The sequence below is a fragment of the Azospirillum sp. ST 5-10 genome (genome assembly GCF_051225715.1).
GTDB lineage: Bacteria > Pseudomonadota > Alphaproteobacteria > Azospirillales > Azospirillaceae > Azospirillum.
Window position 1 is genome coordinate 1 of sequence record NZ_JBPJSP010000020.1, and the last position, 55788, is coordinate 55788.

Here is a 55788-nt window from a genome sequence, read left to right on the forward strand (position 1 = left end):
TCGCCAAGGCCCGAAAGCCCTTCGAACCAAAGCTCGCCCCCTGAAAATAGGGCTTGCTCAACGTGACGGTATCTCACAGCGGCAGCGGCCCGTCGTTCTTGACCTCCTCCATCACGGCGTAGGTCCGCGTCTCCCGCACGCCGGGCAGGGACAGCAGCACCTCGCCGAGGAACTGGCGGTAGGCCGCCATGTCGGCGACCCGCGTCTTGACCAGATAGTCGAAGCCGCCGGCCACCATGTGGCATTCCAGCACCTCCGGCGCCCGCCGCACCGCCGCGGCGAAGCGGTCGAAGACGTCCGGCGTCGTCTTGTCCAGCAGGACCTCCACGAACACCAGGAGCCCCAGCCCCACCCGGTGGGGATCCACCCGCGCGGCGAAGCCGGTGATGTAGCCGTCCTTCTGCAGGCGGCGCAGACGTTCCCCCGTCGTCGTCGGCGACAGGCCGATCCGCTCGGCCAGATCGACGGCGGCGATCCGGCCGTCGACCTGGAGAATGGCAAGGATGCGGCGGTCGAGTCTGTCGAGGTCCGTCATTGCTGCGCCCGGATGCCTGATCGTCCGGATTTTATACGGGCGACCACGCCAAATGGTCCATGGAAATCCGGCAATGCCGCCAATACCTTAAACATTGTCCGACCGCACCCCGCGCCCCACAGGCTCCGCCATGACCGCATCCGCCCTGCGCACCGCCAGCCCTTCCGCCGACCCGCCCTTCGCCGCCTTCGCGCCGCCGGTCAGCCCGCCGACGGCCCTGCGCGCGGCGATCACGGCGGCCTACCGTCGCCCGGAAACCGAATGCCTGCCGCCGCTGATCGCGCGGGCCACCCTGCCGCCGGACCTCGCGGCCGCGGTGGCGGGAACGGCGCGGTCGCTGATCGTCGCACTCCGGGCCAAGCCCCTGGGGCGCGGGGTCGACGGCCTGATCCAGGAGTTCAGCCTGTCGAGCCAGGAGGGCGTGGCGCTGATGTGCCTGGCGGAGGCACTCCTGCGCATTCCCGACGCCGCCACCCGCGACGCGCTGATCCGCGACAAGGTCGCCGGCGGCGACTGGCGCAGCCACCTCGGCAGCGGCCGCTCGCTGTTCGTCAACGCCGCGACCTGGGGCCTGATGCTCACCGGCCGGCTGGTCGGCGCGGCGGCGGAGCCGGTGCTCGCCTCCACCCTGACGCGGCTGATCGCCCGCGGCGGCGAGCCGCTGATCCGCCAGGCCGTCGACTTCGCCATGCGGATCATGGGGGAGCGCTTCGTCACCGGCCAGACCATCGCCGAGGCGCTCGCCAAGGCCCGCGCCCGCGAGGCCCAGGGGTTCCGCTATTCCTACGACATGCTGGGCGAGGCGGCGCTGACCGCCGCGGACGCCGCGCGCTACCACGCCGACTACGTCAACGCGATCCACGCCATCGGCGCCGCCGCGGCGGGCCGCGGCCTCTACGACGGGCCCGGCATCTCGATCAAGCTGTCGGCCCTGCACCCGCGCTATTCCCGCGCCCAGGCCGAGCGCGTCATGGCCGAGCTGCTGCCGCGGGTGAAGGAGCTCGCCCTGCTGGCGCGGCGCTACGACATCGGCCTGAACATCGACGCCGAGGAGGCCGACCGGCTGGAGCTGTCGCTCGACCTCCTGGAGGCGCTCTGCCTCGACCGCGAGCTGGCGGGCTGGAACGGCATCGGCTTCGTCGTCCAGGCCTACGGCAAGCGCTGCCCCTTCGTCATCGATTACCTGATCGACCTGGCGCGGCGCAGCGGCCACCGGCTGATGGTCCGCCTGGTGAAGGGCGCCTACTGGGACGCCGAGATCAAGCGCGCCCAGGTGGACGGGCTCGCCGGTTTCCCGGTCTACACCCGCAAGGTCCACACCGACGTCTCCTACATCGCCTGCGCGCGCGCCCTGCTGGCCGCCCCCGACGCGGTGTTCCCGCAGTTCGCCACCCACAACGCGCAGACGCTGGCGACCATCCATCACCTGGCGGGGCCCGACTTCCGGCCGGGCCAGTACGAGTTCCAGTGCCTGCACGGCATGGGCGAGCCGCTCTACGAGGAGGTGGTGGGACCGCTGAAGCGGCCTTGCCGCGTCTACGCCCCGGTCGGCACCCACGAGACGCTGCTGGCCTATCTGGTCCGCCGCCTGCTGGAGAACGGCGCCAACAGCTCCTTCGTCAACCGCATCGCCGACCCGGCCGTGCCGGTGGAGGAGCTGACCGCCGATCCCGCCGCGGTCGCCGCCGCCCTCGACCCGGTCGGCGCACCGCACCCGCACATCGCCCTGCCCCGCGACCTCTACGGCGACGAGCGGGCGAACTCCGCCGGCGTCGATCTGTCCGACGAGGACGCGCTGCGCCGCCTGTCCGACGCCCTGGCCGCCAGCGCCGACGCCGCCTGGACGGCGGCGCCGCTGCTCGCCGACGGCGAGCGGGGCGGTCCGGCGCGGCCGGTGGCGAACCCGGCCGACCACCGCGACGCGGTCGGCACGGTGGTCGAGGCGACGCCCGGCGACGTCGCCGCGGCGTTCGGGCACGCGCTCGCCGCGGCCGCCGGCTGGGGCGCCGTGCCGCCGGCCGAGCGCGGCGCCTGCCTGCGGCGCGCCGCCGACCGCCTGCAGGAGCGCATGCCGACCCTGATGGGCCTGATCGTGCGCGAGGCCGGCAAGTCGGTGCCCAACGCCATCGCCGAGGTGCGCGAGGCGATCGACTTCCTGCGCTACTACGCCGCCCGGGCGGCCGAGCTGACGGCGGAGCACCGCCCGCTCGGGCCGGTGGTCTGCATCAGCCCGTGGAACTTCCCGCTGGCGATCTTCACCGGCCAGGTGGCGGCGGCGCTCGCCGCCGGCAACCCGGTGCTGGCGAAGCCGGCGGAGGAGACGCCGCTGATCGCCGCCGCCGCCGTGCGCATCCTGCACGAGGCCGGCGTGCCGGCCGCCGCCGTCCAACTGCTGCCGGGCGCCGGCGACGTCGGCGCCGCCCTGGTGGCGCACGCCGCGACGCGCGGCGTGCTGTTCACCGGCTCCACCGAGGTGGCGCGCCTCATCCAGCGCCAGCTCGCCGGCCTCCTGTCGCCCGAGGGGACGGCGATCCCGCTGATCGCCGAGACCGGCGGGCAGAACGCCATGGTGGTCGACTCCTCGGCCCTGCCGGAGCAGGTGGTGGCCGACGTCATCGCCTCGGCCTTCGACAGCGCCGGCCAGCGCTGCTCGGCGCTGCGCGTGCTGTGCCTGCAGGAGGAGGTGGCCGACCGCACGCTCGCCATGCTGCGCGGCGCCATGCGCGAGCTGCGGGTCGGCAACCCCGACCGGCTGGCGGTCGACGTCGGCCCGGTGATCACCGCCGAGGCGCGCGACGGCATCCTGCGCCACGTCGAGGCGATGCGCGCCAAGGGCCGCCGCGTCGAGGCGCTGGAGCTGCCGGCCGGCACCGCCCACGGCACCTTCGTGGCGCCGACCCTGATCGAGATCGCCGGCATGGCCGAGCTGGAGCGCGAGGTGTTCGGCCCGGTGCTGCACGTCCTGCGCTACCGCCGCAGCGAGCTCGACGCCCTGGTCGCGGCGATCAACGCCACCGGCTACGGCCTGACCTTCGGCCTGCACACCCGCATCGACGCCACCGTCGAGCGGCTGACCGCACGGGTCCACGCCGGCAACCTCTACGTCAACCGCAACGTCATCGGCGCCGTGGTCGGCGTCCAGCCCTTCGGCGGCCACGGCCTGTCGGGCACCGGGCCGAAGGCCGGCGGGCCGCTCTACCTGCAGCGCCTGCTGAGCCGGCGGCCGGCGGCCGGCGCCGGGCCGGCCGGGCTCGCCGATGCCGGCCTGCGGGCCTACGCCGACTGGCTGCGCGGCACCGGGCACATCGGCTTGGCGGGGCGCTGCGACGCCTACGGGCGGCGCTCCGCGCTGGGCACCGCCGTCGAGCTGCCGGGGCCGGTCGGCGAGCGCAACCGCTACGCCCTGGAGCGCCGCGGCACCGTCCTGCTGCTGCCGGAGACGGAGACCGGGCTGCTGCTGCAGCTCGGCGCCGTGCTGGCGACCGGCAACGACGCCCTGGTCGAGGCGCCGTCGGAGCTGGCGGCCTGCCTGCGCGGCCTGCCGCCCGCCGTCGCCGCCCGCGTCCGGCGCGGCGCCGACGACGGCGCCGCGCCGCTCGCGGCGATCCTCGTCGAGGGCGACGCGGAGCGCCGCACCGCCGCCGCCCGCCGCGCCGCCGAGCGGCCCGGCGCCGTGGTCGGCGTGCAGGGCTGCTCCCGCGACGGGCTGGCCGCCGGGAGCGAGGACTACGACCTGGACTGGCTGCTGGCGGAGCGCGTGGTCAGCGTCAACACCACGGCGGCCGGCGGCAACGCCAGCCTGGTGGCGATGAGCTGAGGCGGATTTTTTTCGCACCTCCGGGGAATAGGCGGGGCGGTCGGAGCATCGGAAGGGGTGTCGGTCGTCGACCGTTCCCCAGGAGGAGGATGTCCCATGCCGTCTCGCGCCACCGCCGCTGCCGCCGCCCTCGCCGCCCTCGCCGCCCTCGCCGCCGTCCTGCCGGCTCTTGCCGCCGCCCCCGCTGCCGCCGGTCCGGCCGGCGACCGGGCGCGCGCCCATTTCGACGCCATCGCCGCGGCCGACGTGCCGGCCATCACCAAGGCTTACGCCGACGGCGCCGTGCTCCAGTGGGTCGGCGGCCCGCTGGACGGCGCCTACACCGGGCCGGCGGCGATCACCGCGGCGTGGGCGAAGTTCGCCGGCGCCCAGGGCAGGATCAAGGCCGATGTCCGCAACCTGGAGGAGCACGCCAACCCGGCCGGCGCCACGGTGACGGCCGACGTGGTCTTCCACGGCAAGCAGCCGGTTCCCGTGCGCTACGTCCTGGTCTACCGTGGCGATGCGCTGGCGGCGGAGGTCTGGCAGATCGCCCCGCAGCTCGCCGCCGGCCGCTGAGCGAACCCGGGACGACGGAGCCCGCCATGCCCGCCACGGGCGTCTCCCGCGGCGACATCGCCGCCCTGGTGCCCCGCCTGCGGCGCTACGCCGTGGCGCTGGCCGGCTCCGTCGCCGACGCCGACGACCTGGTCCAGGACTGCGTCGAGCAGGCGCTGGCCCACCGCGCCAGCGTGCGGGACCCATCCTGCCTCTACGGCTGGCTGCTCGCCATCCTGCACAACCTGCACCGCGGCGGCCACCGCCGGCGCCGGCGCCGCGGCGTCGAGGTGCCGGTGGAGGACCTGGCCGACACCCTGGCGCTCAGCACCCCGCCCGCCGACCGCACGGCGGTGCGCGACGTCGTGCGGGCGATGGCGGGCCTGGCCGAGGAGCAGCGGCAGATCCTTCTGCTGAACGCGCTGGAGGGCCTGAGCTACCGTGAGATCGGCGAGGTGCTGGAGATCCCCGTCGGCACCGTGATGTCCCGTCTGGCGCGCGCCCGCGAGCGGCTGCGCGTCGCCCTCGAAGGGGGAGAGCAGCAGGTCGTGCGGAGGATCAAGTAGCCATGGCGCCCAACGACGACACGCCCCCCGGGGGACCCATCGGCGAGGCCGACCTGCACGCCTGGCTGGACGGCGAGCTGCCGCCGGACCGTGCGGCGGCGGTGGAGCGCCACCTCGCCGCCCGTCCCGAGGACGCCCGCCGTCTGGAGAGCTACCGCGCCCAGGCGGCGCTGATCGGCCGTGCCTACGCGCCGCTGGCCGCTCCGCCCGCCACCCTCTCCACCCTGCCCCCGGTGCCGCGGCTGCGCCGCCGGCCGCCGGCCTGGGCGGCCGCGGCGGCGGCCGTTCTGCTGTTCGCCGCCGGGCTCGGCGCCGGCTGGCTGGCGCGGGCGGCGCTCCCGGCGGGCGGCGCCATGGATCCCGTCGTCGCCGACGCGCTGGCCGCCCACCTCGTCTACGCCGCCGAGGTCCGCCACCCCGTCGAGGTGCCGGCCGACCAGGAGGCGCATCTGGTGGCGTGGCTGTCGCGCCGCCTCGGCGCGCCGCTGGCGGTGCCGCGGCTGACCGGCGCCGGCTTCACCCTGCTGGGCGGCCGCCTGCTGCCGGCCGAGGCCGGGCCGGCCGCCCAGTTCATGTACGAGGACGCCGGCGGCCGCCGGGTCACGGTCTACGTCCGCGCCACCCCGGAGGGCACCGACACCGCCTTCCGCATCGCCGGGGAGGACGGCGTGACCGCCCTCTACTGGAAGGACCGGGGCCTGTCCTGGGCGGTGGCCGGCGAGGTCGACCGCGCCCTGCTCGACGACCTCGCCCACCGGGTGTACGCGACCTTCAATTCGTGACGGCGCCCCGTCGCCCGGACGGGGGGCCGACCAGACGGGCTCAGTCCGAATCCTCGGCCGCCTGGATGCCCGTGCCGGCGGCCCCGAGGGGCGGCGCGCCGCGCTTGAGGCCGCGGCGGTTCATCGCCTCCCAGGCCTCCTCGGCGGTGTCGACGAAGTCGAACAGCTCGACGTCCTCGGGGCTGACCATGCCGTGGCGGACCAGCGCCTGGAAGTTGACGATCTCGTTCCAGTAGTCGCGGCCGACCAGGACGATCGGCAGGCGGGTCGCCTTGTTGGTGTTCTGCAGGTTGAGGATCTCGAACGCCTCGTCGAGCGTGCCGAAGCCGCCGGGGAACACCGCCAGCCCGTTGGCCCGCATCGCCAGGTGCATCTTGCGGATGGCGAAGTAATGGAAGCGGAAGGTGAGGTCCGGCGTGCTGTAGGGGTTGGGCCGCTCCTCGCGCGGCAGGGTGATGTTGAAGCCGACCGACGGGGCGCCGGCCTCGGCCGCCCCGCGGTTGGCGGCCTCCATCAGGCCGGGACCGCCGCCGGTGGCGATCACGTTGTCGCGCTGGCCCTGCTCGTCGGGGTGGAGCGCCCCGCCCTGCTCCGACACCAGCCGGCCGAAGCGCCGCGCCTCCTCGTACCAGGGAACGCGGGCGGCGCGCTGCTCGGCGCGCGCCCGCTCCTCCGGCGTGCGGGCGGCGGAGAGTTCGGCCTCCGCCTGCTCGGGCGAAGGGACGCGGGCGCTGCCGAAGGCGACGATGGTCGTCCGCACCCCCCAGGCCTGCAGGCGCTCCTCCGGCTTGGCGTATTCCAGCATGAACCGCACGCCCCGCATCGACGGGCTCATCAGGAAGTCGCGGTCCTCGAACGCCAGGCGGAAGGCTGCGGACGTGTGGTTGGGGGTCGGGTCGGCCATGCCGGTCTCCGGTGGGTTGCGGGAAGTCTCAGGGGCGCGGGGTCTTCAGGGTGCCGGTCGTGCCGGCGCCGCCGAGGTAGCGGTCGCCACCGGCCTCCACCCCCTCGACCACGGTGCCGCCCTGGCGGCCGCGTTCGGGCGACTGGCCCGGGCGGGCGCCCTCGGCGTTGACGTCGCGGATCGCCTGCGCCCAGTGGGCCTCGTGGCGGCCGTGGGGGTGGCCCTCCGCCTCCCAGATCTCGTAGGCGCGCTCGCGCACCCGCTGCTCGTCGGCGATCGCCGGGTCGAGGCCGAGGCCGAGCGCGACCAGCACGTGGTGGGCGACCAGCTCCGACGATTGCGGGTTCTGGCCGGTGATCAGGGTGCCGTCGCGCACCGCGAAGGGCTGCCAGTCCGGCCCGCGCTCGAACCGGCCGCCCAGCTCGCGCAGCCGGCGCTCCAAGAGGAAGGGCACGACGTCGGCGAGGCCGACCGCCTGCTCCTCGCTGTCGGTGAAGCCGCTGACCCGGCGCCCGGCGACCACCGGCCGGCCGTCGCCGGTCTTCGCGGCGACCAGCCCGGCCGGCCCGTGGCAGACGGCGGCGACGACGCGGCCGTCGTCGAGGTAGGAGCCGACCAGCAGGGCCAGCGTGTCGCTGGTGGGATAGTCCCACATGGTGCCGTGGCCGCCCGGCAGGAACAGGGCGTCGCAGGGCCGGCCCGAGACGTCGGTCACCGACGGCGTGGTGCGGGCCGCCTCCATGGCGCGCCGATCGCCGAGGAAGCGGTGCACCGATGGCGGCACCGCCTGCTCGGTCGCCGGCTCCTCGCCGCCGCCGCCGCCCGCGGCGGCCGGGAGGCTGCGCGGGTCGAAGGGAATCTCGCCGCCGGCCACGGAGGCCAGCACCACCTCGGCGCCGGCGTCCAGGAAGGCGTAGTAGGGGGTCGCCAGTTCCTCCAGCCACAGGCCGGTCTGGTGGCCGCTGCCGCCCATCTCGCGGTGCGAGGTGGTGACGATCAGGATGCGCTTCTCGGTCATCGGTGGGATCCTCCGCTGTCGCCGGTGCCGGTTCAACAGGCCCCGGCCGGCGTTGGTCGCGGCACCCGTCAGAAGGAGGCGACGGCGCCGTCGCTGCGCGGGTCGGTCGCCCCCTCCAGCACCCCGTCGGGGCGACGGACGATCGCCCCGGCGTGGCCCATGGTGGCGGTGAAGGCGGGCAGCACCTCGACGTCGTGGCCGGCGTCGCGCAGGGCCTGGACGAGGGCGGGGTCGAAGCGCGATTCCAGCTTCAGGCTGACGCTCTGCTCGCCCCAGGTGCGGCCGAGCAGCCAGCGCGGCGCCGTCACCGCCTGCTGCAGGGGCTGGCCGAACATCCCGTAGCGCGAGAACACCGCGGCCTGGGTCTGCGGCTGCCCCTCCCCGCCCATGGTGCCGTAGACCATGGCGCGGCCGTCGTCGAAGCGCGCCGCCGCCGGGTTCAGGGTGTGGAAGGGCTTGCGGCCCGGGCACAGCCGGTTCACCGCCCCGGTCTCCAGGGCGAAGCTGGAGCCGCGGTTCTGCCAGACGATGCCGGTGTCGGGCAGCACGACGCCGGAGCCGTACTCGAAGTAGATGCTCTGGATCATGCTGACCGAGCGGCCCTGGCCGTCGATCACGCCGAGCCACACCGTGTCGCCGCCGCTGGGCGGCGCCGGCCAGGGCAGCGCCCGGGCCGGGTCGATGCGCGCCGCCATCCGGGCGAGCGCATCCTCGGCCAGGTAGTCCCGCGGGTCCTCGGCGCAGTGGGCGGGGTCGATGGCGACGCGGTCGCGCACCAGGAACGCCCGCTTGGTCGCCTCGACCAGCCCGTGGACGTGGGCGAAGCCCTCGGCCTCGGTGACCCCCAGCCGGTCGAACAGGGCGAGGATCAGCAGCGAGGCGATGCCCTGGGTGGGCGGCGGGAAGTTGAACAGCCGGGCGCCGCGCACCGTGACCGACAGCGGCTCGCGGAGCTCGGCGCGGTGGCGGGCGAGGTCGTCCGCCGTGATCGGCGCGCCGGCCCGGGCGAGGTCGGCGGCGATGGAGCGCGCGAGCTCGCCGGTGTAGACGTCGTCGACGCCGCGCTCGGCCACCCGGCGCAGGGTGGCGCCCAGCGCCGGCAGCTTCATCACGGCGCCCGCCGCCGGCGCCCGGCCGTCCACCAGGAACTGGTCGGCGAAGCCGCTGACCCCGGCCAGTTCCGGCAGCTTCGCCGCGGTCAGCTCGGCCTGGCTGTCGGTGACGGCGAAGCCGGATTCCGCGTGATGGACCGCGTCCTCCAGCAGGCGCCCCAGCGGCAGTGCGGCCCCCCAGCCGGCGGCAACGCCGAGCGCCGCCTGCCACCCCGACAGGGTGCCGGCCACCGTGTTGGCGGCGAGCGGCCCCCGCCAGGGAATGGCGGCGTGCCCGTCGTAGAGGGCGGGCGCGACGGCAGCACCGGTGGCGCCGCAGGCGTCGACCGCGACGGGGTCGCGCCCGGGCTCGGCGATCAGCCAGAAGCCGTCGCCGCCGATGCTCGTCATGTGGGGATAGACCACCGCCAGGGTGGCGGCGACGGCGACCGCCGCCTCCACCGCGTTGCCGCCGTCGCGCAGCACACGCAGCCCGGCCTCGCTCGCCAGATGGTGGGGCGAGGTGACCATTCCGCGCCGGGCGCGTGGCGTCTGAAGCATGATCTCGAACCTCTGGTGGAAGCGCGCTGTTGGAAGGAATGGCGGGTACCCGTTAAGGTTACGATAGGGTGGCTTGGACGCGGCGGCAAGGACGCAACAGCGCAGGGCGTAGGCTTGGGTTCGGGTCCGTGATAAACACGAGCCGGGCGTCAACCTGGTGTGGCCGATGACCGAACGGTATGACATGGCGGCGGATCGCCACTTGCGGGTGGCGGAACGCCTGGAACGGGACAACGAGATCGACGACGCGGCCTACCACTACGGCTTGGTCGGCGAGAACGCGCTCAAGCACGCGCTGCGCGCGTCCGGCGTCGAGGCGGCCTGGAATTCCGCCGGCACGAATCCGTTCAAGACACCCATGAAGCGGCACTTCCCGGCGTTGAGCCCGGACATCCTGCAGTGCGCCAACGATATCCGGGCGTATGCGGCGGGCCGCATCGGCGGGGCGCTTCACAGCGCCGTGGTCGAGCCTTCCTTCCTGCAGCGGTTCAGAAGCTGGACGATGGACATTCGCTACGCCGACGACGCGTGCACGCCGGTGAGCACGGTCGACTGCCGTCGGTGGGGCGAAGACGCGGAGCATTTCATGCTCAAGCTGGTGTATCTGGTGTGAACGGGGTGTGCGGTGGCAATCCGTTTCGATGACAGTCTTCCACGGATGGTCGAGACCGTCTCGGCCGCCGGGGTCCCGCTCGATGCGGGAACCGTCTTTCTTCGGGACGGAAGTGGCCGTCTCGTTCTCGCGCGTGAGGCGCTTCCCGACCCCAAAGGGTTGGCCGATGCCCTGCGCGACGCTCTCGACGGATACTGCGCCGCGGCTCCGGTGGTCTCGGGTCGCCTCGCCATCGCGCTGATCGCCGATCCGGCCGCGCTGCCGGTCACCGTGTCGGTGGGGACGACGGAGCACGCCATCCGCTTCATCGACCGGCGGTTCGTCGGCGCGGACTGGATGGTTCCTCCAGCCGCGGCGCCGAAAGGCGCGGCGCCGCGGCTGGTGTTCAGTTCTCTCAAGGGTGGCGTGGGGCGGTCCACCGCCCTGGCCGTGCTCGCCGCGGACTTGGCCCGCCGCGGTCGCAAGGTGTTGGCCATCGACCTCGACCTCGAGGCTCCCGGCATCGGGTCGATGCTGCTGGAGGAATCCGATGATCCCGGGCGGGATCGGCGGCCCAAGTATGGTGTCCTCGACTACCTCGTCGAGAACGGCCTGGGTGGGATCGCCGACGAGGAGCTCCCCGACTTCGTCGGCGTCAGCCCCTTTGCCGGTGGGTCCGTCGATGTCGTGCCGGTGGTCGGGCGCGTGACCGACGATCATCCCGCGTCCATGCTGGCCAAGCTCGCGCGGGCGCTGGTCGAGGATGGGGGGCCCGGCGGGCCGGTGCCCTTCGAGCGCCAAGTGCGGGAGATGGTGGACCGCTTCGCCGCGCGCCGGGTCTACGACGCCGTGCTGATCGATGCGCGGGCCGGGCTGGCGGAGTCGAGCGCGCCGGCCTTGCTGGCCCTGGGAGCGCAGGTGCTGTTCTTCGGCATCGACGAGCCGCAGACCTTCCGCGGGTACCGGTACCTGTTCGCCCACCTGCTGGAGCGGTTCGGCGGTCTACCGGACGGCTTCACCGCGTGGCGCGAGCGGGTGTCGTTCGTCCAGGCCAAGGCACCGTCGTCGCCGGAGAGGCGCGACCCTTTCCGGGAGCGCCTGCACGACCTGTGCGTCGAGTTCCTGTACGACGCCGAGACGCTTGAATCGGATGGGACAGTGAAGATGGCGGAGTTCAACTTTGCGCTGTCCGACACCGGGCTGGAGGTTCCCCACAACGCCACCCACGTGAACTACCACTCGGAATATGCCGCCTTCGATGTCGTCGACGATCGGACCCGCCTCAACCCCGACGTCTACCGCGGCCCCTTTGGCGCCTTCCTGGAGCGGGCGTGGGGCCTGCTTGGCCTGGAACCGGGTGGAACCGTCTGATGGCGGTCCTGCCGGAGCACCTCGCCGCCCTCCGCGCCGGTCTGGCGGAGCTGCCGGAGTTGGCCCACCACGTGGCCGGCACGCCGGTCGACCCGGCGCGCATCTATTTCCCGCCCGACCACGCGGCTGCACTCGACCCCGACGTGTCCCTTGTGGTGGGCAACCGTGGTGTCGGCAAGAGCTTTTGGGCGAGCGCCTTGGCCGAGCAGGACGGGCGCGACGCCATTTCCCGGGCCTATGGCGCCAACCGGTCGCTTCGGCTCGGCCCGCTGGTTGTTCGGTTCGGCTTCTCCACCGGGGAAGGCAGCGGCGACGCGCTGGTCGACAGCCGCTTGCTCGCGAGCGCGCCGCCGGACATGCCGCTTGCCTTGGTTTGGCGTGCCGTCGTTGCGCGGGGGTTGGCGCCGGTGGTCGGCACAACTCTGCCTGAGCGGTTCGCTGATCTGGTCTCCTGGCTGGCCGCCAATCCGGACGATTCGCAAATCCTCTTTCGTGGCGCCGACAAGGTGCTCAATGAGCGCGACAAGCAGATCCTCATTCTTTTCGACCAGTTGGAACTGATGGCCGACGATTGGCGGCGCGTGAATGAACTGACCAAGGCCTTGCTCCAAACGGCACTGGCGATGCAGGGTTACAGGAACATCAGGCTGAAGATCTTCATCCGCCCCGATCAATTCGCCAACCAGCGCCTGTTCGGATTTCCCGACGCCTCGAAGATTCGCGGCGGCGCCAAGGAACTGCGGTGGCGAGCCGTCGACCTTTTTGCCCTCCTTTATTTCGAATTGCTGCGGAATGAGACGTCCGCGTCGGCGTTGCGCGCCGTCTTCCGGCATGTCGGCATATCGGATTCGGAGACGGGTCCAACCACCGGGCTCCCTTTTGTTCTCAGAACGAGCGAAGAAAAGCAAAAGGATGTTTTCGAATTCGTCGCGGGCAAGTTGATGGGAAGGAACGAACGAAAGGGATTTCCGTATAAGTGGCTGCCCCTGCACCTCAGTGACGCTCGTGGCGAGGTATCGCCGAGAACGTTCCTCAAGGCGTTGAAGGTCGCGGCGGATGGCAGCTCTCGACCGACCGGCTCGGCGATTGACTTCAACGACATCAAGGATGGCGTTCGGTCCGCGTCCCAACATCGGTTGGAGGAGCTGTTCGATGACTACCCCTGGGTGTCCGAGGCCCTGGAACCTCTGCGGGGTCAACATGTGCCGGCCGAGGAAAGTGAGGTGCGCGAACGCTGGATGGCGGCGAACGTCGTCGCGGACATCCTCAAGCGCCACGAAGGTGTGCGGGCCCCCATCGACCTCGAAGTGGCATCCCTCACGTCCGTCGAGGAGGAGATCGACACCCTGCTGCGGGTCCTGCGGGACATCGGCGTCATGGACATCCGCAAGAACGGCAAGATCGACGTCCCCGACATCTTCCGAGTCCGGGCAGGCATCCTGCGGCGCGGCGGCGTGCCGCCGCAGCAGCGCCGGCGTCTGTGAGCGTGCGACACACCGCGCAACATTCCTGCTCGGCAGGCCCATTGAAGAAAATCATTGACCTTTGGTGCAGAGCACCATTGCTATCGACCGCGAAGGGGCGGCGGAGCCTTGGCCGGACCGTCCCATTGAAACCATAACAAAGGGACGACGCAGTCATGAGCGAATGGGTCCAGATCGGCGACATCCAGGTCGCCGCCGAGCTGAAGCGGTTCGTCGAGGAGGAGGCGCTGCCCGGCACCGGGGTGGCGGCGGAGCGGCTGTGGAGCCAGCTCGACGCCATCCTCCGCGACCTCGCCCCGCGCAACCGCGCCCTGCTGGCCCGGCGCGACGAACTGCAGGCGCGCATCGACGCCTGGTACAAGGAGCGTCGCGGCACGGACATCGACTTCGCCGCCTACAAGGACTTCCTCGCGGAGATCGGCTACCTCCAGCCGGAGGGCGCGCCCTTCCGGGTCGGCACCGCCGGCGTCGATCCGGAGATCTCGACCACCGCCGGGCCGCAGCTCGTCGTGCCGGTGATGAACGCGCGCTACGCCCTCAACGCCGCCAACGCGCGCTGGGGCAGCCTCTACGACGCGCTCTACGGCACCGACGCCATTCCCGCCTCGGCCGAGCCGGTGGCCGGCGGCTACGACCCCAACCGCGGCGCCAAGGTCATCGCCTTCGCCCGCCAGTTCCTCGACGAGGCGGCGCCGCTGGCCGAGGGCTCCCACGCCGACGCCACGGGCTATGCCGTCGCCGGCGGCGCCCTGGCGGTGACCCTGCGGGACGGCCGCACGGTCGGCCTGAAGGACCCCGGCCGCTTCGCCGGCCACCGCGGCGACGCCGCGGCGCCGTCGGCGGTGCTGCTGGTCAACCACGGCCTGCACGCCGAGATCGTCGTCGACCGCGGCCACCCCATCGGCAAGGACGACCCGGCCGGCGTCGCCGACGTGGTGCTGGAGGCGGCGCTCACCACCATCATGGACCTCGAGGACTCCATCGCCGCGGTGGACGCCGCCGACAAGGTGGCGGCCTACCGCAACTGGCTGGGGCTGATGGCGGGAACGCTGTCGGCGACCTTCGAGAAGGGCGGCCGGCCGGTGGAGCGCCACCTCAACCCCGACCGCACCTACACCGCCCCCGACGGCGGCACCCTGACCCTGCACGGCCGCAGCCTGATGCTGGTGCGCAACGTCGGCCACCTGATGACCGTCGACGCGGTCAAGCTGAAGGACGGCAGCGAAGCGCCGGAGGGCATCCTCGACGCCGTCTTCACCGCGCTGATCGCCATCCACGACCTCAAGGGCGCGGGACCCCTGCGCAACAGCCGCGCCGGCTCGGTCTACATCGTCAAGCCGAAGATGCACGGGCCCGACGAGGTCGCCTTCGCCGACGAGCTGTTCGCCCGCACCGAGGACACGCTGGGCCTCGCCCGCAACACGCTGAAGATGGGCATCATGGACGAGGAGCGCCGCACCACGGTGAACCTCATGGAGTGCATCCGCGCCGCCAAGGACCGGGTGGTGTTCATCAACACCGGCTTCCTCGACCGCACCGGCGACGAGATCCACACGGCCATGGAGGCCGGGCCGATGATCCGCAAGGGCGACATGAAGGCGTCGGCCTGGATCAAGGCCTACGAGGACTGGAACGTCGACGTCGGCCTGGCCTGCGGCCTCAAGGGGCGGGCGCAGATCGGCAAGGGCATGTGGGCGATGCCCGACCGCATGGCGGAGATGCTGGCGGCCAAGATCGGCCACCCCATGGCCGGCGCCAACACCGCCTGGGTGCCCTCCCCCACCGCCGCCACCTTGCACGCGCTGCACTACCACAAGGTCGACGTGGCGGCCCGCCAGGAAGAGCTGAAGGACCGGCCGCGCGCCAGCCTGGACGCCATCCTGACGATCCCGCTGGCCGACCGGCCGAACTGGTCGGCCGAAGAGATCCAGCAGGAGCTGGACAACAACGCCCAGGGCATCCTCGGCTACGTCGTGCGCTGGATCGACCAGGGGGTCGGCTGCTCCAAGGTGCCCGACATCAACAACGTCGGCCTGATGGAGGACCGCGCCACCCTGCGCATCTCCAGCCAGCACATCGCCAACTGGCTGCTGCACGGCGTCTGCACCGAGCAGCAGGTGACGGAGACGATGAAGCGCATGGCGGCGGTGGTCGACCGCCAGAACGCCGGCGATCCCGCCTACCGGCCGATGGCGCCGGACTTCGCCGACAGCGTCGCCTTCCAGGCCGCCTGCGACCTCGTCTTCAAAGGCCGCGAGCAGCCCAACGGCTACACCGAGCCGGTGCTGCACCGTCGCCGCATCGAGCGCAAGGCGAAGGACGCGGCGTAGGGTCGGACCGGCGCGACACTCCCCGGCCACCGGGGAGTGTCGTCCCCTCCCGCGGGCGCACGGGCGGCGACGCGGAACCTGTTCGGCCGCGAGGAAGAGGCGTATGATTGCCGGCGACTTCGCCCGGTCGGCGTGGTGATCCCGTCGGAGCGGTCCGCCTTCGCGGCGGCCGGGCGCGGTGCCGGCGCCTTGCAGGGGCGGCGTGGAGGGGAAGGGGGTGAGCGGCATCGCCGAGATCGACGCGGGACGCGCCGCGACCGGCGGCGCACCGGCCGGCCCGGCCGAGCGCCGGCCGCGTCTGACCGTTGCCCGGTCGGCGCTGCTTCTGGCCGCCGCCCTGGTCGTCTGCCTGGCGGTCATGCTGGCGGTCGGCGTGCAGTTGATGCGCGGCATGGCGGCGGTGGCCGACGGCTGGCGCGACTACGACCTCCAGGCCGCCACCAAGTCGGACGCGCTGTCGGAGCTGCGAGGGCATCTCGGCCTCGGCGGGGTCATCGACCGCTACCGCGAGGCCGAGGCGTCCGCTGCCGGTGCCGGCCGCGCCGCGCTGGAACGGGCGCTGACGCTGGCGCGCGCCAATCTCGGCATCTACCGCGACATCACCCCGCCGAACCCGGACGAGGCCCGCGCCATCGCCGCCATCGCCGCCTTCCTCGACGCCATCCAGGTGCAGATGACCGACGCGGCCGCCGCCATTTCCGACGAGGCGTTCGACGCCTGCCGGCGCGACGCGGTGGCCGGGCTGGCGGCGCTGAACGGCCAGCTCAGCGTGCGGCGCGCCGGGCTGACCGCCGCCACCTTGAACGGCATCGAATCGCTGCAGCGTCTGATGCTGGTGGGCGGCGGCGTCATCGCCGTCCTGGTGCTGGCGCTGGCCGGCGCGGCGGTGTGGTTCACCCGCAGCCGGATCGTCGGGCCGCTCGGCCGGCTGGTCGGGGATGCCCACCGGCTGGCCCGCCGCGACCTCGACCGGCCCTTCCGCTGGACGCGGCGCGACGAGCTGGGGCTGCTGGGCCGCAGCCTGGAGGACAGCCGCGTCGCCCTGCGTTCCCTGTTCGCCGCCATCGAGGAGAAGACCCGGCGGCTGGAGGAGAGCGAGCACCGCTACGCGATGGCCGCGGCCGCCGCCAACGACGGATTGTGGGACTGGGAGCGGGCGGGCGGCGGGCTCTACCTGTCGCCGCGGCTGCGGCAGATGCTGGCCCTGCCGCCTGCCGGGGACGGGCACGCCGACGGCGGGGCCGGGCTGCTCGCGCGCGTCCACGCCGACGACCGCCGCCCCCTCCTGGCCGCGCTGCGCCGGGGCCTGCGCGGCGCCGACGGCGCGGCGTTCGAGGCGGAGTTCCGCGTCGCGCCCCCGGCGGCCGGCGGCGCGCCGGACGCGGCGGTCTGGCTCCACCTGCGCGGCATCGTCGCCCGCACGCCGGACGGCCGGGTGACCCGGCTCGCCGGGTCGGTGTCCGACGTCAGCGAGCGGAAATCGTACGAGGCGCGGCTGGTCCACCAGGCCACCCACGATTTCCTGACCGGCCTGCCCAACCGCGCCTTCCTGGTGCGCTGGCTGCACGACCGGCACGGCGCGGGGGCGGCGGACCTCGCCCTGCTGTTCGTCGACCTCGACGGCTTCAAGATGATCAACGACAGCCTCGGCCACGCCGTCGGCGACCGGTTGCTGGTGGCGTCGGCCCGGCGGATCGCCGCCCTGCTGGAGTCGGGGGAGTTCGTCGCCCGGCTCGGCGGCGACGAGTTCGTGGTGGCGGTCCCGGCCGGCCGGGATGCGGCGGTCGCCCGCGCCCGCGCGCTGGAACGCGCCTTCCAGGCGCCGCTGCCCGCCGGCGACCTCGACCTGCGGGTGGGGCTCAGCATCGGACTGGCGGTCGACGACGGCGCCGCCGGCGACCCCGAGCGGCTGCTGCGTGACGCCGACATCGCCCTCTACCGGGCCAAGGAGAAGGGCCGGGGGCGGACGGTGCTGTTCGACGCGTCGCTGCGCGACGCCGTCCTGATCCGCAGCCGGCTGGAGCGCGACCTGGCGCCGTCCATCGCCGCCGGCGACGTCTTCCTGGTCTACCAGCCGATCGTCTGTCTGGCGCAGGGCCGGGTCGCCGGCTTCGAGGCGCTGGTGCGCTGGCGCCATCCCGAGCTCGGCCTCGTCAGCCCCGGCCAGTTCATCCCGATCGCCGAGGAGACCGGCCAGATCCTGCCGCTCGGCCGCCACGTGCTGGAGCAGGCGGTGGCGCAGCTCGCCCGCTGGCGGCGGCTGCCCGAAGGGGCGGCGGTGACCGTCAACGTCAACCTGTCCGCCCGCCAGATGTGGGACTCCCGCTACGTCGACGACCTCCTCGCCTTCCTGTCCGCCAGCCCGGCCGCCGGGCTGAAGATCGAGGTGACGGAGAGCGTGACGATCTCCGACCACGAGCAGGCCCGCACCATCCTGGAGCGGTTCCGCGCGCTGGGCGTGCCGCTGTGCATCGACGATTTCGGCACCGGCTACTCGTCGCTCTCGCACCTCGGCCGGCTGCCCTTCGACGTGCTGAAGATCGACCGGAGCTTCATCAGCGCGCTCGGCAGCGACCCGCGGCAGGAAGCGCTGCTGCGCGGCGTCGTCGAGCTGACCCACCGCATCGGCCTGGAGGTGGTCGCCGAAGGGGTGGAGACCGAGGCCGAGCGCGCGGTGGTCGCCCGCATCGGCTGCGACTACGCCCAGGGCTACCTGTTCGCCCGCCCCCTCGCCGTCGCCGACGCCGAGGCGTTGCTGCGGCGGGCGCGGTAGGCGGCCGAGGCGCCGCCGCCCCGCGGCGCGCCCGTCACGCCGCCCGCGCCGCGCCGCGCGGCACCAGCGCCGCCGCCGCGCGCAGCAGGTCGGGCCCGGCGCCCGGCCGGTGGGCGTTCTCGCTGAGATGGCGCCGCCAGGCGCGCGCGCCGGGCAGCCCCTGGAACAGGCCCAGCATGGGACGGGTCATCACCGCCAGCGGCACGCCTTCGGCGCGGCGCGCCTCGACGTAGGGCAGCATGGCCTCGACCACGGCGTGGCGGTCGGGGCCGGGGGGGCGGCCGAAGAAGCGGCGGTCGGCGTCGGCCAGGAGGTAGGGGGTCTCGTAGGCGGCGCGGCCGATCATCACGCTGTCGACCGCCGCGAGGTGCTCGGCCGCCGAATCGAGCGTGCGGATGCCGCCGTTGATGGCGACCGTCAGGTGCGGGTGTTCGCGCTTCAGCCGGTGCACCAGCTCGTAGCGCAGCGGCGGCACGTCCCGGTTCTCCTTGGGGCTCAGGCCCTTCAGCCAGGCCTTCCGGGCGTGCACGACGAAGTGGCCGCAGCCGGCCGCCGACACCGTGCGCACGAAGCCCTCCAGGGTCGGCCATTCCTCCATTTCGTCGATGGCGATGCGCGACTTCACCGTCACCGGCAGGGAGACGGCGTCGCGCATGGCGCCGACGCAGCGCGCCACCAGCTCCGGCTCCGCCATCAGGCAGGCGCCGAAGCGGCCGGACTGCACGCGGTCGCTGGGGCAGCCGACGTTGAGGTTCACCTCGTCGTAGCCCCAGTCCTCGGCGACCCGCGCGGCGGCGGCCAGCTCCGCCGGATCCGACCCGCCGAGCTGGAGGGCAACCGGGTGTTCCGCCGGATCGAAGCCGAGGAGGCGGTCGCGCGGCCCGTGCAGCACGGCGCCCGCCGTCACCATCTCGGTGTAGAGCAGCGTGTCCCTGGTCAGCAGGCGGTGGAAGTACCGGCAATGCCGGTCGGTCCAATCCATCATCGGCGCAACGGACAGCGCAGGCCATTGGTAAATCACGGGTCTTCCTGGATTTCCAAGCTGTTGGGCGGCATGGGGTGCACACGGACGCAGGCTGCGATACGACGTTTTCCGCCCTGTGTCGACGGCCGAGTGCATAGGGGAGCGCATTCGGGAATGGTCACCTTCACGACGCTTCCCTTCAGATCCGGCCAACGACGCTGCGCGAGCGCGACCGTCCCGCACCGCGACGACGCTCCCACGGAATCGCGCAGCGCACGCCTGGAAACGTTCGGCGAACTGATCGCCCTCGACATCGGTATGATCAAGCCTCTCCCGCCCCATGCCGCGGCCTTCCGGATGCAATCGGGACAAGAGAATATCCCGCTTCTGTAAGCACGTCGGCCGGTGCCGCATTCCACGGGCGCTATGAGAGTCCAGGATTCGAAGGTCTGCCGTCCTTTGGCACCAACGGCCGCGGCCCTGAACGCTGCCCGGAACGCCGCCGCGACCCACCCCGTCGGCCGGGGCGAGGACGCGGCTTCCCCCTCCTCTTTTGCGGCTGTATATACTTTCGATATAAACCACGGGGGGAAGGATGCTCCACTCCACACAGTCGAGCCGCCGCACGTTCCTGGTCGGCGCCGGGCGGTTCGCCGCCGCGTCGGCACTCACCAGCGCCCTGCCCTGGCCCGCCGCCGGAGAGGCCGTCAGCCGCCCGATGGAGGCCTCGGCGCTGAAGGACCTCGCCGGTGCGGTGCAGGGCGGGGTCGTGCTGCCCGACGACCCGTTCTTCGCCGACTACGCCCGACCGAACAACCTGCGCTTCGGCACGCTGCCCACGGCCATCGCCCGCTGCGCCAGCGAGCGGGACGTCCAGGCCTGCATCGCCTGGGTGAGGAAGCACGGCGCCAAGTTCGCCGTGCGCAGCGGCGGGCACAACTACGCCGGCTTCTCCACCACCCCCGGCCTGCTGATCGACATGACGCCGATGAGCAGCGTCGCCCTGCTGCCCGGCGGCGACGGGCTGGTGCGGGTCGGCGGCGGCGTCGTCAACAGCATGGTCTACCAGGCCCTGGAACGGCTGAACCGCACCATCACCCACGGGCGCTGCGACACCGTGGGCGCGGCGGGCTTCCTGCTGGGCGGCGGAATCGGCTTCAACATGCGCTGGCTCGGCATGGCGTCGGACCTGCTGCACGCCACGAGCATCGTCACGGCGGACGGCGTGCTGCACGCCGACATCCAGGACGGCGGTGCCGACAGGGACCTGTTCTGGGCCTGCCGCGGCGGCGCCGGCGGGAACTTCGGCATCAACACGTCCTTCACCCTGCGGACCGTCCCGGTGGACACGGTCACGTTCTTCGACGTCACCTGGACCGCGGACGTGGAGGAGGTGCTCCACACCCTGCTGACGCGCCTCGCGGAGGCGCCACCGGAATTCGGCAGCAAGATCAGCGCCACCCGGCCGCCGCTGGGCAGCGGCAGCCAGGCGATCACCGTCTCCATCCTCGGCCAGCTCCACAAATGCGACACGACGGTGGAAGCGATCCTCGGCCCGGTGCTGGAGAAGGCGTCCAAGACGACGATCACGAAGGACGTGCCCTACTGGCCGGCCCAGGATCTCCTCAGCGAGTTCACCTATCCCTACTTCTATCAGGAGAAATCCTCCTACATGAAGGCGGCGGACATCACGCCCGACGCCGTCGCCGCCATGGTCCGGCTCGCCCGCCTCATGCCGGGCACCTGCATGGCCAATTCCTTCAAGTTCTTCCAGGTCGGCGGCAAGGTGAACGCCATGCCGGCCGACGCCACCGCCTATGTCCACCGCGGCTACGACTGGCTGTTCTCCTCGGAAGTGAACTGGTGGGACCGGAAGGATCCGAAGACGCTGGTCGACGACAACCTGGCCTGGCAGGAGCAGTTCTACGCCGCCGTCAACGAGGCGACCAAGGCGACGGGCGCCTTCCAGAACTTCCCCGACCCGTCGCTGAAGGACTGGTCCACCGCCTACTACGGCAGCAATTATTCCAGGCTGCGGCAGGTGAAGACCGCCTACGACAGGACGGACCTGTTCACCTACCGGCAGGGCATCAAGCCGTTGTGAGCGGCTGCGGCGCGGGCCGGACGGGGAGCACGGCGCGCCTTCCTTTCCGGACCGGGAGGATGGGCGTCGGCGCCCAAACGAAATTCCGTGCCGTCAGGCTCCCTCTCCGGTTGAAGGCCGGCTGACCGGCGTTTCCGGTCCGAACACGCCGGCGTCCTTGTGCGGCCGTCGGACGTCCATGAGCCGCCGCAGATAGCGCCGCCCCGTCACTTCGACGTGGCGGTAACTCAGCCCGGCCAGCACCAGGGAGAGGATGACCATGGCCGCCAGGAGTACCAGCGACCAACCGCCGGACAACTCTTCACGGTCTCGGATGCCCAGTCCCTGCAGCAGCAACGTGGTGGTCGCGTACTGGACCAGGCCGTGGATCAGGTACAGGGAATAGGAGACGTCGCCGAGCCAGACCAGCGCTCGGCCGTTGAGCAGCGCAGCGACACGTCCCGTGTTGACGGTGAGCGCCAGGATCAACGCGGCAAGCAGCGCGACGAGGGCGACATCCGTGGCTCCGGCGTGCAGAAGCACGACGATGCCGGCGGCCAAGCCGATGGCCATCCCGTCACCGGCAAGAACGCCCGCCCGTCCGCTGCGGAAGGCGCTGTACAGCAGCGTGCCCAGGAGGAACTCCGGCAGGCAGCGCAACAGTGTCTGGGGTCCGTCCCATTGATTGAAGTCGTTCCATTCGGCGAGGTCCAGCCACGCGAGGACGGCGAACAGAACCCCGGCCAGCATCGTCTTGGCGGCCGGAGCCAGCCGCCAGATCCACGGCAGCAGGAACGGAAAGACCAGATAGGCCATGAACTCCAGGCTGATCGACCAAGCCGGGTAGTTCCAGCTGAGCGAGCCGGCATCCAGGCCCTGGAGCATGAACAGGTTCGCCAGCAGGGCTCCCAGCGACCGGCTGCCTTCCAGCGGGATCATCTCGAAGCTGCCGGTGGCGGCATACTCCATCGCCCGCGACCCCAGGGCGGTCGCGACAAACAGCACAAGGACGACCAGATGCAGGGGATAAAGCCGGGCGATGCGTGCCTTCAGGAAATCCCGGTACCCGCCGACCGTGCCCCTGCCGAACGATCCGCGATAGACGTGGGTCATCACGAATCCGCTCAACATGAAGAACAGGTCGACCGCCAAATAGCCCTTCTCCACCAGATGGGTGTAGGCCTCCGGATGGAGATTGGGAAAATACTGGAAGCTGTAGTGGTACAGGACCACCCACAGGGCGGCGATCCCGCGCACCGGGGTCAGGGACGGCAAATGCCCTCCAGCACCTCCGGCCTCCGCTTTCCGCGTGCTCGGTGGCATCGGATCCCTTGTGGCGCCGTCAGAAGATCAGCTTGAGCACGCCGGTCACCACCAGCAGTCCGATGATGAAGATGATGGCGACGATCCAACCCAGGATCTTCAGCATGATGGCTTTCCTTCGTTGCTCCGGAGTGGGATGGCGCCGGGGCCCCGCCGCCCCGCGCGCTGTCCCGGCCCGCCGACCGTTCGATCGGCGGGTGGAGCGGCGGCCCCGAGGACCGGCCGCCCCGTTTCGGCCTCAGTCCTTGTTCGAACCGGAAGCCGAGCCGCTGCCGGTCGTCGCGCCCGACGTCGAAGAGCCGCTGCCGGAACCCTCGATCACGGTCATGGCTTTCCGATCGCCGCCGTCGTTCCGGTAGGTGATGTCGACGTCGTCCCCCTCGTCGATGCCGCTGAGGCTGGCGACGTCGGACAGCGAGTAGCGGTCGCCGTTGTCGAGGGTGAGGGACTTGTTGTCCTTGTCGATCTTGTCGACCTTGCCCGACGCGGTGTGGGTCTCCGTCCCGCCGCCGGCGGTGCCGGACATGCCCTGCCCCGGCATGCCCGGCGACATGCCCTGCTGGCCCGAGCCCGAGTTCGGCCCGGCCGAGCCGGCGGTGCCGGCGGCGCCGGTCCCCGAGGACGAGTTCCCCGAGCTGCCGCCCGACGAGGCGCCATCCGAAAAACCGGGCCCGGAGGCGCCGACGTTCGGCGATCCATCCCGTTCGTCGAGCTGGCTGTCCGAGGTCGACGGCATCGACGACGTCGCGCCGGCCTGGCCGGACGGCGGCGTGCCCGGACCGGTGGATTGCTGGGCAAGCGCCACGGATGCGCTGCCGATCAGCAGGGCGGCGGCGAGAACGGGCAGTCGGTGGCTTTTCATGGAATCCTCCTTCGTTCTGGAATGAATGACCGGACGCTTCGGGAGCGGCTCCCCTGACACGTGAGCGTCCTGTCGCCATCTGCCGGCAATCGCACGGCGATCACGGCCGGCAGGCAATAAACAAACAAGTAAGACGGCGAGTTCCAAGTAAATATCTAAATATAACGTTGCGACACCGCAATATGACAGCGCAAAACGTTAAATTTATAGTGTCATTTTTGCTGAATTTCAGGCATAAAGCCGATTTGTTTGTGAGGATGTAGGCGTTCGTGCTTGTCAGGAAAACAAACGGCCCGCCCGGGCGACGAAGCTCCCTCCCGCGAAGAGGCCGCGGGAGGGAGCACGGCAACCGTCCGGCCGCTTAGTCCACGAGGCGGGTGTTGGGCCCCACCTCGGCCAGAGACTCGTCACCGTCGTACTCGGGCAACGCCTTGATCTCGTCCTCGGAGAGATCGACGATCAGGCGATCGTTGGCGTCGTCAAGGCGCGCCTGCTCCCACGGCACGATCCGGGCCTTTTCACCGATGCCCAGGAAGCCGCCCCACTCGATCACGGCGGCCTGGATCCGGCCCTCGCCGTCGACGATGAGGTTTTCGACGTCGCCCATGTCACGGCCGGCGGAGGTCACGACGTCGCGACCGATCAGGTCGCCGGGATTGGCGTCGTCATCGGTGCGCGCGGTCGCGGAGTCCGAACGGTCCGCCTCGGCACCGGTGCCCGTCCGGACGGTCTCGGCCCGGCTTCGGCCGTCGTGCTCCTCGCCGTCGACATCGGCACGGCCGGGCTGCCGGACCTGCACGTCGGGCTCGCCGGTCTGCTGCACCTCGACCTGCGCCTGGCCGGAGCGTTCGACCTCCACCTGGGGTTCGGGCTGCTGCACCGTCACTTCCGGACGGGGCTGCTCGACCGTCACCTCCGGGCGAGGCTGATCGACGTGGACGCTTGGCGACTTCTGCTCCACCTCGATGCGCGGCTCGGACTGGCGAACCTGGATCTCGGCGCGGTCGGCCTCGTCCGCGGCGCGCCCTGCCGCGTTCATGTCGGTACGGTCGGCGTCGCCCTGACGGCGCGGGTCGACGGTGCCGGCTCCGGGAGCCGGTTGGCCGGCCGTGCCCGACGGCTGATTCATCGGGCTTTGCTGGGCGGTGGGCTGCCCTGGCTGCTGCACCGTCTGCTGGGCGTCGGCGGTCGCGGAAAGCGCGACGCCGGTCCAGATGATCGTCGACATCAGAAGAAAGTTTCGCATTCCATCCTCCATTTTTAGGAATTTCGTCTTCGGTTGGGGACGCCGTGGGATCGGCCGATCCCCGAGGTGTCGGCGAGGCGTGCCCGCCCCGACCGCCGGCGTCAACGACGCCACGGGAGCCCCTGGGGGCGCGCCTCCGGGCGATGCGCCGTCACCGCGGATCGGCGGGGCCGGTGGGGTGATCGTCGGTGCCCGCCTGCCGATCGCGGTTCAGCGAGGCCATGCTGTCGTCGTACTGGAACTCGGGCATGCCCTTGACCTGGTCACGCGTCAGGCCGGAGGCGTACAGATCGTCGCTGTCGGAGCGGGTCTCGATCTGCGCAAAGTCGATGGCGACCTGCTTCTCACCGATGCCGAGAAGGCCGCCGCGCGACAGAACGATCCGCTGGGCCTGACCATCGGGGGCGAGGATCACGTCCTCTACCTCGCCGAGCGTCTCGTCGTTGCCGTCCACCACGGTCTTGCCCACCAGCTCGTCGACGCTGGCGATACCCCTGGGGGCACCGGCCGCCGGTGCATCCGGCTTGACGGGCGGCGCGCCGGACAACAGGGTGGCCCCGCCATCGTCCCGGGTCGTTGCATCCGCCCCGGTGCCGCGGTCGTCTCCGATCTCCATGCGGTTCGAAGCGCCGTCCGCGCGCCGTACCTCGCGCTCCGCGTCGGAGGACGGCATCGACGCCGGCGGCTGGCCGACTGTCGCGTCGGCTGCGCCGGTGGCGTCACCGGCAAGAGGCTGGGCCGCGGCCGGTCCGGCCATCAGGACGATTGCGGACATGGCGCCGAGAAGGTCCCTGCGCATGGTTGTCCTCCTTCCTTGATCGAGCGACGGAACGCCCCTGCCGCCGTGGCGCCGGGCGTCCCCTCTCACCCGGACCGACCCCCGACCCCCGTCTCCGGCTCCCTGCGAATGAGGGGTAGCGACGCTCGGCACGGGTGGTTGGACACGCGCGATCACCGTCCCGGAACCTATGCGGCCCTGGCGCTTTGTTCGTTGGCAGGGACCATTCCATCCGCGCAGTCCGACACGCCCATGAACGCCACGCCCCACATTCTGATCGTCGACGATCATTCGGAAATCCGCGATCTCCTCGGACGGTTCCTGCGTCAGCACGGCTTCCGGGCCACCGGCGTGCCCGATGGCACCGCCATGCGCGAGGCGCTGGCCGGCGCCGCCGTCGATCTCGTTGTCCTCGACCTCATGCTGCCGGGCGAGAGCGGCCTCACGCTGTGCCGGGAGATTCGCGGTGCCTCGTCCGTGCCCATCATCATGCTCACGGCCATGGGGGAGGAGACGGACCGCATCGTCGGCCTCGAGGTCGGCGCCGACGACTACGTCTCGAAGCCCTTCAATGCACGGGAACTGCTGGCGCGCATTCGCGCGGTGCTGCGGCGGGTTTCGGCCCCGGCCCATGGAACGCAGGGAACGCGCCCGGCCGGGAACGTCCTGACCTTCGAAGGGTGGTCCCTCGATCTGGTCCGCCGGGAACTCATCTCGCGTTCCGGGATCATCATCGACCTGACGACGGGGGAATACGACCTCCTCCTCGCCTTCGCCGAGAACCCGCAGGCGGTGCTGAGCCGGGAGAGGCTGCTCGAGCTCTCCCACAACAAGGTGTTCACCTCCTACGATCGCAGCGTCGACGTCCAGATCAGCCGGCTGAGGCGCAAGATCCACGACGAGGATCGGGTAAATCCGCTGATCAAGACCATCCGTGGCGTCGGATACATGTTCACCGCTGCGGTGGATCGGCCGTGAACCGCCTGCTCCCGGACACGCTTGTCGGTCGGGCGGTCACCATCATCTTCATCGCCCTGGCGGCGTCCCAAGTCATCAGCTGGCTGGTCTATCGGGCCAGCGTTCCGGACTACGTCGGGGTGAACGGACAGGCCGTTCTCGCCGAGCGGCTCGCCTCCATCCGGCAGAGCGTGGCGGCGGCGGCGCGCGAACACCGTCAGAGCGAGGCCTATTCTCTCTCCGGTCGGATCGTTCGAGCGCAGTGGAGCATCGCTCCGTTCGTCGCCGCGACCAGCGACGACGACGACACGCTGGCCGAGTTCGAGGAGCGCCTGCGCACGTTGCAGCCAGAGCTTGCCGGCGTCGCCCTGCACGCCGCGTATGCCGGCGGAAAAGACAGGCCGCCGCGCAACGCCATGGAGCACGTCGTCCTCGTGTCGAGCCGCCTGGAGGACGGAAGCTGGGTCAACTTCGTCATCATCGCCCCCGACCGCTGGAGTGCGCTCAGTCCCCGTTTCATCGCCGCCGCGCTGATCATGAGCGGTGCGACCATTCTGGCGTCGGTGGTCCTGGCGCGAGCGCTGACGCGTCCATTCCAGGCACTTGAGCAGGCCAGCGCCCGCCTCGGCACCGACGTCTCCGCCCCCACGCTGCCGGTCCACGGCCCCCGGGAGATCCGCCACACCACCGAGGCCTTCAATGAGATGCAAGGGCGCATCCGCCGGCTGATCGCCGACCGGACCAACATGCTGGGCGCCATCAGCCACGACCTTCGCAATCCCATCACGACGCTGCGCCTGCGCGCCGAGTTCGTCCAGGACGACGAGTTGCGGGACCGCATCATGGCCGACCTGGACGAGATGGAGGCCATGGTGTCCGCCACCCTGGCCTTCATCCGCGACGATCGCAGGGAGGAGGAGTCGCGCGACGCGGATGTCGCGTCGATCATCGAGTCCGTGTGCGACACCATGGCCGACACGGGGAAGGACGTTCGGTTCGACGGCATACTTTACGCGCCCCTTCGGTGCCGGCCGCTGTCGCTGCGCCGCGCCGTCCGCAACGTCGTCGAGAATGCCGTCGCCTACGGGGAGCGCGCGCACGTCGTTATCGTCGACGGTGCGGCCGGCTACCGCATCGACGTCGACGACGACGGGCCGGGGGTGCCGGAAGCCGATTGGGAGAAGATCTTCGAGCCGTTCTACCGCCGTGACGGCTCGCGCAGCCGGCAAACCGGCGGATTCGGGCTGGGGCTGACCGTCGCCCGCTCCATCGTCCGGGCCCATGGCGGGGACATAACGCTCGCCAACCGCCGCGCCGGCGGTCTGACCGTCACCATCCATCTGCCCAAGGCACCCGGCGCCTGAACCGGTCCGGGCGACCCGGCGGACGGCAATTTTGCCGTCCGGTTTCCGGTCTGTTACGAGATGTTTCAGACGGCCATGGCCGCGCAACGGCCGCGCCGCTCCCCCGTTTCAGCCGGGTATCCCGTCGCCGGACCGTTCCGATGGCCACCGCCGAGAGCAACGCGCGGCGGCCGGTGCGGACGCTCCGCCGCAACGATGGCGGCGGTTGCCGAACACTCGAGGAGCACACGATGACGTTCGATTTCGAACGGGGACTCGTCGCCTGCATGCCCGATCTCCAGCGCTACGCGCGGCATCTGGCGCGCGATGCGGCGCGGGCCGAGGATCTCGTCCAGGACTGCATGGAGCGCGCGCTGCGGCACCGCCAGCACTTCGCCGCCGGCACCAACCTCCGGGCGTGGCTCTGCACGATCCTCAAGAATCTGCATCTCAACAGCGTGCGGCACGCCCGGCGCGTCGTCGACACGCCCCTGGCCGACGATCTGGTGGTCGCCGCGCCGGCGCAAGAATGGCAGGTATCACTGCGGGAAGCCGGTGAGGCCTTCGCCCGGTTGTCGCCCGCACACCGCCAGGTCATGCGGATGATGGCGATCGAGGGACGCGGCTATCATGAAACGGCGGCACGCCTCCGGGTGCCGGTCGGCACGGTGCGGTCGCGATTGGCGCGGGCTCGCGACCAGTTGCGCGCCGCGGCAATGCGCCGGACCGGTGTGGCGCGCCAGCCCGGTCCGCAGCCGCAGCAAGTCGTGCGTCCGGTGCCACCAAGGCGGGCGCCGGAATCCGAACCCGCAACGAGCCGCGGTGGCCGCGCCCGCGCGCCCGCGCCGTCGCGCGGACCGGCTCCCCGCCATGCGCCGACGGCCGCCACGCATGGCGTCCCGGGACGCCATGCTGCCGGCGCCGGGCGTCTCCATCTCGCGTGCGCCTTCCTGGCGGGAGCGTTCGCCGCGTGTTTCGCGCACCCGGCAATGACGCAGGACCTCACGACCGTCGGTCCACGGGACAGCGGATTTTCCCTGGTGGTGGCGGGCGCCGCCGCGAACGTGGGGCCGCGGGCCCTGACCCGGGCCGTGGCGGATGCGCTGCCAGCCGGGCTGCTGGACCGGCGCCTCAACTTCACCCGCCACGCGACCTACGATCCTCAGGCGCCCTACCGCATCGTCTTTCTGTTCCACGACGCGGACCGGTCCTTCGATCGGGATCTTTGCCGCGATTCCGGGGCGCTGACCGGCGCGACCAGGCAGGCCAAGCCGGATTTCCGTGGGCTGATGTCGACCGTGGCTCTGAAAGCGGCCTTCTGCCGCGGCAGCGCGACCCTCGCCACCGCCGCAAACCGGTCGATCGGGCGTGTCCAGCCGACCGACGCGTCGTTCCGCTTCCTGGTGGCCGACACGGCGAAGGACCTCTTTCCGGACGGCTTTGCCCGTCTGCCCCGCTCGGGCCAGGCCGACGGGACGGCGGTATCCGGCGTGCGGCCTGCGGACGGTCCCCGTCGCTAGAGCGGGATCACTCCAGGTGGAATCACCTGGAGTTTAGAGCAAGATTCACGCTTTTGGCCGATCCGGCCAAAAGCGTGAATCTTGCTCTAGGACCGAGACAGGCTCCCAGACGCAACCATCCCATCTGTGCCCCGACGGCCTGTCGCCGCGGTTCGGAACCGACGGACGCAACAGGCGGGCCGCAACGCCTTCCGCTTTGCGGGCGCGTCCTGGAGGTCACGGCGTTCGTCACGACGAAGGCGACGGCCGCTTGACGGCCCCCAGGCCGTGTCGGCGGCGGCCGGGAGCCCGCAGGGCCACGCGCTTCTGCGCGTCTGCTCCGTCCTCGGGCCGGGAAGGCCGTGGTCCCGGCGCTTGCGCATCCGCGCCGACAGCGGGGTTGATTAGGGAGTGATCGTTCCCTATACTCCGGCTCATGACCGAACCGAAAGCAGTTGGCCGTCCCCGCAGCTTCGCGATGGACGACGTCATGGACGCCGCGATCTCCGTGTTCCGGCGACGGGGGTTCCATGGCGCTTCGCTGTCCGATCTCGGACAGGCCATGGGGCTTTCCCCGGGCAGCATCTACAAAGCCTTTGCCGACAAGCGTGCGATTTTCCGTGCGGCGCTGGACCGTTACATCACGCTGCGCGCCACGGAGCTCCGGGCGAAGCTCGACCGGCAGCCGGATGGGCTCGCCAGAATCAGGGCGTTCCTCGACCACTACGTGGTTTCGGCGACGGGCCTGGAAGGGCGCGCGGGCTGCATGGTCATCAACGCTGCCGTGGACGCCTCCAGCGAGGCCGACGCGGCGGCGCGGGCGGCCTCCTCGCTGTCCGACCTCGAATCGCTTCTGGCCGGCCTGATCAGAGAGGGAAAGCGCGACGGATCGATCCGGCCGGACCTCGACGATGCGGCAACCGCGCGAATGATCCTATCCCTGGTCCAGGGGTTCCGCGTCGTCGGCAAGCTCGGACGGGAGCGCGCGGACCTCGAGCCCGCCGCCGAACAACTCATCCTTCTGCTGCAGCGCTGACAACGCCTGGAGGCGATGCGTCATGGATTCCGTGCGCCATAATATTGAGCGATCATTCCCGAATTCGGGAGCCGGTGCGGCGCCGGGCCGTGTGCCGACCCTGCTGCTGGCGACGGCGTGCGGTGTCGTGGCGGCCAACATCTACTATCTTCAGCCGCTCGCCGCGCTGGTGGCCACGTCGACCGGCATGGCGAAGGGCGCGTCCGGCCTGATCGCGACGATGACGCAGATCGGCTACGGCGTCGGGCTGGTCCTCGTCGTGCCGCTGGGCGATCTCGTCGAGAATCGGCGCCTGGTCCTTTCGGTGCTGGGTGTCGCGGTCGCCGCGCTGCTGGCCGCCGGTGCGTCCACGAACGCGGCGATGTTGCTTCCCGCCGCGCTGCTGGTCGGGCTCGGCGCCGTCGCCGTCCAGCTCATCGTCGTCTACGCCGCCCATCTCGCCGCGAAGGAGCAGCAAGGCCGCGTCATCGGCATGGTGACCTCCGGCCTCATGCTCGGCATCACGTTCGCGCGCCCCGCCGCCGGCGTCGTTGCGCAGGTCTCCTCCTGGCGGACGATGATGGTCGTCGCCGCGGCCCTCACCGCAGCGATCGCTCTGCGCCTCATGGTCGCTCTGCCAAGAAGGCACCGCCCCTCTTCCGAGACCTACGCCGGCATGATGGCGCGCTTGCCGGGGCTGTTCCTGCACAGTCGGGTGATCCGCTGGCGCACATTCGTGCACGCCAATCTGTTCTTCGGCTTTGCCGCCTTCTGGACGGTCGTGCCGCTGGTCCTGCGCGATCGGTTCCATCTCTCGGAAGGCGGCATCGCCCTCTATTCGCTGACCGGCTTCGCCAGCGTGCTCGCCGCACCGGTCGCCGGATGGGCGGCCGATCGCACGCTCAACCGGTCGGGCACGGCGACCGCCGTGCTCGGCGTCGCCGCAGGCTTCGCCCTGGCGATCGCGGCGGCGGCCGGCTGGAGCGGCGTGGCGCTGCTCGTCGCCGCAGCCATCCTCATCGGAGCCGGCGTAACGGCCCACGCCGTCTTCGCGCAGCGCGACGTGTTCGCCCTGGACCCTGGCGTCCGGGCGCGTCTCAACGGGCTGTTCATGGCGGCCTACTTCTCGGCCGGGGCGCTCGGCTCGGCGGCCGCCTCCTGGGCCTATGTGGCCTGGGGCTGGCGTGCCGCCTGCACGCTCGGCCTCGCCGCCTCGGCGGTCGCACTGATCCGCCTCCTCTTTCCGGCCCCGGCCTCCCCGTCCCAGTTCCCCAAGGAGCATCGGTCATGACCATCGAGACATCCACCCTCGTCGACAGCGAACCGGCGTCGCGTGCCGATCCGGCGTTGCCGGGCTTCCATCACGGCTTCCGCACGATCGACGGGTTGCGGCTGCATTACGTGTCGGGCGGCGATCCCGCCAAGCCGACGCTCGTCCTGCTGGCGGGCTTCCCACAGAGCTGGTTCGCCTGGCGTCACGTCATGGCGCTGCTGGCGGACCGCTTCCACATCATCGCGCCCGATCTTCCCGGGCAGGGCGATTCCGACCGCCCGCATGACGGCTACGACACGCGCACCGTGGCCACCCGCGTTCATGCCCTGCTGGAGGCGCTGGGACAGCGTCGTTACGCCCTTGCCGGGCACGACGTCGGCGCCTGGGTCGCCTACCCCCTTGCGGCGCTCCATCCGGACGCCGTCGAACGACTTGCGCTCCTCGATGCCGGCATCCCCGGCATCACGCTGCCCGAGGCGCTTCCCACGGCTCCCGACCGGGCGTGGCGAACCTGGCATTTCTCGTTCCACATGATCCCCGACCTGCCGGAAATGCTGATCACGGGGCGTGAGCGCGCGTATCTCGACTGGTTTCTCCGGCGGAAGACGGCAAACCCGGAGACCTTCTCCGATGCGACGATCGACGAGTATCTGCGTGTCTTCGTGAAGGACGGCGGACTGAGGGCGGGTCTGGCCTTCTATCGCGCGACGACGGTTTCGGCCGGGCAGAACCGGGCGCTCAGCCATGGCGGCAAGCTGCCGATGCCCGTCCTGGCGGTCGGTGCCGATCAGGGCTCGATCGCGGACATGGCCGGTCCCCTGCGCACCTTCGCGGAAACCGTCCACGGCCGGACGATGTCGTTCTGCGGACACTTCATACCCGAAGAGCAGCCGGCCGCGTTGGCGCGGGAGCTGGCGAGCTTCTTCGCGGGCGGCGGCGGGGCGGGTCGATGAGCGCGACGCCGCCCGCCCCCTCACCCCGCCAGCAGCGCCCCCGCCCCCGGCACCACCGGCGCCAGGCCCAGGCGGTCGAGCATGCCGCGCACGGTGCAGACCGCGGTCGACACCGTCGGGATGCCCAGCATCTCCTCGATCACCGGCAGGGCGGACAGGGACGGCATCTGCACGCAGGCCGAGGCCACCACCACGTCCGCCCCCCTGGTGTCCAGGCCGCGCACGTCCTCCACCAGCCGCAGGGGATCGCGCCGCCCGACCTCCAGGTTGTCGGGGATGCCGAAGCCGCGCCAGTCGATCACCTCGATGCCCTCGGCCTCGATGTAGGCGACCACCAGCTCCGTCAGCTCGCGGGTGTAGGGCGCCATCAGCGCGATGCGCCGGGCGCCCAGCGCGTTCAGCCCCTCCACCAGGGCGCCGGCCGAGGTCATCACCGGTGCCTCGCAGCGGTTGGCGCGGGCCACCTCGGTCAGCTCGCGGGTCACCGTGCGGTGGTGGCCGGTGCCCATGGCCATGATGGCGACGAGGCAGGCCGTGCTCATCACGTCGACCCGGGCGTCGGCCAGCTCGGCGGCGCAGCGCAGGCCCTCGCGGTTCATCGCCTCCAGCTCCTCCCTGACCACCCGGTGCATGCGCATGCGGCTGGAGTGGAAGGTGAAGCGCTCCGGCCGCACCGCCTCGCGGGCGCGCAGCATGGCCGGGATCTCGGTCTCCATGGTGGTGTTGGAGCTGGGCACGATCTGCCCGATGCGGTAGGTGCGGCTCATGGGATCGGGCCCTCCTCAGGCGCGGGATTGGGCGGGCTGCGGCACCGCGCCCACGGCACCACCCACCGTGTGCGGCAGGCGGCCGAGCAGCCACAGCAGAAGGTTGCAGGCGAGCGCCACCAGGCAGGGCAGTGCCGCCACCAGCAGCAGGTCGGCGGTCGTCCACTCCAGGCGCATCAGCTCGCCGCCGATCACCGGCCCGAAGATGGAGCCGAGCCGGCCGATGCCGAGCGCCCAGCCGGCGCCGGTGGAGCGCACCGCGGTGGGGTAGAAGGCCGCCGCCAGCGCGTTCAGCGCCGACTGGCCGCCGAGGATGCAGAACCCCGCCACGGCGATGACCGCGCCGGCCGTGACCAGGGAGCCCGCCACCTGGCCGATCAGCGCCACCCCCAGCGCCCCGGCCACCAGGTTGACGGCGAGCGTGGGACCGAAGCCGTGGCGGTCGACCAGCCAGCCCAGCAGCAGGTTGCCGACCAGCCCGCCGACCCAGAACACCGTGCCCACCAGCACCGCGGCCGAGGTGGCGTGGCCGGCCTCCGTCATGATCACCGGCAGCCAGTTGGCCAGGAAATAGGCGGCCAGCAGGTTCATGAAGTTGATCAGCCACAGCAGCAGCGTGCCCACCGCCATGCCGCCGCGGAACAGCTCCAGGATCGACGCACCGCCCCCGCCGCGCTCGGCCGCGGTGACGTCGGCGTCGGCGGCCAGCTTCAGGCCGGGGTCGATGCGGGCGAGGCAGGAGCGCACCCAGGCGAGCCGCCGCCCCTTCACCGCCAGGTACTGGATCGATTCCGGCAGCAGCGCCAGCATGGCGACCCCCAGCAGCAGCGGGGCCGCGGCGCCGACCACGAACACCGATTCCCAGCCATAGCTGGGGATCAGCGCTCCGGCGATGGCGCCGCCCACCGCACCACCGAGGATGAAGCCGGAGGAGGCCACCATCATCAGCGTGATGCGCAGCCGCGCCGGGCTGAACTCGCCGGCCAGCGCCACCGCGTTGGGGACGATCGCCCCCATGCACAGGCCGGTCAGGAAGCGCAGCCAGCGCAGCTCCTCCACGCTGGTGGCCCAGGCCGTCGCCAGGCTGGTGGCGGCCAGGCACAGCATGGCCGCCACCAGCACCGGGCGCCGGCCGACGCGGTCGGCGAGCGTGCCGAGCGCCAGGGCGCCGAGCGTCATGCCCAGCAACGCTGCGCCGAACACCGGGCCCAGCACCGCCTTCTCGATGCCCCAGTCCTTGATGAGGGCCGGGGCCACGTAGCCCATGGCCTGGACGTCGAAGCCGTCGACGATCATGCACAGGGTGCACAGCGCGATGACCCGAAGCTGCAGCCCGCCCAGCCGGCTGTTGGCGATGATTTGGGAAACGTTGACCGCGCTCATGCTGTCCTCCCCAGGACGGTGTTTTGGTTCAGCGCTTCGTAGGCGGCGGTGAAGTGCGGGTCGCGCTGGCGCAGGTCCTCGTGGCTGACCTGCCCGGTGCGCCGCATGTAGTCGTAGGCGAAGCCGACGGGATCGAGGTGAAGCTTGCCGGCCACCGTCTCGTACCAGTCGAGGCTGCGTGCCGCCGCCCCCTGGAAGCTGGAGGAGGAGCGGCGCCGCTGCGCCTCGAAGGCGGCGAAGGCGGCCGGCAGGTCGCCGGGGTGCTCGGCCAGGCCGCGGTGCAGGGCGATGGCGTCCTGCATGGCCATGCGGGTGCCCGAGCCCAGCGAGAAATGCACCGTGCGCAGGGCGTCGCCCAGCAGCACCACGTTGGCGTGGTGCCAGCGCTCGTTGCGCACGATGTTCGCCTCGAACCAGTGGGAGCGGTTGGTCAGCAGCGGGTTGCTGCCGAGGTCGGCGGCGAACACCTCGGCGCAGGCCGCCGCACTCGCCGCCTCGTCGAGACGCTCGAAGCCGGCGCGCCGCCAGGTCTCGGGGTCGACCTCCACCAGGAAGGTGCTGAACTCCGGGCTGTACTGGTAGCTGTGGGCGATGAAGACGCCCGCCTCGGTGCGGCGGAAGATCAGCGAGACCGGGTGGAAGCGCTGGCGCGTGCCGTACCAGGCGAACTTGTTGCGCCGCCGCTCGAAGCTGGGCCGGAAGTGCGCGGCGTAGTGGCGGCGCACCACGCTGTTGGCGCCGTCGGCGCCGACCAGCAGATCGGCCCCGGCCGCCAGGGCGTCGACGTCGTCGATGCGCGCGCCGTAGCGCACGCTGACGCCGGCCCGCTGGCAGGCCCGCTGCAGCACCTCCAGCATGGCGATGCGCGAGGTGCGGGAGAAGTGGTTGCCGTGGATCTGCACGCGGGTGTCGCGGTGCACGATCTCCATGTAGTCGCAGCGCTCGTGGCCGGCGGTGAACTCGGCGAAGAACTCGGGGTCCGCCTCCTTCAGGAAGGACAGGCCGACGTCGGAGAACACCACGCCCCAGCCGTAGGTGGCGCCGCGCGGATTCTGCTCCCACACCTCGATCGCGTGGTCGGGATCGTGCTTCTTGGCGAGCAGCGCGAAATAGAGGCCGGCCGGCCCGCCGCCGATGACGGTGATCTTCATGGAGGGTCTCCTGCCGCGCAGGCGTCGCGGTAGCGCTCGAGCGCCTGGCGGAACGCGGGGGGAATGGCGATGGCGCGGCGCTCGCCGCGGGCGACGCACACCGGCGTCAGGCGGGCCAGGAAGGCGACCGCGCCGTCCAGGGTGCGGGCGCAGACCTCCAGCACGTAGGTGCGGGTGCGGATGTCGGCGACGCGCACCGTCATCTCGAACTCGTCGTCGGGGCGCAGCGACACCCGGAAGTCGAAGTCGAGCGCCCGGGTCGGCGTGCCGAAGCCCTGCTGGTCCTTGGCCCGCTGCGGGGTGGTGGCGAACAGGCTGCCGTAGAACAGCTCGGCCGCCGAGATGACGTACTCGGAGAAGGCGACGGTGTAGACGACGCCGGCGGGATCGCACTCGCCCCACTTCACGCGCCGGCGGATCACCAGCGGCGCCGTGCCGACGATCCATTCGGTCGCAATCTGGCCGGTCGCAATCTGGCCGGGCGCAGTCAGGCCGGTCGCAGTCAGGCCGGGCGCGGTCATGGCGCACCCGCCGTGGCGGCCTCGGCCGCCAGCTTGTCGGCCACCAGGCGCTTCAGCGCCGGCTTGTCCAGCTTGCCGACGCGGGTCAGCGGGAACTCGTCGATCACCTCGACGCGCTCCGGGCACTTGTACTTGGCGAGCCCGCAGCCGGTGAGGAAATCGGCCAGCTCCCCCACGTCGGGCGGTGGCCGGCCGGGGCGGGTGACGATGAAGACGCAGGCCTTCTCGCCGTAGAGCGGGTCCGGCATGGCGACCAGCTTGGCGTCGGCGACGCTGGGATGACGGCTGACGTAAGCCTCCACCTCCTCGCAGCCGATCTTCTCGCCGCCGCGGTTGATGTTGTCGCGCAGGCGCCCCTCGAAGGCGTAGCAGAGCCGGCCGTCGATGCGGTGCGCCGTCATGATGTCGCCGGTGCGGTAGAAGCCGTCGGCGGTGAAGGCGGCGGCGTTGGCCGCCGGGTTGCCGACGTAGCCGGTCAGGCTGGAGGGGCCGCGGAAGCACAGCTCGCCCATCTGGCCGAGCGGCACCTCCCGCTCGGAGCCCGGCTCCAGCAGGCGGATCTCGTCGTGGGGGCAGCCGGAGGCCCCTTGCGTGCGGTGGCGCCGCTCCGCCGGCGCGTCGGGCCCGGAGCCGAGCAGCAGCCCCTCGGTGATGCCGAACAGGTTGGAGCAGGGGACGCCGAGGTGCTCCTCCAGCTTGTCGGCGCGGCTCATGGTGGCGAACAGGCGCAGCGACGACAGGTCGTGGCGGGCGATGCCGGTGTAGCCCATGAGCTGCGGGGCGATGGGGCCGACCGACAGGGCGTGGGTGACCCGCTGCTCCTCGACCAGCTCCAGCATGCGCACGATGTCGACCCGCGGCATCATGACCATGGTCGGGCCGCCCAGGATCATCGGCACCAGGGCGTAGACCTGGGCGGCGTTGTGCAGGATGGGCAGCGACCACAGGATGCGGCTGTCGGCGGTCATGCCGTAGAGCCCCATGAGGTGGCGCACGTGGCCGAGATACTCCGCGTGGAAGCGCGGGATGATCTTGGGCAGGCCGGTGGTGCCGCCGGAGAGCTGGAAGACCATCACGTCCTCCGGCCCCAGGGGCAAGCCGGCCAGGCGGCGCCGCGCCGCCTCCGGCGTCGTGCCGGCGACCAGGTCGTCGAGCGCCGCCCCGGGGCCGGCGTTCCCGCGCGCCACCACCAGGTGGGCCAGCGCGGGGTGGCGCTCCATCATCGCCGCGGCGAAGCCGACGAGGTCGAAGCGGCCGACGTCGGCCTGGACGAAATAGCCGCGCGCCCCGCTCTGGCGGGCCAGCTCGCCGATCTCCACCTCGCGGTGCTGCGGCAGGGTGCACACCGGGACGACGCCGGCCTTGAAGCAGGCGATCAGCGCGACGACCGTCTCCACGGTCGTGCCCATCTGGAACAGGGCGCGATCGCCCGTGGCGAGGCCCAGGTCCAGCAGGGCCGCCGCCAGCCGGTCGGTGGTGGCGTCCAGCTCGGCGAAGGTGATGGTCCGTTCGTCGCTGACCACCGCCGGCTTGTCAGGATGGCGCGCCGCGGTGGCGCGCAGCGCGTCGCCCAGGGTCGCGCGCACCCAGCCGCCGTTGGCGTACCAGCGCTCGGCCTCCGCGGCCGGACGGTAGGCGACCCCGTCGATGGGGCTCAGGATTCTTGTCATTGGTCTCCTCCCTGTCCCGCGGCGCCCGGCCGTGTCAGGCGCCGGCCGGGGCGATGACGACGCGGTCGCGGTCGAACACCTCGATCCGCCCGCGCACGCCGCCGGTGAACAGCCCGTACCAGACCGCCGGCTTGAGCCCCAGGGCGCGGCGCTGGAACTCCACCGGCCCGGCGGCGTCGACGCGGTCGTGGTCCGCCAGCGTGGTGACGGTGCAGTCGCCGCGCGCCCGGGCGGCGGTGACCAGGCAGGCGAACTCGGCGACCCGCGGCACGTAGAGGCTGACCGGGGCGGCCACGGGCGGTTCGACCAGGGCGGCCTTGCGCGCCCACACCTCGTCGATGGCGGCGATGCGCCGGCCCTCGGCGGCGGCGGCATCCTCGGCGGCCATCGCCGCCTCGATGGTCAGGGCGGCGTCGCGGGCGTCGACGTCGCCGAGGGGCCGCAGCTTGCGGGTGATCTCGACGAAGTAGCCGTTGGGATCGCGCACGTAGATGGATTCGATGACCTCGTGGGTGGTCTCCACCGACACGGTCAGTCCCTCGGCCTCCAGGTGGCGCTTCCAGGCCTTCAGCTCCTCTTCCGTGTCGACCAGCCACGCGGTGTGGGTGGCGTCGAACACGTGATCGTCGGGCAGCGGCCGCAAGGCGGCGCGGCCCTCCAGCGCCGCCGGCTGGTCGGAGCCGAGATAGTAGAAGAAGGCGATGGTGCTGCCGTTGCCGCTGTCGAAGAAGAAGTGCAGGAAGTCGGGATGGGTGGCCGGTCCCCAGCCGCGCGCCGAGATGACGTGGACCAGCGGCAGGCCCAGCTTGTCGCGGTAGAACGCCACCGTCTCACGCAGCTTCCAGGTCGGGCGGGCGGAATGGTCCACGCCGCGCAGCCGCAACCGCGTCGCGGGTTGGTCGAACATGACGGGTCTCCTTGGATGAAGGCGGCTTCTCGGCCGCGGCGGCGGTCAGCCGGCGAAGTGCTCGCGCAGCCAGGTGGCGACGGCGCGGCCGGCGGCGTAGCGGCCGGGCTCCTCGTCCGGCGTCAGCGCCCGGCCGTGGTGGTCGCCGCGGATGCGCAGATGGGTCTTGGCGCTGCCGGGAAAGCTCTCGAACAGGGCCGCGGCGGTGGCCGGGAAGGTCGAGACGTCGCCGGTGTACTCCACCAGCAGCAGCGGCTGGGCGAGGTCGGGGGCGGTCTTGTGCAGGGCGGCGTTGGACGACAGCCCGGACCAGGTGGACAGCCACGCCTCGGGCGAGCAGACGCGGGCGAAGCCGACGGCGCCGTAGTTGGAGGCGAAGGGATCGCGGCCCCACAGGGTGCCGTAGCCGCGGTCGGAGGGGTCGAGGCTCGGATCGAAGCAGCGCAGGTCGGCGTCGGTGCGCCACACGGTCATCAGCGGCGTGTGGGCGCCGCGCCGCCGGTCCTCGGGCGAGCCGGTCTCGCGGGCGCGCTTGCGGGCGGCCAGCCGCGCGGCGATCAGCGCGCGGGCGCGGGCGTCCAGGCGGGCGACACGCGCCGTCTGGGCGGCGCGGTAGCGCTCGACGAAGGCCGGGGCGTAGCGCGACGGGCCGGGCGGCTCGGCGAAGCCGTTGGCGGGGTCGAAGGGATCGAGGGACGGGTCGACCGACAGGGGATCATCCTCGTCGGTCACCGAGGGGTCGATGCAGCCGAGGAGCAGCATGCCCTGGCCGGGGTGGGGGGCCACCAGCACCAGCCCGTCCGCCGCCGGCATCTCCAGGGCCGCGAGGTTGGTCGGGCGGCCGCCCGGCGTGCGCTCGATCCGCCGCCCGGGGGCGAGCTGCGCCTGCTGCGTGTAGAAGGCGTAGAGGCTGCCGCCGCCGGAGTTGCCCAGCAGGACGATGCGCCGGAACCCCTGGGCGCGCAGGAAGGACAGGCCGGCGGCGACGTCGAACAGCGCCGTCTCGTGCTCCAGCCGGCTGTCGTTGCCGACCGAGCGCGGCGACTGCGACCACGCCGCGCAGCCCGCCTCCAGGATGTCCGGCACGAGGTAGTGGCAGGCCATGAACTCCCGCGGGTGCATGACGCAGACCACCGTGTCGGTGCGGTCGCGCACGTAGAGCGTGCCGCCGGTCGCCGCCCGGTCGGCCGTGCGCAGGGCGACGTTGCGCGTCACCGTGCCGTCGGGCACGTCGCGGGGGTTCCAGTCGGTGTTGAGGAAGCCGGCCGTCGCCGATGCGTCGGTGGCGAGCGGGCGGGTGCCGGATTCTGGCATGGGCGTCCATCTCCCCTTCGTGCAGGCGCCGGTCCGCTGCCGGAGGCGCCCCTTGGTTTCGTGATTTTTGACACGATGCCGAATATTTGACGGATCCGTCAATAGGTGAAGATTCCTGTCAAGGCGCGAATTGTCGCACTTGGATTGCGGTTATCGGCCGAACGCCAGGCCTCCAGCGGCGGGCCGACGGCCCGGGGCGGGACAGGGCGCACCCGCGCCGGGGGGCGATGCCGGTGCCCGGCGTCGGCAAATTTGACGCCTCCGTCAAAACGCGATTACATGCCGCGGCAACGCGGGACGAGGACCGATGGGGTGGACGGGATGAGGAGAGCGTCGGGCAAGGCCGGATCCAGCCGCAAGGCGCTGCTGCGCCAGAGCGTGCTCGACGCGGCGGCCACGCTGTTCGCCGAGCGCGGCTTCGCCGGCACCAGCTTCCAGGACATCGCCGACGCCCTCAATGTCGGGCGGACGGCGCTCTACTACTACTTCAAGAGCAAGGAGGAGGTGCTGGCCTCGCTGGTCGAGGAGGTCACCGTCGTCAGCGACCGCCAATCGGCGATGCTGGCCGCCCGCACCGACGACGACCCGGCCGAGGTGCTGCGCTCCATGGTGCGCGGCCATGTCGAGCTGCTGCTCTCCCACGCCCTGCAGTTCCGCGTCGTCGACCGCACGGAGGTCGAGTTGCCGCCCGACCTGCGGGCGGTGCACGACCGCTCCAAGCGTGCGGTGCTCACCCACTTCACCGGCCAGATCGCCCGGGGCGTCGAGAAGGGCGTGTTCCGCCAGGTGGACGCCCAGGTGGCCGCCTTCGCCATCATCGGCATGTGCAGTTGGACGACCTGGTGGTTCCACGAGGGCGGCCGCAAGACGGCCCGCGAGGTCGCCGAGATCCTGGCCGACCTCGCCGTCCACGGCCTTTCGCGCGCCGAGGCGCCGCCGGGGACGGGTCGGGACCCGGGCGACGTGTTCCGGGCGATGCGCGAGAACCTCGACTATCTGGAGCTCGCCTACAACCAGGGCCGCAAGGGCCGGCGATGATCCCGGCCGCGGCCGCCAGCGGCGGCCTCGGCGACGCCCGCGACGCGCCACGCCGACGCCCGAACCGGCGTGTCCGGGCGCGGCGCGGAATTGTGCGACAGGCCCATTGCATAGGGGCCAGGCTATGGGTCCGGTCAACTTATATATTGGATTGCGTCGTTTCGGGCGCACTACGATCCCGTCGGAAACCCCAGGAGGACCGATGCTCGACGACCCGACGCGCCGCCATGACGAGGCGGTTCTGGACGCCGCACTGACCGAACTCGTCATCGCCAACCGGATTCTCGCGCGCGAGGATGTGATTGACGACTTCGGCCATGTCAGCATCCGCAATCCGCTCAATCCGGAGCGCTATTTCCTGTCGCGCTCGCGCAGTCCGGAGGTGGTGACCCGCGGCGACATCATGGAATTCACCCTGGACGGCGAGAAGGTCAGCGACGATCCCCGCCGCCCCTACGCCGAACGCCACATCCACGGCGCCATCTACCGGGACCGCCCGGACGTCAACGCGGTGACCCACCACCACGCCCGGTCGGTGCTGCCCTTCACCATGTGCGACGAACCGCTGCGGCCGGTTTTCCACATGGCGTCGGTGATCGGTCCGGACATCGCCACCTGGGACAGCCAGGACGATTTCGGCGACACCAACATGCTGGTGGACAGCATGGAGATGGGACACTCGCTCGCCCGTACCTTGGGACGGAACCGTGTGGTGCTGCTGCGCGGCCACGGCTGCGTGTGCGTCGCCGAGACGCTGAAGGCGGTGGTGATGATCTCGGTGGCGCTGAAGGACAACGCCGCCCTGATCCAGGCCGGCCACCAGTTGGGCGGGGTCAAGTACCTCAGCGCCGGCGAGATCGACCGGGCGGCCGCCATGCTGTTGAGTCCGATGCCGCTGGCGCGGGCCTGGGACCGCTGGGTGGCGCGGGCCGGCTTCAGCGGGCTGTGATCGCGGCGCGGTCCGGCGCCGCGCCACGCCGGGGCGCCGCCGGGTCCGTGCCGGCTTCAGGGCGGCCAGGGCGGACCTGACGACGCCGGCCGGACGGCCCGCCCGGCCCATCGTCGCCCCGGCCCTGCGTCAGGAGGGTGTCCGTCCGCCGCGCGCCCAGCTCGGCAGCGCCTTCGACAGGAAGGCCGCCAGCCCCTCCTGCGCCGACGGCCGGGTGCGGGAGTCCGCCGCCCACCGCAGGGCCGCCGGCAGCCCGTCCGCCAGGGTCCGGTCCTCCAGGTCGTCGAGCATGGCCTTGCACATGCGGATCGCCTCCGGCGACGAGGCGAGCACGCTGTCGGCGACCGCCCGCAGCGCCGCCTCCGCCGCCGCCTCGTCGTCGGCGAGGCGGTGGACGAGGCCGAGCCGGTGCATCTCGGCGGCACTGACGACCAAGCCGGTGCAGGCCAGCATGCGCGTCGGCCCGGGGCCGATCCGGCGCATCAGGAACGGCGCCAGGACGGCCGGCACCAGGCCGGCGCGCACCTCCGATACGCAGAAGCGCGCGGTGGTCCGGGCGATCACCACGTCGCAGGCCGCCGCCATGCCCAGCCCGGCCGCCATCGCCGCCCCCTGGACCAGGGCGACGGTCGGCTGCGGGCAGGCGCGCAGCCCCCGGTAGACATCCTGCAGGCCCCGGGTGTCGGCCAGCAACTCCTCCCGGCTCCGGCCCTCCACGGCGCGCATCCAGGCGATGTCGGCGCCGGCGCAGAAATCCTTGCCGTTGCCGCGCAGGACGACGAGGCGGACCGCCGGATCGTCGGCGCAGGCGGCCAGCGCCGCCGTCAGCGCCGCCATGGTGGCGGGATCGACCGCGTTGCGGGAGTCCGGACGGTCGAGGCAGATGGTGGCGACGCCGTCGGCGGCGACGTCCAGGGTGACCGGCGGGCGCTCGCCCGCGGTTCGGGAAGGGGGCATGGTGGCTCCGGTTTCGGCCGCTCCGGTCGGGGCGGCGGTCGTCAGGCGTAGCGGATGAGGAAGGTGGCGACGGTCACCGGCTTGTCCGCCCCCGCCACCATCCAGGACAGGCCGAGGTGGACGGTGATGCCGTTGCCCTTCTCCTCCACCCGGTCGACCGCGGCGGTCATGGTGACGGCCTGCCCCTCCTTCAGCGGGGCAAGCAGGCGCACCCGATCCGATCCCATGAACAGCATCTGCGACACGTTGCGGATGTCGACCATGTCGAACCACAGGCGGGAGAAGAGCGATTGCGCCAGCATGCCCGGGGCGATGGTCGTGCCGAAAGGCGACGCCCGGCACCGCTCCACGTCGAGGTGTATCCATTCGGTGTTGCCGACGGCGCCGCAGAACCGCTCGATCATGTCCTGGGTCACGGTCACCGGTGCCGACGTGCCGACGCTCTTCCCCTCCAGCCGCCGAAAGCCGTCGAGGCCGTCGATCACCACCTTCCCGTCGCTCGTTTGACGTCCGCTCATGGCGAGTTCCTTCCGATCAGCGCGGCACGACGACGTCGTACCAGGGCTTCCTGTCCCGATTGAGGATGTCGTCCTGATGGATGGTCTTGATCTCGGTGTACTCGTTCAGTCCCTCCTCGCCGAACTCGCGGCCGATGCCCGACTGCTTGTAGCCGCCGAAGGGCGCGGCCGGGCTGAGCACGTGCCATTCGTTCAGCCACACCCAGCCCGCCCGCAGCCGCCCGGCGATGCGGCGGGCGGCATCGGCGTCGCGCGACCAGACGCCGGCGGCGAGGCCGTAGATGCTGTCGTTGGCCTGGGTCACGGCGTCCTCGACGTCGCGGTAGCGCAGCACCGACAGCACCGGCCCGAAGATCTCCTCGCGCGCGATGGTCATGGCGTTGGTCACGTCGACGAAGATGGTGGGCTGGACGTAGAAGCCGGCGGCGAGGGCGCCGTCACCGGCGCGCCCGCCGCCGACGGCGACGCGGGCCCCCTCGGCGCGGCCGGCGTCGATGTAGCCGAGCACGCGGTCGAGCTGGCGCTGCGACACCACGGGGCCGATGGTCGTCTCCGGGTCGCGGGGATGGCCGACGCGCAGCCGCCGCGTGCGTTCCACCAGGGCCTCGACGAAGGAGTCGTGGCCCTGCCGGCTCAGCAGCAGGCGGGTGCCGGATTCGCACACCTGGCCGGAGTGGAAGAAGCTGGCGTAGAGGGCGCCGTCGACCGCCAGCGCGCGGTCGGCGTCGTCGAGCACGATGTTGGCCGACTTGCCGCCGCACTCCAGCGTCACCTTCTTCAGGGTCTCGCTGGCCAGCGCCATGATGCGCCGCCCGGTCGCCGTCGAGCCGGTGAAGGACACCTTGTCGACGAGCGGGCTCGCGACGATGGTCTCGCCCGCCTCGGCATCGCCGGTCAGGATGTTGACCACGCCGGCCGGGAAGCCGGCCGCGTGCACCAGCTCGGCCAGCATCAGCGCGCTCACCGGTGTCTCCGGGGCGCATTTCAGGACCAGCGTGTTGCCCGTCGCCAGCGCCTGGCCGAGCTTCCAGACGGCCATGGTCAGGGGGAAGTTCCAGGGGATGATCTGGCCGCAGACGCCGATCGGCTCACGCACGGTGTGGGTGAAGGAGCGGCCGGGCCGTTGCAGCCCTTCCACCGGCCGCGGCACGCCGTCGTAACGCTCCGCCATCCGCGCGAAGTGCCGGAGCTGCGACACGCACAGCGCCACGTCGGTGCGCGCCTTGCCGATCAGCGCGCCGGCGTCGTCGCATTCGGCCCCGGCGAACGCCTCGGCCCGTTCCTTGAGCCCGTCGGCGAGAGCCTCGAGAAGGCGGCGGCGCTCCGCCCCGCCGGCCTCCCGCCAGGGGCCATGATCGAAGGCGCGCCGTGCCGCCGCCAGCGCGCGCTCGGCGTCGGCCCGCCGCGCCCAGGCGACGGCGGCGACGGGGCTGCCGTCGGCCGGGTTGATCGACGGGCGGGTCTCCCCCGCCTCGGCCTCCGAGAAGGCGCCGTCAATGTAGAGTTTCAAGCTAGGAACGCTCATCGGGACCATCCTTCGTGCCGGCGGCGCCGGAAGCGCCGTTAATACTGAACAGTCGGTATGTTTGTGGGCCGCGCCACCGGGCGGCACCGTCGCCGGCGGCGCCGCCTCAGGCGCTGGCCTTCCGCCGCCCCGGCTTGCGGGTCTTGGGCTCGGCCGCCGCCTCGCCCGGCTGCGGTCCCAGGCCGAACAGCAGGATCTCGCGGATCGCCTGGGTCAGGCGCACGCCGTCCAGCGTGGTGCCGCGGCGCAGCCATTCCAGCAGCACGCCGTCGGCCAGCGCGATCAGGACGCCGGCCTGCTCGCGGGCCGGCGTCCGATTGGCGATCTCGCCCGTCGCCTGGCCGGCTTCGATGACGCGCGTCATCACCTCGTAGGCGCGGGCGTATGAAGCGTTGATCTGCTGCAGGATGGCGTCGTCGGTGTCGAGGAATTCGAACGACATCAGGATCGGCAGGAACATGGTGTTGCGCTGCTCCAGCGCGACCCGGGCCCAGTCGTGGATGTACTCGACGATCTTGTCGGTCGGCCGGCGGTCGGGGCGGTCGAGACGGTCGAGGATCGGTCCCATGACGCGGGCGTCCGCCTGCTTGAGCAGGCAGAGCAGGACGTCGCGCTTGTCCTCGAAGTGGAAATAGACCGCGCCCTTCGTCAGCCCCGCCGCCTTGGCGATGTCGTCGACCGTGGTCCGGTGGAATCCCCGCTCCACGAACAGGCGCTCGGCCGACCGCAGCACCGCCTCTTCGCTCTGCTGGCGGCGGATATGGTGGGGGACCCGCGCCGGCCGGCGGGGCCGGGCGGTCGCGGCGGTTTTGCGGTCGTCGTCCACTCTGCTCATGCCTTCGAAGCTGTGCCGGTCCAGTGATACCCGTTCCGCGATGGAAAGATCCAGGCCATACCCGCGCCCCGGCGCATCCTATTGCGGCTCGCGCCGTTTGATCAGGCGCAACGGCGTGTATGTCAGGACCGTCTTGCCGTGCTGGTTGACGATGCGGTTGCGCGTGCGCACCAGACCCTGGTCGGGCCGTCCCTTGCTGGAACGCGCCTCGATAACCTCGCACTCCACATGGATCGTGTCGCCGGCGAACACGGGTGCCTCGACGTTCAGTTCCATGTGCAGGAAGGCGTAGCCGGTGTGCTGCATGGTCGCCTGGACCAGCAGCCCCTCGGCGAACATGAAGACGAGTCCGCCGGGGGCGAGCCGGCCCTGGATGCCGGCCTCGTTGCGCAGGAACTCCATGTCGGTGAACAGCACCTCGAGGAAGCCGGTGCAGTTGATGAAGTTGACGATGTCGGTCTCCGTCACGGTGCGGCCGACCGTCCGGTACTGGCGCCCGATGGGCATGTCCTCGAAGAACAGCCCGAGTCCCACGTAGTCCATGTCTGCGGTGTCCCCCTTGTGGTGTGCCGCCGTCACGCGCGCACCGGCGCCATGGTGACGCGGCGCTCGAAGTGCATGCCGGCGAGATCGCGCTTGAGCACCTTGCCGACGAGGCTGCGTGGCAGGAGGTCGACGAAGACGAACTCCTTCGGCACCTTGTAGGCCGACAGCCTCTCACGGCACAGCGCGTGCACGGCGCGGGCCGTCTCCTCGTCGGCCGCGGCGGCGGGCGTCGTCGCCAGCACCGCCACCACGCGCTCGCCCCAGCGTTCGTCGGGCAGGCCGATGACGGCGCACTCGCGCACCCAGGCGTTCTCGATGATGACGCTCTCCACCTCCACCGACGAGACGTTCTCGCCGCCGGTGACGATGATGTCCTTGGCGCGGTCGACGATGGTCAGCCGGCCGTCGCCGTCCTGGACGCCGATGTCGCCGGTGTCCATCCATTCCAGCCCCTCGGGATCGTCGGGAATGCGGCGGAAGGCACGGCGGGTGTTGGCCTCGTCGTCGTGGTAGCCCAGCGCCATGCCCAGCGTCCGGCCGAGGATGTGGCCCGCCGTGCCGCGCGGCACGGCCCGTCCCGCGTCGTCGACGATGCGGATGCGGGTGACGGCGCTCGGCTCGCCCACCGACAGCGGGTGCTCCAGGAACTCGCCCGCGGTCTGCACCGTCATGGAGAAGGTCTCGGTCATCCCGTAGCCGGCGAGAATGTGGGTGTCGGGGAACATCGCCGCGAGGCGGCGGCGCTGGCGCTCCGGGGTGGGCGCCGAGGTGACGCACATCGACGCCGGAGCGGCCAGGGGCACGCCGTCCCAGGCGTCGTGCAGCGCGCCGATCATCGCCGGGACGATCAGCATGTAGTCGACGCGCCGGCTGCGCAGCGTGTCCAGAACGAAGGCCGCATCGAACGAGCGGCCCGGCGGCATGATCACGGTGCCGCCCTGCCACAGCACCGGCAGCAGGCCCCAGGCGAGGCCGGCGGCGTGATAGGTCGGGGCGAGGCAGATGGTGGTGCAGCGCCGCCCGATCTCCATGTGCAGGGCGACGGCCAGGATGTCCAGCATGCTGCCGCCATGGCTCCACACCGCCGCCTTGGGGCCGCCCGTGGTGCCGCCGGTCATCGCCATCATGTACGGGTCCTCCATCACGGCCGCCGGCGGCAGCGGCGCGGCGGACTCGCCGGCGAGGATCGCCTCGTAGTCGAGGGCGCCCTCCCCGCCCCCGCCCCCGCGCACGACCCGCAGCGTCTGCACGGCCGGATCGCCCAGCCGCGCCAGTTCGCCGTTGGCCACCAGGACGGCGCAGCCGTGGCGCGCCAGATAGCCGTGCGCCTCGGCCGTCGTCAGGCGGCTGTTGAGGGGCATGGCGACCGCGCCGAGCATGCCGCAGGCGAACAGCGTCTCGACCGCCGCCGGCTCGTTGAAGAAGGCATAGGCGACGGGCGTTCCCTTGCCGACGCCGCGCGCCGCCAGGGCCCGCGCCAGCCGGGTGGCGCGGGCCCGCAGGTCCTCGTAGGTCAGGACCGTGCCGGAACCCGGGTCCTCGATGGCCCGCCGCTCCGGGTGGAGTTCGGCGCCGCGCCGCAGGATGAAATCGATGCCGCCGGCCCGCCGCTCCGCATTCGCTATCAGTGTCATGGCCTGTCTCTCCCTCGCGCGATCGTTGATGGCTGCGCCTTCGTTCCTACCGGCCGCCCGGCCGCGCCGTCGGCGGCAGGCGCCCGTTCCATTTCACCCAGTTGAAGCAGGCGCGGCAGCGGCCGCACTGGAACAGCACCTCCGACGCGGCACCGCCGAACAGCGACACCACCCGCGGATGATCCGCGCCGCAGTCGGGGCAGGTGACGGCGGCGAAGTCGGGGTCGTCCCTGAAGAGGTCCTCGTCCGGCGGGCGCGTCATCAGTGGGCCAGCTCCGCGTCCTTGAAGCGGATCACCTCGAAGAGTCCGGCCGGCAGCGGCCCGTGCCGTCGCGCCGCCCGCCGCCAGCCCGCGGCGTCGACCTGCGGCGGCTGCCACGGCAGGTCGGCGCCGAGCAGGCCCGACCGGCTCTCGGCCTGCGCGACGAAGGCGGCGCGGATGGCGGCCAGGGGCGTGTCGCGCAGCCCGGCGGCGTGCAGGGGATCGTCGTCCCCCGCCGCCCCGAACCACGCGAGCGCCAGCGGGAAGCGGTGCGCGAAGCTCTCCCGGAAGCTCTCGCGCTGGGCGTCGCCGGCGCCGAGCACGCGCACCCAGCCGTCGACGTACTTCAGATGGAAGTACGTCTCCTGCCCGATCTTGCGCGCCAGCCCGGCCACGGTGCGGTCTGGGCTGTTGAGGAAGCCGGACATCATCAGCCAGGTCGCCTGCTCGGCCAGCCAGACCGACACCAGGAAGTCCTCCCAGGACCGCGGCGCCCGGTCGAGCAGGTTCATGGAGCGGATGTCGTCGGGGCCGCGCCCGCGCTCCAGCGTGGCGTAGCTGTGCCCGCAGCCGGCGAGGTACTGGTAGAGGGCGCGGACGTGGCCGTAGTTGGCGTTGCACATGCCGAGCAGCGCCGCATAGTCCGGCAGCGAACGGCCGTTGATCACGCACTCCGCGTACCAGTTGCCGAGCACGAGCTTGCTGTCGGCGACGGCCAGGAGATCGTCCTCCATGGCGCGCGACGCCGCGGTCTTGCTGTCCCTGTCAGCCATCGCTGCCTATCCCATCTTGATCTTGGAGACTTTGCCCGTCTCGGTGACGGTGATGATGCTGTCCAGCGGCACCACGCACATTTCCCGCCAGGCGTGCTGGTCGTAGACGTACCAGGCGCGGACCTGCGCCAGGTCGTCGTTGGGCGCCTCGACGCTGCCCACGTGGGTCAGCGGGTCGGCGGACGTCTTGCGGGCGAACACCTCGTAGTAGCGCGGGGTCAGCCCGCCGCGCTCGCGCATCTGGTCGATGACCTTCGCTCTCGGCTCCATGGCCGGTCTCCCTTCGGATCGCACAGCTAGAGTTGGATGCCGTTGCGGCGCATGAGATCGCGGACGTCCGGCTCGACCATGTCGCGCGACCAGGGCAGGTGCCATCCCTCCTCCACCACCACGTCGCGCACGCCGTCGACCGCCAGCAGGGCCTGGCGGATGCCCTCCCGCAGCAGGGCGGCGCCGGGACAGGCCATGCAGGGGATGCAGATCTCGACGCGCGCGGTGCCGTCGGCGTCGCAGCGGACCTGACGCAGCATCCCCATGCGCCGCAGGCTGACCGGCACGTGGGGGTCGTGGACCGCCTCCAGCGCCGCCATCATCGCCGCCGCGTCGGGAACGCCCATCCCGCCGGACGGCCCGCTCACGCCCACAGCCCGTCCCCCCAGACCTCGAGCTGGAGGCGGCGGATCGAGTCGAGCTTGAAGGGCGAGCCGCGCTTCCAGATGGCGAGCTGCTCCTCCCAGGTGATCCGCCGGTCGTAGTCCCAGGTGTGCGTCTCCTCGTCGAGGTGGATGGGCGGCTGGTAGTCGAGGACGTAGCGGCCGGTCTCCGCGTCGAGATGGGCGGGGACGCGGATGCCGACCGCCTCGGAGAAGGGCACGATCTGCTGCAGCCACTTCTGGCGCATCTCGTCGTTCGACGAGCCGCGGATCTTGTAGAGGATCTGGTCGGTGCGCTTCTTGAGATGGTCGGGCATGCCGAACCAGGCGGCGCACAGGGGAAAATAGAAGTCCACCGCCTTCTGCACGCGCGCCCGCGTCTGCGGCGAATGGTTCCAGAAGAACTTCACCCAGCGCTCGCCGTGCCCGACGTGGAACTTCTCCTCGAAGTTCACCTTGCGCAGCGACCGGGCGTAGGGGCCGAACGAGCAGTGCTCCTCCAGGTCCTGCGTGGTGATGTAACCGGCGCGGTCGCCGTAGCACAGGGACACGACGAAGTCGATGTAGTCCTGGTGCGGATACTCGACCATCTGGAAGGTCCGCCACTTGGCAGGGTCGCGAACCATCAGGAATTCGTTGGTGTCGTAACCGAATTCCTCCAGGATGCGGTACATCACCTGGGCGTGCCCCAATTCGTCCTGGCAGGCCGAGGCGACGGCGATCTTGTCCTCCAGCGTCGGGGCACTGCGGATCGCCGGCAGGTACGTCGGCAGCACCATCACCTCGAGGTCGGCGGCGATGTGGATGGTGCTGACCAGCGCCTCGCGGTAACGGGGCGTCATCTCCGAGGGATCCTCCAGCACGTACCCGGCCTTGATCCGCTCCTGAAGGGCGCGTTCCCGCGCCTCCTCGCGCGACATCGTCTGCGTGTCCACGGCCTGCATCGTTTCGGATCTCCTTGCCTCGCGGCCGACGGTGCGGCGGCTGTCATGTACTGAATAGTCGGTATGTTTCGGAACCGTTCAGCCGGCCTCGCCGTGGCGGGCCGCCGGCTGCCGCTGTGCCTGCGCCTGTGCCTGTGCCAGCCACTGGCGCAGGCACAGCGCCGTGCCGAAGGCCAGTCCGGCGAAGGCGATCTGGTTGGTCGGCACCATCGCCAGGACCGCCGCCACGCCGAGCCCGGCCCGCTCCCAGGCCCGCAGGCGGGTCAGGAAGGCGCCGCCGACTCCCATGCTGAAGAAGAGGATGGCGGAGGCCGACAGCACCAGCGCCGTCGCCACCTCGTCGACGGAGCCCTGGAGCAGGAGGCCCGGCCGGTAGACGAAGGCGAAGGGAATGACGAAGGCGCCGAAGGCGAGATAGGTCGCGGTCAGCGCCGTGCGGACCATCGGCGCCCGGGCGATGCCGGCGGCGGTGATGGAGGCGAGCGCGTCCGGCGGGGTCAGCACCGCCATCGCCGAGAAGTAGACGACGAACAGATGGGCCGCGACGACGGGATCGCCGCCCAGGCCGCTGCCTTGCAGGAGCGCCACCAGCGGCGGGATGGTGATGACCGTCTGGAGCACGTAGGCGACCGACGGCGGCAGCCCGCACCCGAGGATCAGGGACGTCACCATGGCGAGCAGCAGGCTGAGCAGGAGCGAGTTGTCCGACATGGTGCTCATCAGGTCCGCGAAGCGGATGCCGAGCCCGGTCACGCCGAAGATCGACGCGATCATGTCGGCCGCGGCGGTGACCAGCGCCAGCACGGCGATGCCCTTGCCGGCCGCCACCAGGGCCTCGACCATCGCCCTCGGCCCCATGCGGGTTTCCTTGCGCAGCCAGCTGACGGCGACGATGGACAGCGTCGACCAGGCCGCCGCGGGGCCGGGGGAATAGCCGACGTAGAGCAGGACGATCAGCAGCAGGATCGGCAGCAGCAGGTGCCAGCGCCGGCGCAGCTTGTCCTTGACGTCGGCGGGCATCTCCCGCGGCGACAGCCCTTGCAGGCCGTGGCGGACGGCCTCCCAGTGCACCGCCGCGAGAATGCCGACGTAGTAGAGGATGCCCGGCAGCAGCGCGTACAAGGCGATCTGCCCGTAGGGGATGCCGGTGAACTGCACCATCAGGAAGGCGGTGGTCCCCATGACCGGCGGCAGGATCTGGCCGCCGGCCGAGGCGGCGGCTTCGACGCCGGCGGCGAAGTGCGGCTTGTAGCCCACCCGCTTCATCAGCGGGATGGTCATCGCCCCGGCGGTGGCGACGTTCGACACCGCGGAGCCGTGGATGGTGCCGAGGAAGCCGCTGACCACCACCGCGACCTTGGCCGGGCCGCCGCGGTAGCGGCCGGCCGCCACCATCGACAGGTCCATCAGCAGTTCGCCGAGGCCCGACCGTTCCAGGAAGGCGCCGAAGATGACGTAGGCGGCGATGAAGGTGGCGGCGGCCCCCAGCGCAATGCCGAAGGTGCCCTCGGTCGTGAAATATTGCAGCTCCAGCATGGTGCCCAGGGAGACCCCGCCGTAGCGCAGCATGCCCGGCAGCCACGGGCCGAGGAAGGCGTAGGCCAGGAAGACCAGCACCAGGACCGGCAGCGGCGCCCCGGCGACACGGCGGGTCCCCTCGATCACCACCGCCATGAACAGGATGCCGAGGGCGATTTCCGCCGGCGCCATGTCGGTGATGTAGGGGATCCGTTCTTCCCAGATGTAGCCGTAATGGGTGTAGAGGTAGCCGACGGTGACGACCGACCCCGCCAGTGCCAGCAGACTGAGCGCCAGCCGCACCCTGCCCTGCGCACGGTCCGCGCCGAGCAGGAAGATGAGGCACAGCGAGAAGCTCAGCACGATGACGCGCTGCATGTACGCTTCGAGCGAGCCGGTCATGCCGGTGTAGAAGATGAAGCAGGCGAGGGCCAGGGCGAGGACTCTCGCGCCGAGGTCGAGCATGCGCGCCATAGCGGCTCCTCTCGGTCGGTGGTCGCGGGCGGTTTCGGTGCGGGCGGCGGGAGGGCGGCGCAGGACGGGCGGATCAGCGCGCCGACGTCGCCAAGCCTTTTTCCTCGAAGTAGCGGAGGGCCCCCGGGGCGTAGGGGATGCCGACGTCGACGGCGGCCGTCTCGACGGGGACGCGGGCGAACATCGGCGCGGACGCCTGGAGCTTCTCCCAGTTCTCCACCATCGCCTTGGCGACGTGGTAGAGGAACTCCTGGTCGGCGTCCTTGTGGGCGACGATGTTGGTCTGGGTGGCGATGGTGGGCACCGGCTCGGTCTGGCCCGGGTAGGTGTTGGCGGGGATGACCGCCACCTGGAGACCGGGGTTCGCCGCGTTGAGAGCCTGCGCCTTGTCGCGGTCCATGGGCAGGAAGCGCAGCTTGCCGGTCGTCGCGAGGTCGAGGAACGGGGCGAACGGCACGTCGGCGGTCCAGAACACCACGTCGAGCTGGCCGTCGCGGAGCTGGTTGGTCGCGTCGGCGAAGTTGAGCTGCTGGACGTTCATGTCGTCGAAGTCGAGACCGTACTGCTTGAGGATCAGTTCGGCGATCTGCGCGCTGGCCTGTCCGCGGGCCCCGACGTTCACCCGCCGGCCCTTGAGGTCGGTGAGCGTCCTGATGGACTCGTCCAGCGTGATCCACTGGGCGTAGAACGGGAACATCGACGCGACCTGCTGCACCTCCAGCTTCTGCTTGAACGGGGGGTTGCCGGCGACGGCATCGACGCTGTTGAAGGCGAAGGTGAAGCCCAGCTGGGCCTTCTTCTGTGCCACCGCCATGATGTTGCCGGTGGCGCCGCCGGGCAGGATGTTGACCAGCCCGACATCGGGCATGCTGTCCTTCAGCACCTTGCCGATGGCCACGCCGGCCACGTAGAAGGTGCCGCCGGAGCTGCCGGCGGAAATGTTGACGTCGGCCGCCCGGGCCGCCGTCGGCGCGACGGTGAAGGCGGCGGCAAGGCACCAGGCGGCGGCCAACGGGCGCGCCCAGCGCGACAGCGTTCTGCGGTCGATCATGTCTCTCCCTCCCGTGTTCCCGGCGGGCGCTTCGGCGCCCCTCTGCGACATATTGTCGCTCTTAATTTTCATACTGTCCGGTCAGTATTTTTGCGTCAAGCGGAATTGTTGGTGATAGCCGCGGTCATTTCCGACAAAAATAGTAAGGATATGGGGCGCGGGCGGACATGATCGGTCCGCTCCGCGCGCGGGCCGGGCGGTCGGAGACGCGCCGGCCGCAGGCCGTCACGTCACCATCCGCCGCAGGCCGTCACGTCACCGTCCGCCGGCGCCCGGGGCGGCACCGGACCGGCTATGGGGCGCCGGGATGCCCCGCCCGCCCGGCGTCGCCGTCGCGGGTGCGTTCGTCCTCGGCTTCCAGCTCCATGTCGCCGCCGCGGCACAGCCGCGGGTAGAGGCGGGCCATCTCCCCCATCAGGAATTTGGCGGGCACGTCATGGAAGACGCCGTGGTCGACCAGGTACTCCATGAAGCGCCGGCCGCCGGAATCGGCGGGCTGGAGCATGGCGTCCGCCACACCGTCGAAATCCAGCACCGCCACGCCCAGCTTGGCGCACAGGGAGGCGTTGAAGGTCGGCGTCGCCTTCACCCACCGCTCGCCGAGCCGCAGCTCGACGTAGCCGTGCCAGACGAAGACGTCCGTCCCCACCGACTCCTGCAGGCGCCGCGTCGACAGGTGGTTGCGCACGTCGGCGTAGCCCAGGCGCGCCGGGATGCCGACGCTGCGGGCGGTCGCGGCGTAGAGGGCCGCCTTGCTGACGCAGTAGCCGGTGCCCGCGGCCAGCACGCCGCTGGCCCGGTAGGTGGCGGGATCGGCGAAGTCGCGGTACGGGTCGTAGCGGATGTCGCGCACCGCCGTGTAGAGCAGGCGCGCCCGCTCCTCGGCGGTGCCGGCGCCGCCGGCCACGTCGCGCGCGAACGCGCGCACGGCGGGATGGTCGCTGTCGACGTATTCGGCCGGCGCAAGATGGAGGCGCAGGGCGGTGTCCATCACGCCGTTCTCCCGTCCGGCCCGGCGGCCGGCGCGGCGTTCACGTCCGGCTCCTTCCAGCGCCGCACCCAGGGCGGGTCCAGGTCGAACAGATCCAGCGCCCGGCCGACCGTGTGCGCCACGACGTCGTCGATGCCCGCCGGCCTGGTGTAGAAGGCCGGGACCGGCGGCGCGACGATGGCCCCGGCACGGGTGACGGTCAGCATGTTGCGGAGATGGATCTCGGTCAAGGGGGTCTCGCGGGTCAGCAGGACCAGGCGCCGGCGTTCCTTCAGCACGACGTCGGCGGCCCGGCTGAGCAGGTTCGCGGTGACGCCGCTGGCGATCTCCCCGAGCGTCTTCATCGAGCACGGCGCCACGATCATCCCCCGCGTCCGGAACGAGCCGCTGGAGCAGGCGGCGCCGATGTCGCCGACGGGATAGGTCCGGTCGGCGAGGTCCTTGACCTCGCCGACCGACAGGTCGGTCTCGTGCTCGATGGTCAGGGCCGCGGCACGGGACAGGATGAGGTGGCTCTCCACCTCGAGGCGGCGCAGCGCGCGCAGCACGGCGATCCCGTAGATCGCCCCGGACGCGCCGCTGATGCCGACGATGATGCGCGGCCGTCCGCCGCTGGTGTCGATCATGGACGAACCTCGGTTGGTGGCGGTCCGGCGGCGCGCCCGACCGCCGGTGGTCACACGGCGTCCGGCAGGAAGTCGCGCAGATTGACGGCGGCGTAATTCAGCGGCATGGCCTTCTCGAACCGGG

51 protein-coding genes (1 of these 51 only partly in view) are annotated in these 55788 nt (G+C 71.5%); 19 read left to right on the forward strand and 32 right to left on the reverse strand.

The window, feature by feature from the left end; genetic code table 11:
• Positions 1 to 73: 73 nt before the first annotated feature.
• Positions 74 to 535 carry an Lrp/AsnC ligand binding domain-containing protein gene (locus tag ACSBPG_RS20400; protein WP_435539047.1) on the reverse strand — a complete coding sequence of 154 codons (462 nt, stop codon included), beginning with the start codon at positions 533 to 535 and terminating at the stop codon, positions 74 to 76.
• A gap of 130 nt (positions 536 to 665) precedes the next feature.
• Between ACSBPG_RS20400 and putA the strand changes: the two genes are divergently transcribed.
• From putA to ACSBPG_RS20420, 4 genes are all read left to right on the forward strand, one after another.
• The gene (gene putA, locus ACSBPG_RS20405) at positions 666 to 4352 is read left to right on the forward strand and encodes a trifunctional transcriptional regulator/proline dehydrogenase/L-glutamate gamma-semialdehyde dehydrogenase (protein ID WP_435539048.1); all 3687 of its coding nucleotides are present in this window, start codon (positions 666 to 668) and stop codon (positions 4350 to 4352) included.
• A 96-nt stretch (positions 4353 to 4448) separates the two neighbouring features.
• Positions 4449 to 4910: a nuclear transport factor 2 family protein gene (locus ACSBPG_RS20410; protein WP_435539049.1), complete on the forward strand. Its 462-nt coding sequence runs from the start codon at positions 4449 to 4451 to the stop codon at positions 4908 to 4910.
• Positions 4911 to 4936: 26 nt separating this feature from the next.
• Positions 4937 to 5455 carry a sigma-70 family RNA polymerase sigma factor gene (locus ACSBPG_RS20415; RefSeq protein WP_435539050.1) on the forward strand — a complete coding sequence of 173 codons (519 nt, stop codon included), beginning with the start codon at positions 4937 to 4939 and terminating at the stop codon, positions 5453 to 5455.
• 2 nt (positions 5456 to 5457) lie between these two features.
• The gene (locus ACSBPG_RS20420) at positions 5458 to 6237 is read left to right on the forward strand and encodes an anti-sigma factor family protein (protein ID WP_435539051.1); all 780 of its coding nucleotides are present in this window, start codon (positions 5458 to 5460) and stop codon (positions 6235 to 6237) included.
• 40 nt (positions 6238 to 6277) lie between these two features.
• On the opposite strand, the gene ACSBPG_RS20425 is transcribed toward ACSBPG_RS20420, so the two are convergent.
• The 3 genes from ACSBPG_RS20425 to ACSBPG_RS20435 all read right to left on the reverse strand — a co-directional run bounded on the left by ACSBPG_RS20425 (position 6278) and on the right by ACSBPG_RS20435 (position 9811).
• On the reverse strand, positions 6278 to 7141 hold the full coding sequence (locus tag ACSBPG_RS20425) for an LOG family protein (RefSeq protein ID WP_435539052.1): 864 nt from the start codon (positions 7139 to 7141) through the stop codon (positions 6278 to 6280).
• A 28-nt stretch (positions 7142 to 7169) separates the two neighbouring features.
• A complete protein-coding gene (locus ACSBPG_RS20430) occupies positions 7170 to 8159 on the reverse strand; it encodes a DJ-1/PfpI family protein (RefSeq protein ID WP_435539053.1) in 990 nt (329 codons plus the stop codon).
• A gap of 68 nt (positions 8160 to 8227) precedes the next feature.
• Entirely contained in the window at positions 8228 to 9811 is a 1584-nt protein-coding gene (locus ACSBPG_RS20435) for a gamma-glutamyltransferase family protein (protein ID WP_435539054.1), read from the reverse strand.
• Positions 9812 to 9977: 166 nt separating this feature from the next.
• Here ACSBPG_RS20435 and ACSBPG_RS20440 point away from each other — a divergent pair, with 166 nt between their 5' ends.
• The 5 genes from ACSBPG_RS20440 (at position 9978) to ACSBPG_RS20460 (ending at position 18361) form a co-directional block, all read left to right on the forward strand.
• Positions 9978 to 10424 carry a hypothetical protein gene (locus ACSBPG_RS20440; protein ID WP_435539055.1) on the forward strand — a complete coding sequence of 149 codons (447 nt, stop codon included), beginning with the start codon at positions 9978 to 9980 and terminating at the stop codon, positions 10422 to 10424.
• 45 nt (positions 10425 to 10469) lie between these two features.
• The gene (locus ACSBPG_RS20445) at positions 10470 to 11774 is read left to right on the forward strand and encodes a KGGVGR-motif variant AAA ATPase (RefSeq protein WP_435539056.1); all 1305 of its coding nucleotides are present in this window, start codon (positions 10470 to 10472) and stop codon (positions 11772 to 11774) included.
• Complete coding sequence (locus ACSBPG_RS20450; RefSeq protein WP_435539057.1) at positions 11774 to 13258, forward strand: hypothetical protein; 1485 nt, start codon at positions 11774 to 11776, stop codon at positions 13256 to 13258. Before ACSBPG_RS20445 ends, ACSBPG_RS20450 begins: the two co-directional genes overlap by 1 nt.
• A gap of 155 nt (positions 13259 to 13413) precedes the next feature.
• Complete coding sequence (locus tag ACSBPG_RS20455; protein ID WP_435539058.1) at positions 13414 to 15588, forward strand: malate synthase G; 2175 nt, start codon at positions 13414 to 13416, stop codon at positions 15586 to 15588.
• A 217-nt stretch (positions 15589 to 15805) separates the two neighbouring features.
• Complete coding sequence (locus tag ACSBPG_RS20460) at positions 15806 to 18361, forward strand: EAL domain-containing protein (protein ID WP_435539059.1); 2556 nt, start codon at positions 15806 to 15808, stop codon at positions 18359 to 18361.
• Between the two features lie 34 nt (positions 18362 to 18395).
• On the opposite strand, the gene dusA is transcribed toward ACSBPG_RS20460, so the two are convergent.
• Positions 18396 to 19346 carry a tRNA dihydrouridine(20/20a) synthase DusA gene (gene dusA, locus ACSBPG_RS20465; protein ID WP_435539060.1) on the reverse strand — a complete coding sequence of 317 codons (951 nt, stop codon included), beginning with the start codon at positions 19344 to 19346 and terminating at the stop codon, positions 18396 to 18398.
• 153 nt (positions 19347 to 19499) lie between these two features.
• Between dusA and ACSBPG_RS20470 the strand changes: the two genes are divergently transcribed.
• Together ACSBPG_RS20470 and ACSBPG_RS20475 are read left to right on the forward strand one after the other, a co-directional pair.
• The gene (locus tag ACSBPG_RS20470; protein ID WP_435539061.1) at positions 19500 to 19718 is read left to right on the forward strand and encodes a hypothetical protein; all 219 of its coding nucleotides are present in this window, start codon (positions 19500 to 19502) and stop codon (positions 19716 to 19718) included.
• Positions 19719 to 19920: 202 nt separating this feature from the next.
• Complete coding sequence (locus ACSBPG_RS20475; RefSeq protein ID WP_435539062.1) at positions 19921 to 21429, forward strand: FAD-binding oxidoreductase; 1509 nt, start codon at positions 19921 to 19923, stop codon at positions 21427 to 21429.
• Positions 21430 to 21522: 93 nt separating this feature from the next.
• Here ACSBPG_RS20475 and ACSBPG_RS20480 read toward each other — a convergent pair whose 3' ends face one another.
• The 4 genes from ACSBPG_RS20480 to ACSBPG_RS20495 all read right to left on the reverse strand — a co-directional run bounded on the left by ACSBPG_RS20480 (position 21523) and on the right by ACSBPG_RS20495 (position 25638).
• On the reverse strand, positions 21523 to 22683 hold the full coding sequence (locus tag ACSBPG_RS20480; protein WP_435539063.1) for an acyltransferase family protein: 1161 nt from the start codon (positions 22681 to 22683) through the stop codon (positions 21523 to 21525).
• A gap of 286 nt (positions 22684 to 22969) precedes the next feature.
• The gene (locus ACSBPG_RS20485) at positions 22970 to 23653 is read right to left on the reverse strand and encodes a DUF1344 domain-containing protein (protein WP_435539064.1); all 684 of its coding nucleotides are present in this window, start codon (positions 23651 to 23653) and stop codon (positions 22970 to 22972) included.
• Positions 23654 to 23954: 301 nt separating this feature from the next.
• Positions 23955 to 24839, reverse strand: coding sequence for a PRC-barrel domain-containing protein (locus ACSBPG_RS20490; RefSeq protein WP_435539065.1), 885 nt, complete (start codon positions 24837 to 24839; stop codon positions 23955 to 23957).
• 151 nt (positions 24840 to 24990) lie between these two features.
• A complete protein-coding gene (locus ACSBPG_RS20495) occupies positions 24991 to 25638 on the reverse strand; it encodes a PRC-barrel domain-containing protein (RefSeq protein ID WP_435539066.1) in 648 nt (215 codons plus the stop codon).
• A 231-nt stretch (positions 25639 to 25869) separates the two neighbouring features.
• Between ACSBPG_RS20495 and ACSBPG_RS20500 the strand changes: the two genes are divergently transcribed.
• From ACSBPG_RS20500 to ACSBPG_RS20525, 6 genes are all read left to right on the forward strand, one after another.
• Entirely contained in the window at positions 25870 to 26595 is a 726-nt protein-coding gene (locus ACSBPG_RS20500; RefSeq protein ID WP_435539067.1) for a response regulator, read from the forward strand.
• The gene (locus ACSBPG_RS20505; RefSeq protein WP_435539068.1) at positions 26592 to 27938 is read left to right on the forward strand and encodes an ATP-binding protein; all 1347 of its coding nucleotides are present in this window, start codon (positions 26592 to 26594) and stop codon (positions 27936 to 27938) included. The genes ACSBPG_RS20500 and ACSBPG_RS20505 overlap by 4 nt, the downstream gene beginning before the upstream one ends.
• 140 nt (positions 27939 to 28078) lie before the next feature.
• Positions 28079 to 29437 carry a sigma-70 family RNA polymerase sigma factor gene (locus tag ACSBPG_RS20510; RefSeq protein ID WP_435539069.1) on the forward strand — a complete coding sequence of 453 codons (1359 nt, stop codon included), beginning with the start codon at positions 28079 to 28081 and terminating at the stop codon, positions 29435 to 29437.
• 457 nt (positions 29438 to 29894) lie between these two features.
• Entirely contained in the window at positions 29895 to 30452 is a 558-nt protein-coding gene (locus ACSBPG_RS20515) for a TetR/AcrR family transcriptional regulator (protein WP_435539070.1), read from the forward strand.
• Between the two features lie 22 nt (positions 30453 to 30474).
• Entirely contained in the window at positions 30475 to 31722 is a 1248-nt protein-coding gene (locus ACSBPG_RS20520) for an MFS transporter (protein WP_435539071.1), read from the forward strand.
• Positions 31719 to 32657: an alpha/beta fold hydrolase gene (locus ACSBPG_RS20525; protein WP_435539072.1), complete on the forward strand. Its 939-nt coding sequence runs from the start codon at positions 31719 to 31721 to the stop codon at positions 32655 to 32657. The genes ACSBPG_RS20520 and ACSBPG_RS20525 overlap by 4 nt, the downstream gene beginning before the upstream one ends.
• Positions 32658 to 32677: 20 nt before the next feature.
• On the opposite strand, the gene ACSBPG_RS20530 is transcribed toward ACSBPG_RS20525, so the two are convergent.
• Genes ACSBPG_RS20530 through ACSBPG_RS20560 form a run of 7 tightly spaced genes read right to left on the reverse strand, consistent with a single transcriptional unit; the run spans position 32678 to position 40370 of the window.
• Positions 32678 to 33424, reverse strand: a complete 747-nt coding sequence (locus ACSBPG_RS20530) for a maleate cis-trans isomerase family protein (protein ID WP_435539073.1) — start codon at positions 33422 to 33424, stop codon at positions 32678 to 32680.
• Between the two features lie 15 nt (positions 33425 to 33439).
• Positions 33440 to 34807, reverse strand: a complete 1368-nt coding sequence (locus tag ACSBPG_RS20535; protein WP_435539074.1) for an MFS transporter — start codon at positions 34805 to 34807, stop codon at positions 33440 to 33442.
• Positions 34804 to 35958 carry an FAD-dependent monooxygenase gene (locus tag ACSBPG_RS20540; protein ID WP_435539075.1) on the reverse strand — a complete coding sequence of 385 codons (1155 nt, stop codon included), beginning with the start codon at positions 35956 to 35958 and terminating at the stop codon, positions 34804 to 34806. The genes ACSBPG_RS20535 and ACSBPG_RS20540 overlap by 4 nt, the downstream gene beginning before the upstream one ends.
• Positions 35955 to 36479, reverse strand: coding sequence for an acyl-CoA thioesterase (locus ACSBPG_RS20545; RefSeq protein WP_435539076.1), 525 nt, complete (start codon positions 36477 to 36479; stop codon positions 35955 to 35957). Before ACSBPG_RS20545 ends, ACSBPG_RS20540 begins: the two co-directional genes overlap by 4 nt.
• On the reverse strand, positions 36476 to 38149 hold the full coding sequence (locus tag ACSBPG_RS20550; protein ID WP_435539077.1) for an AMP-binding protein: 1674 nt from the start codon (positions 38147 to 38149) through the stop codon (positions 36476 to 36478). Before ACSBPG_RS20550 ends, ACSBPG_RS20545 begins: the two co-directional genes overlap by 4 nt.
• A 34-nt stretch (positions 38150 to 38183) precedes the next feature.
• Complete coding sequence (locus ACSBPG_RS20555; protein ID WP_435539078.1) at positions 38184 to 39056, reverse strand: VOC family protein; 873 nt, start codon at positions 39054 to 39056, stop codon at positions 38184 to 38186.
• A gap of 45 nt (positions 39057 to 39101) precedes the next feature.
• Complete coding sequence (locus ACSBPG_RS20560; RefSeq protein WP_435539079.1) at positions 39102 to 40370, reverse strand: hypothetical protein; 1269 nt, start codon at positions 40368 to 40370, stop codon at positions 39102 to 39104.
• 321 nt (positions 40371 to 40691) lie between these two features.
• Between ACSBPG_RS20560 and ACSBPG_RS20565 the strand changes: the two genes are divergently transcribed.
• Together ACSBPG_RS20565 and ACSBPG_RS20570 are read left to right on the forward strand one after the other, a co-directional pair.
• Complete coding sequence (locus ACSBPG_RS20565) at positions 40692 to 41408, forward strand: TetR/AcrR family transcriptional regulator (protein WP_435539080.1); 717 nt, start codon at positions 40692 to 40694, stop codon at positions 41406 to 41408.
• A gap of 202 nt (positions 41409 to 41610) precedes the next feature.
• Complete coding sequence (locus tag ACSBPG_RS20570) at positions 41611 to 42357, forward strand: class II aldolase/adducin family protein (RefSeq protein WP_435539081.1); 747 nt, start codon at positions 41611 to 41613, stop codon at positions 42355 to 42357.
• Between the two features lie 129 nt (positions 42358 to 42486).
• Here ACSBPG_RS20570 and ACSBPG_RS20575 read toward each other — a convergent pair whose 3' ends face one another.
• The 16 genes from ACSBPG_RS20575 to ACSBPG_RS20650 form a co-directional block, all read right to left on the reverse strand.
• Positions 42487 to 43314 carry an enoyl-CoA hydratase-related protein gene (locus ACSBPG_RS20575; protein ID WP_435539082.1) on the reverse strand — a complete coding sequence of 276 codons (828 nt, stop codon included), beginning with the start codon at positions 43312 to 43314 and terminating at the stop codon, positions 42487 to 42489.
• A gap of 41 nt (positions 43315 to 43355) precedes the next feature.
• Positions 43356 to 43832, reverse strand: a complete 477-nt coding sequence (locus ACSBPG_RS20580; protein WP_435539083.1) for a MaoC/PaaZ C-terminal domain-containing protein — start codon at positions 43830 to 43832, stop codon at positions 43356 to 43358.
• Positions 43833 to 43848: 16 nt separating this feature from the next.
• Positions 43849 to 45357, reverse strand: coding sequence for an aldehyde dehydrogenase family protein (locus ACSBPG_RS20585; protein WP_435539084.1), 1509 nt, complete (start codon positions 45355 to 45357; stop codon positions 43849 to 43851).
• Between the two features lie 106 nt (positions 45358 to 45463).
• The gene (locus tag ACSBPG_RS20590; protein ID WP_435539085.1) at positions 45464 to 46192 is read right to left on the reverse strand and encodes a TetR/AcrR family transcriptional regulator; all 729 of its coding nucleotides are present in this window, start codon (positions 46190 to 46192) and stop codon (positions 45464 to 45466) included.
• A 78-nt stretch (positions 46193 to 46270) separates the two neighbouring features.
• Positions 46271 to 46735 (reverse strand): MaoC family dehydratase, encoded by a 465-nt coding sequence (locus ACSBPG_RS20595; RefSeq protein ID WP_435539086.1) that lies wholly within the window; start codon positions 46733 to 46735, stop codon positions 46271 to 46273.
• Positions 46736 to 46767: 32 nt separating this feature from the next.
• Complete coding sequence (locus ACSBPG_RS20600; protein ID WP_435539087.1) at positions 46768 to 48372, reverse strand: AMP-binding protein; 1605 nt, start codon at positions 48370 to 48372, stop codon at positions 46768 to 46770.
• Between the two features lie 46 nt (positions 48373 to 48418).
• Positions 48419 to 48634, reverse strand: coding sequence for a PaaD-like zinc ribbon domain-containing protein (locus tag ACSBPG_RS20605; RefSeq protein WP_435539088.1), 216 nt, complete (start codon positions 48632 to 48634; stop codon positions 48419 to 48421).
• Positions 48634 to 49407, reverse strand: a complete 774-nt coding sequence (locus ACSBPG_RS20610) for a Phenylacetic acid catabolic protein (RefSeq protein ID WP_435539089.1) — start codon at positions 49405 to 49407, stop codon at positions 48634 to 48636. Before ACSBPG_RS20610 ends, ACSBPG_RS20605 begins: the two co-directional genes overlap by 1 nt.
• Before the next feature lie 6 nt (positions 49408 to 49413).
• The gene (locus ACSBPG_RS20615) at positions 49414 to 49677 is read right to left on the reverse strand and encodes a hypothetical protein (RefSeq protein ID WP_435539090.1); all 264 of its coding nucleotides are present in this window, start codon (positions 49675 to 49677) and stop codon (positions 49414 to 49416) included.
• Positions 49678 to 49703: 26 nt separating this feature from the next.
• Positions 49704 to 50045, reverse strand: a complete 342-nt coding sequence (locus ACSBPG_RS20620) for a metal-sulfur cluster assembly factor (protein WP_435539091.1) — start codon at positions 50043 to 50045, stop codon at positions 49704 to 49706.
• Complete coding sequence (locus ACSBPG_RS20625; RefSeq protein ID WP_435539092.1) at positions 50042 to 51004, reverse strand: 1,2-phenylacetyl-CoA epoxidase subunit PaaC; 963 nt, start codon at positions 51002 to 51004, stop codon at positions 50042 to 50044. Before ACSBPG_RS20625 ends, ACSBPG_RS20620 begins: the two co-directional genes overlap by 4 nt.
• 78 nt (positions 51005 to 51082) lie before the next feature.
• Positions 51083 to 52996, reverse strand: a complete 1914-nt coding sequence (locus ACSBPG_RS20630; RefSeq protein WP_435539093.1) for a TRAP transporter permease — start codon at positions 52994 to 52996, stop codon at positions 51083 to 51085.
• Between the two features lie 73 nt (positions 52997 to 53069).
• Positions 53070 to 54047 carry a TAXI family TRAP transporter solute-binding subunit gene (locus ACSBPG_RS20635; RefSeq protein ID WP_435539094.1) on the reverse strand — a complete coding sequence of 326 codons (978 nt, stop codon included), beginning with the start codon at positions 54045 to 54047 and terminating at the stop codon, positions 53070 to 53072.
• A gap of 292 nt (positions 54048 to 54339) precedes the next feature.
• Complete coding sequence (locus ACSBPG_RS20640; protein ID WP_435539156.1) at positions 54340 to 55038, reverse strand: transglutaminase-like domain-containing protein; 699 nt, start codon at positions 55036 to 55038, stop codon at positions 54340 to 54342.
• Complete coding sequence (locus tag ACSBPG_RS20645) at positions 55038 to 55664, reverse strand: UbiX family flavin prenyltransferase (protein WP_435539095.1); 627 nt, start codon at positions 55662 to 55664, stop codon at positions 55038 to 55040. Before ACSBPG_RS20645 ends, ACSBPG_RS20640 begins: the two co-directional genes overlap by 1 nt.
• Positions 55665 to 55714: 50 nt before the next feature.
• Positions 55715 to 55788 carry the 3' portion of a UbiD family decarboxylase gene (locus ACSBPG_RS20650; protein WP_435539096.1) on the reverse strand. 1342 nt of this gene lie beyond the right edge of the window, so 74 of the gene's 1416 nt are visible here — the last part of the coding sequence; its start codon lies beyond the right edge, outside the window — the gene reads right to left on this strand; the stop codon is at positions 55715 to 55717.

Excerpts from the sequence above, each read along its gene's own strand:
- ACSBPG_RS20400 (WP_435539047.1), bottom strand. The coding sequence starts at position 535 with ATGACGGACCTCGACAGACTCGACCGCCGCATCCTTGCCATTCTCCAG.
- putA (WP_435539048.1), top strand. The coding sequence starts at position 666 with ATGACCGCATCCGCCCTGCGCACCGCCAGCCCTTCCGCCGACCCGCCC.
- ACSBPG_RS20410 (WP_435539049.1), top strand. The coding sequence starts at position 4,449 with ATGCCGTCTCGCGCCACCGCCGCTGCCGCCGCCCTCGCCGCCCTCGCC.
- ACSBPG_RS20415 (WP_435539050.1), top strand. The coding sequence starts at position 4,937 with ATGCCCGCCACGGGCGTCTCCCGCGGCGACATCGCCGCCCTGGTGCCC.
- ACSBPG_RS20420 (WP_435539051.1), top strand. The coding sequence starts at position 5,458 with ATGGCGCCCAACGACGACACGCCCCCCGGGGGACCCATCGGCGAGGCC.
- ACSBPG_RS20425 (WP_435539052.1), bottom strand. The coding sequence starts at position 7,141 with ATGGCCGACCCGACCCCCAACCACACGTCCGCAGCCTTCCGCCTGGCG.
- ACSBPG_RS20430 (WP_435539053.1), bottom strand. The coding sequence starts at position 8,159 with ATGACCGAGAAGCGCATCCTGATCGTCACCACCTCGCACCGCGAGATG.
- ACSBPG_RS20435 (WP_435539054.1), bottom strand. The coding sequence starts at position 9,811 with ATGCTTCAGACGCCACGCGCCCGGCGCGGAATGGTCACCTCGCCCCAC.
- ACSBPG_RS20440 (WP_435539055.1), top strand. The coding sequence starts at position 9,978 with ATGACCGAACGGTATGACATGGCGGCGGATCGCCACTTGCGGGTGGCG.
- ACSBPG_RS20445 (WP_435539056.1), top strand. The coding sequence starts at position 10,470 with ATGGTCGAGACCGTCTCGGCCGCCGGGGTCCCGCTCGATGCGGGAACC.
- ACSBPG_RS20450 (WP_435539057.1), top strand. The coding sequence starts at position 11,774 with ATGGCGGTCCTGCCGGAGCACCTCGCCGCCCTCCGCGCCGGTCTGGCG.
- ACSBPG_RS20455 (WP_435539058.1), top strand. The coding sequence starts at position 13,414 with ATGAGCGAATGGGTCCAGATCGGCGACATCCAGGTCGCCGCCGAGCTG.
- dusA (WP_435539060.1), bottom strand. The coding sequence starts at position 19,346 with ATGATGGATTGGACCGACCGGCATTGCCGGTACTTCCACCGCCTGCTG.
- ACSBPG_RS20470 (WP_435539061.1), top strand. The coding sequence starts at position 19,500 with ATGGTCACCTTCACGACGCTTCCCTTCAGATCCGGCCAACGACGCTGC.
- ACSBPG_RS20475 (WP_435539062.1), top strand. The coding sequence starts at position 19,921 with ATGCTCCACTCCACACAGTCGAGCCGCCGCACGTTCCTGGTCGGCGCC.
- ACSBPG_RS20490 (WP_435539065.1), bottom strand. The coding sequence starts at position 24,839 with ATGCGAAACTTTCTTCTGATGTCGACGATCATCTGGACCGGCGTCGCG.
- ACSBPG_RS20495 (WP_435539066.1), bottom strand. The coding sequence starts at position 25,638 with ATGCGCAGGGACCTTCTCGGCGCCATGTCCGCAATCGTCCTGATGGCC.
- ACSBPG_RS20500 (WP_435539067.1), top strand. The coding sequence starts at position 25,870 with ATGAACGCCACGCCCCACATTCTGATCGTCGACGATCATTCGGAAATC.
- ACSBPG_RS20510 (WP_435539069.1), top strand. The coding sequence starts at position 28,079 with ATGGCCACCGCCGAGAGCAACGCGCGGCGGCCGGTGCGGACGCTCCGC.
- ACSBPG_RS20515 (WP_435539070.1), top strand. The coding sequence starts at position 29,895 with ATGGACGACGTCATGGACGCCGCGATCTCCGTGTTCCGGCGACGGGGG.
- ACSBPG_RS20520 (WP_435539071.1), top strand. The coding sequence starts at position 30,475 with ATGGATTCCGTGCGCCATAATATTGAGCGATCATTCCCGAATTCGGGA.
- ACSBPG_RS20525 (WP_435539072.1), top strand. The coding sequence starts at position 31,719 with ATGACCATCGAGACATCCACCCTCGTCGACAGCGAACCGGCGTCGCGT.
- ACSBPG_RS20530 (WP_435539073.1), bottom strand. The coding sequence starts at position 33,424 with ATGAGCCGCACCTACCGCATCGGGCAGATCGTGCCCAGCTCCAACACC.
- ACSBPG_RS20535 (WP_435539074.1), bottom strand. The coding sequence starts at position 34,807 with ATGAGCGCGGTCAACGTTTCCCAAATCATCGCCAACAGCCGGCTGGGC.
- ACSBPG_RS20540 (WP_435539075.1), bottom strand. The coding sequence starts at position 35,958 with ATGAAGATCACCGTCATCGGCGGCGGGCCGGCCGGCCTCTATTTCGCG.
- ACSBPG_RS20545 (WP_435539076.1), bottom strand. The coding sequence starts at position 36,479 with ATGACCGCGCCCGGCCTGACTGCGACCGGCCTGACTGCGCCCGGCCAG.
- ACSBPG_RS20550 (WP_435539077.1), bottom strand. The coding sequence starts at position 38,149 with ATGACAAGAATCCTGAGCCCCATCGACGGGGTCGCCTACCGTCCGGCC.
- ACSBPG_RS20555 (WP_435539078.1), bottom strand. The coding sequence starts at position 39,056 with ATGTTCGACCAACCCGCGACGCGGTTGCGGCTGCGCGGCGTGGACCAT.
- ACSBPG_RS20560 (WP_435539079.1), bottom strand. The coding sequence starts at position 40,370 with ATGCCAGAATCCGGCACCCGCCCGCTCGCCACCGACGCATCGGCGACG.
- ACSBPG_RS20565 (WP_435539080.1), top strand. The coding sequence starts at position 40,692 with ATGAGGAGAGCGTCGGGCAAGGCCGGATCCAGCCGCAAGGCGCTGCTG.
- ACSBPG_RS20570 (WP_435539081.1), top strand. The coding sequence starts at position 41,611 with ATGCTCGACGACCCGACGCGCCGCCATGACGAGGCGGTTCTGGACGCC.
- ACSBPG_RS20575 (WP_435539082.1), bottom strand. The coding sequence starts at position 43,314 with ATGCCCCCTTCCCGAACCGCGGGCGAGCGCCCGCCGGTCACCCTGGAC.
- ACSBPG_RS20580 (WP_435539083.1), bottom strand. The coding sequence starts at position 43,832 with ATGAGCGGACGTCAAACGAGCGACGGGAAGGTGGTGATCGACGGCCTC.
- ACSBPG_RS20585 (WP_435539084.1), bottom strand. The coding sequence starts at position 45,357 with ATGAGCGTTCCTAGCTTGAAACTCTACATTGACGGCGCCTTCTCGGAG.
- ACSBPG_RS20590 (WP_435539085.1), bottom strand. The coding sequence starts at position 46,192 with ATGAGCAGAGTGGACGACGACCGCAAAACCGCCGCGACCGCCCGGCCC.
- ACSBPG_RS20595 (WP_435539086.1), bottom strand. The coding sequence starts at position 46,735 with ATGGACTACGTGGGACTCGGGCTGTTCTTCGAGGACATGCCCATCGGG.
- ACSBPG_RS20600 (WP_435539087.1), bottom strand. The coding sequence starts at position 48,372 with ATGACACTGATAGCGAATGCGGAGCGGCGGGCCGGCGGCATCGATTTC.
- ACSBPG_RS20605 (WP_435539088.1), bottom strand. The coding sequence starts at position 48,634 with ATGACGCGCCCGCCGGACGAGGACCTCTTCAGGGACGACCCCGACTTC.
- ACSBPG_RS20610 (WP_435539089.1), bottom strand. The coding sequence starts at position 49,407 with ATGGCTGACAGGGACAGCAAGACCGCGGCGTCGCGCGCCATGGAGGAC.
- ACSBPG_RS20615 (WP_435539090.1), bottom strand. The coding sequence starts at position 49,677 with ATGGAGCCGAGAGCGAAGGTCATCGACCAGATGCGCGAGCGCGGCGGG.
- ACSBPG_RS20625 (WP_435539092.1), bottom strand. The coding sequence starts at position 51,004 with ATGCAGGCCGTGGACACGCAGACGATGTCGCGCGAGGAGGCGCGGGAA.
- ACSBPG_RS20630 (WP_435539093.1), bottom strand. The coding sequence starts at position 52,996 with ATGGCGCGCATGCTCGACCTCGGCGCGAGAGTCCTCGCCCTGGCCCTC.
- ACSBPG_RS20635 (WP_435539094.1), bottom strand. The coding sequence starts at position 54,047 with ATGATCGACCGCAGAACGCTGTCGCGCTGGGCGCGCCCGTTGGCCGCC.
- ACSBPG_RS20640 (WP_435539156.1), bottom strand. The coding sequence starts at position 55,038 with ATGGACACCGCCCTGCGCCTCCATCTTGCGCCGGCCGAATACGTCGAC.
- ACSBPG_RS20645 (WP_435539095.1), bottom strand. The coding sequence starts at position 55,664 with ATGATCGACACCAGCGGCGGACGGCCGCGCATCATCGTCGGCATCAGC.